The organism is Pseudomonas sp. EggHat1 (assembly GCF_014892995.1).
GTDB lineage: Bacteria > Pseudomonadota > Gammaproteobacteria > Pseudomonadales > Pseudomonadaceae > Aquipseudomonas > Aquipseudomonas chaetocerotis.
This window is the reverse complement of the sequence record NZ_JACKQK010000003.1, coordinates 112779-168184: the sequence shown is the minus strand read 5'-3', so window position 1 is coordinate 168184 and position 55406 is coordinate 112779. Positions and strand designations below refer to the sequence as shown.

At 60.6% G+C, this 55406-nt stretch carries 60 protein-coding genes, 1 tRNA gene and 4 pseudogenes (2 of these 65 cut by a window edge); 33 read left to right on the top strand and 32 right to left on the bottom strand.

All coding sequences use genetic code 11. The annotated features are described in order from the left end of the window. Both INS93_RS07185 and INS93_RS07180 read right to left on the bottom strand, forming a co-directional pair. Positions 1-1050, bottom strand: partial view of an inactive transglutaminase family protein gene (locus INS93_RS07185; protein ID WP_160017981.1) — the 5' portion only. The gene continues 477 nt to the left of window position 1, outside the view; 1050 of the gene's 1527 nt are visible here — the first part of the coding sequence; its start codon is at positions 1048-1050; its stop codon lies off the left edge, out of view. 5 nt (positions 1051-1055) lie between these two features. Next, positions 1056-1592: an ATP-dependent zinc protease gene (locus INS93_RS07180; RefSeq protein WP_192980997.1), complete on the bottom strand. Its 537-nt coding sequence runs from the start codon at positions 1590-1592 to the stop codon at positions 1056-1058. A gap of 305 nt (positions 1593-1897) precedes the next feature. Between INS93_RS07180 and INS93_RS07175 the strand changes: the two genes are divergently transcribed. The 5 genes from INS93_RS07175 to prpF all read left to right on the top strand — a co-directional run bounded on the left by INS93_RS07175 (position 1898) and on the right by prpF (position 8899). Further along, positions 1898-2635: a GntR family transcriptional regulator gene (locus INS93_RS07175; RefSeq protein WP_192980844.1), complete on the top strand. Its 738-nt coding sequence runs from the start codon at positions 1898-1900 to the stop codon at positions 2633-2635. After that, the gene (gene prpB, locus INS93_RS07170) at positions 2632-3519 is read left to right on the top strand and encodes a methylisocitrate lyase (RefSeq protein WP_160017983.1); all 888 of its coding nucleotides are present in this window, start codon (positions 2632-2634) and stop codon (positions 3517-3519) included. The genes INS93_RS07175 and prpB overlap by 4 nt, the downstream gene beginning before the upstream one ends. A 185-nt stretch (positions 3520-3704) precedes the next feature. Beyond that, positions 3705-4865 carry a bifunctional 2-methylcitrate synthase/citrate synthase gene (gene prpC / locus INS93_RS07165; protein WP_192980843.1) on the top strand — a complete coding sequence of 387 codons (1161 nt, stop codon included), beginning with the start codon at positions 3705-3707 and terminating at the stop codon, positions 4863-4865. A gap of 14 nt (positions 4866-4879) precedes the next feature. After that, positions 4880-7489, top strand: a complete 2610-nt coding sequence (acnD, locus tag INS93_RS07160; RefSeq protein WP_192980996.1) for a Fe/S-dependent 2-methylisocitrate dehydratase AcnD — start codon at positions 4880-4882, stop codon at positions 7487-7489. A 210-nt stretch (positions 7490-7699) separates the two neighbouring features. After that, positions 7700-8899 (top strand): 2-methylaconitate cis-trans isomerase PrpF, encoded by a 1200-nt coding sequence (prpF, locus tag INS93_RS07155; protein ID WP_192980842.1) that lies wholly within the window; start codon positions 7700-7702, stop codon positions 8897-8899. Between the two features lie 66 nt (positions 8900-8965). On the opposite strand, the gene ppsR is transcribed toward prpF, so the two are convergent. Together ppsR and INS93_RS24665 are read right to left on the bottom strand one after the other, a co-directional pair. Then, the gene (ppsR, locus tag INS93_RS07150; protein WP_017676811.1) at positions 8966-9784 is read right to left on the bottom strand and encodes a pyruvate, water dikinase regulatory protein; all 819 of its coding nucleotides are present in this window, start codon (positions 9782-9784) and stop codon (positions 8966-8968) included. 36 nt (positions 9785-9820) lie between these two features. Beyond that, a complete protein-coding gene (locus INS93_RS24665) occupies positions 9821-10018 on the bottom strand; it encodes a hypothetical protein (RefSeq protein ID WP_226945369.1) in 198 nt (65 codons plus the stop codon). On the opposite strand from INS93_RS24665, the gene ppsA reads away from it, so the two are divergent. Both ppsA and INS93_RS07140 read left to right on the top strand, forming a co-directional pair. Further along, a complete protein-coding gene (ppsA, locus tag INS93_RS07145; RefSeq protein WP_192980841.1) occupies positions 9965-12337 on the top strand; it encodes a phosphoenolpyruvate synthase in 2373 nt (790 codons plus the stop codon). The genes INS93_RS24665 and ppsA overlap by 54 nt on opposite strands. 169 nt (positions 12338-12506) lie before the next feature. After that, positions 12507-13496: an alpha/beta fold hydrolase gene (locus INS93_RS07140; protein ID WP_192980840.1), complete on the top strand. Its 990-nt coding sequence runs from the start codon at positions 12507-12509 to the stop codon at positions 13494-13496. Between the two features lie 63 nt (positions 13497-13559). Here the strand turns inward: INS93_RS07140 and INS93_RS07135 are convergent, their stop codons facing one another. Further along, complete coding sequence (locus INS93_RS07135) at positions 13560-13700, bottom strand: hypothetical protein (protein WP_160017989.1); 141 nt, start codon at positions 13698-13700, stop codon at positions 13560-13562. On the opposite strand from INS93_RS07135, the gene rraA reads away from it, so the two are divergent. The 6 genes from rraA (at position 13699) to INS93_RS07105 (ending at position 18067) form a co-directional block, all read left to right on the top strand. Continuing rightward, positions 13699-14187 carry a ribonuclease E activity regulator RraA gene (gene rraA, locus INS93_RS07130; protein WP_017676814.1) on the top strand — a complete coding sequence of 163 codons (489 nt, stop codon included), beginning with the start codon at positions 13699-13701 and terminating at the stop codon, positions 14185-14187. The genes INS93_RS07135 and rraA overlap by 2 nt on opposite strands. A gap of 4 nt (positions 14188-14191) precedes the next feature. Further along, a complete protein-coding gene (locus tag INS93_RS07125) occupies positions 14192-15178 on the top strand; it encodes a zinc transporter ZntB (protein WP_192980839.1) in 987 nt (328 codons plus the stop codon). A gap of 49 nt (positions 15179-15227) precedes the next feature. Continuing rightward, positions 15228-15479, top strand: coding sequence for a CrfX protein (locus INS93_RS07120; RefSeq protein ID WP_372241829.1), 252 nt, complete (start codon positions 15228-15230; stop codon positions 15477-15479). A gap of 1 nt (position 15480) precedes the next feature. Next, the gene (locus INS93_RS07115; RefSeq protein ID WP_017676817.1) at positions 15481-16305 is read left to right on the top strand and encodes a mechanosensitive ion channel family protein; all 825 of its coding nucleotides are present in this window, start codon (positions 15481-15483) and stop codon (positions 16303-16305) included. Between the two features lie 82 nt (positions 16306-16387). Next, entirely contained in the window at positions 16388-16978 is a 591-nt protein-coding gene (gene sigX, locus INS93_RS07110) for an RNA polymerase sigma factor SigX (protein ID WP_160017993.1), read from the top strand. Between the two features lie 108 nt (positions 16979-17086). Continuing rightward, positions 17087-18067, top strand: coding sequence for an OmpA family protein (locus tag INS93_RS07105; RefSeq protein WP_160017994.1), 981 nt, complete (start codon positions 17087-17089; stop codon positions 18065-18067). Between the two features lie 113 nt (positions 18068-18180). On the opposite strand, the gene cobA is transcribed toward INS93_RS07105, so the two are convergent. The 12 genes from cobA to INS93_RS07045 all read right to left on the bottom strand — a co-directional run bounded on the left by cobA (position 18181) and on the right by INS93_RS07045 (position 33799). Further along, positions 18181-18924, bottom strand: a complete 744-nt coding sequence (gene cobA / locus INS93_RS07100) for a uroporphyrinogen-III C-methyltransferase (RefSeq protein ID WP_192980838.1) — start codon at positions 18922-18924, stop codon at positions 18181-18183. 150 nt (positions 18925-19074) lie between these two features. Next, positions 19075-21789: a nitrate reductase gene (locus INS93_RS07095; protein ID WP_192980837.1), complete on the bottom strand. Its 2715-nt coding sequence runs from the start codon at positions 21787-21789 to the stop codon at positions 19075-19077. 88 nt (positions 21790-21877) lie between these two features. Then, entirely contained in the window at positions 21878-22195 is a 318-nt protein-coding gene (gene nirD / locus INS93_RS07090; RefSeq protein WP_192980836.1) for a nitrite reductase small subunit NirD, read from the bottom strand. Next, on the bottom strand, positions 22192-24648 hold the full coding sequence (gene nirB / locus INS93_RS07085) for a nitrite reductase large subunit NirB (RefSeq protein ID WP_192980835.1): 2457 nt from the start codon (positions 24646-24648) through the stop codon (positions 22192-22194). Before nirB ends, nirD begins: the two co-directional genes overlap by 4 nt. 355 nt (positions 24649-25003) lie before the next feature. After that, entirely contained in the window at positions 25004-26671 is a 1668-nt protein-coding gene (locus INS93_RS07080; RefSeq protein ID WP_192980834.1) for a bifunctional protein-serine/threonine kinase/phosphatase, read from the bottom strand. Between the two features lie 116 nt (positions 26672-26787). After that, positions 26788-27999: a nitrate/nitrite transporter gene (locus INS93_RS07075; RefSeq protein ID WP_059391965.1), complete on the bottom strand. Its 1212-nt coding sequence runs from the start codon at positions 27997-27999 to the stop codon at positions 26788-26790. Positions 28000-28700: 701 nt separating this feature from the next. Continuing rightward, the gene (locus INS93_RS07070) at positions 28701-29144 is read right to left on the bottom strand and encodes a thioesterase family protein (protein WP_192980833.1); all 444 of its coding nucleotides are present in this window, start codon (positions 29142-29144) and stop codon (positions 28701-28703) included. A gap of 48 nt (positions 29145-29192) precedes the next feature. Then, entirely contained in the window at positions 29193-29882 is a 690-nt protein-coding gene (locus INS93_RS07065; RefSeq protein ID WP_192980832.1) for a polysaccharide lyase family 7 protein, read from the bottom strand. A 95-nt stretch (positions 29883-29977) separates the two neighbouring features. Beyond that, positions 29978-30769, bottom strand: coding sequence for an ABC transporter ATP-binding protein (locus INS93_RS07060; protein WP_160018003.1), 792 nt, complete (start codon positions 30767-30769; stop codon positions 29978-29980). 182 nt (positions 30770-30951) lie between these two features. Next, positions 30952-31803 (bottom strand): nitrate ABC transporter permease, encoded by an 852-nt coding sequence (ntrB, locus tag INS93_RS07055; RefSeq protein WP_192980831.1) that lies wholly within the window; start codon positions 31801-31803, stop codon positions 30952-30954. 12 nt (positions 31804-31815) lie between these two features. Next, positions 31816-33099 carry a CmpA/NrtA family ABC transporter substrate-binding protein gene (locus INS93_RS07050; protein WP_192980830.1) on the bottom strand — a complete coding sequence of 428 codons (1284 nt, stop codon included), beginning with the start codon at positions 33097-33099 and terminating at the stop codon, positions 31816-31818. A gap of 385 nt (positions 33100-33484) precedes the next feature. Continuing rightward, complete coding sequence (locus INS93_RS07045; RefSeq protein ID WP_012018520.1) at positions 33485-33799, bottom strand: hypothetical protein; 315 nt, start codon at positions 33797-33799, stop codon at positions 33485-33487. Between the two features lie 154 nt (positions 33800-33953). On the opposite strand from INS93_RS07045, the gene INS93_RS07040 reads away from it, so the two are divergent. Then, the gene (locus tag INS93_RS07040; protein ID WP_160018006.1) at positions 33954-34346 is read left to right on the top strand and encodes a hypothetical protein; all 393 of its coding nucleotides are present in this window, start codon (positions 33954-33956) and stop codon (positions 34344-34346) included. 118 nt (positions 34347-34464) lie between these two features. On the opposite strand, the gene INS93_RS07035 is transcribed toward INS93_RS07040, so the two are convergent. After that, positions 34465-35154, bottom strand: a complete 690-nt coding sequence (locus tag INS93_RS07035) for a crotonase/enoyl-CoA hydratase family protein (RefSeq protein WP_160018007.1) — start codon at positions 35152-35154, stop codon at positions 34465-34467. Positions 35155-35340: 186 nt separating this feature from the next. Here INS93_RS07035 and INS93_RS07030 point away from each other — a divergent pair, with 186 nt between their 5' ends. Both INS93_RS07030 and INS93_RS07025 read left to right on the top strand, forming a co-directional pair. Then, entirely contained in the window at positions 35341-35559 is a 219-nt protein-coding gene (locus tag INS93_RS07030) for a hypothetical protein (protein ID WP_160018008.1), read from the top strand. A 90-nt stretch (positions 35560-35649) separates the two neighbouring features. Then, positions 35650-35739: transfer RNA gene (locus INS93_RS07025), tRNA-Ser, on the top strand. 84 nt (positions 35740-35823) lie between these two features. On the opposite strand, the gene INS93_RS07020 is transcribed toward INS93_RS07025, so the two are convergent. The 7 genes and pseudogenes from INS93_RS07020 to INS93_RS06995 form a co-directional block, all read right to left on the bottom strand. Beyond that, entirely contained in the window at positions 35824-36066 is a 243-nt protein-coding gene (locus INS93_RS07020) for a type II toxin-antitoxin system Phd/YefM family antitoxin (protein ID WP_192980829.1), read from the bottom strand. A gap of 57 nt (positions 36067-36123) precedes the next feature. Continuing rightward, positions 36124-36267: pseudogene (locus INS93_RS25035) on the bottom strand (integrase); the annotation flags it as partial. 156 nt (positions 36268-36423) lie between these two features. Continuing rightward, positions 36424-36603, bottom strand: coding sequence for a hypothetical protein (locus INS93_RS07015; RefSeq protein ID WP_192980828.1), 180 nt, complete (start codon positions 36601-36603; stop codon positions 36424-36426). Next, entirely contained in the window at positions 36590-36916 is a 327-nt protein-coding gene (locus INS93_RS07010; RefSeq protein ID WP_178094589.1) for a hypothetical protein, read from the bottom strand. The genes INS93_RS07015 and INS93_RS07010 overlap by 14 nt, the downstream gene beginning before the upstream one ends. A gap of 7 nt (positions 36917-36923) precedes the next feature. Continuing rightward, positions 36924-37247, bottom strand: a pseudogene (gene pflM, locus INS93_RS25030) (lysogeny maintenance protein PflM); the annotation flags it as partial. A gap of 174 nt (positions 37248-37421) precedes the next feature. Then, entirely contained in the window at positions 37422-37571 is a 150-nt protein-coding gene (locus tag INS93_RS07000) for a hypothetical protein (protein ID WP_192980827.1), read from the bottom strand. Next, positions 37568-37783 carry a DNA-binding protein gene (locus INS93_RS06995; RefSeq protein ID WP_192980826.1) on the bottom strand — a complete coding sequence of 72 codons (216 nt, stop codon included), beginning with the start codon at positions 37781-37783 and terminating at the stop codon, positions 37568-37570. The genes INS93_RS07000 and INS93_RS06995 overlap by 4 nt, the downstream gene beginning before the upstream one ends. Positions 37784-37910: 127 nt before the next feature. Here INS93_RS06995 and INS93_RS06990 point away from each other — a divergent pair, with 127 nt between their 5' ends. The 4 genes from INS93_RS06990 to INS93_RS06975 all read left to right on the top strand — a co-directional run bounded on the left by INS93_RS06990 (position 37911) and on the right by INS93_RS06975 (position 40825). After that, complete coding sequence (locus INS93_RS06990; RefSeq protein WP_192980825.1) at positions 37911-38186, top strand: helix-turn-helix domain-containing protein; 276 nt, start codon at positions 37911-37913, stop codon at positions 38184-38186. Between the two features lie 77 nt (positions 38187-38263). Next, complete coding sequence (locus INS93_RS06985; RefSeq protein ID WP_192980824.1) at positions 38264-39304, top strand: hypothetical protein; 1041 nt, start codon at positions 38264-38266, stop codon at positions 39302-39304. Positions 39305-39338: 34 nt separating this feature from the next. After that, positions 39339-40109 carry a hypothetical protein gene (locus INS93_RS06980; protein ID WP_192980823.1) on the top strand — a complete coding sequence of 257 codons (771 nt, stop codon included), beginning with the start codon at positions 39339-39341 and terminating at the stop codon, positions 40107-40109. A 26-nt stretch (positions 40110-40135) separates the two neighbouring features. Then, a complete protein-coding gene (locus tag INS93_RS06975; RefSeq protein WP_192980822.1) occupies positions 40136-40825 on the top strand; it encodes a hypothetical protein in 690 nt (229 codons plus the stop codon). Between the two features lie 35 nt (positions 40826-40860). On the opposite strand, the gene INS93_RS06970 is transcribed toward INS93_RS06975, so the two are convergent. Beyond that, entirely contained in the window at positions 40861-41007 is a 147-nt protein-coding gene (locus INS93_RS06970; protein ID WP_192980821.1) for a hypothetical protein, read from the bottom strand. 46 nt (positions 41008-41053) lie between these two features. Between INS93_RS06970 and INS93_RS06965 the strand changes: the two genes are divergently transcribed. The 4 genes from INS93_RS06965 (at position 41054) to INS93_RS06950 (ending at position 42532) form a co-directional block, all read left to right on the top strand. Beyond that, positions 41054-41350, top strand: coding sequence for a type II toxin-antitoxin system MqsR family toxin (locus INS93_RS06965; protein WP_192980820.1), 297 nt, complete (start codon positions 41054-41056; stop codon positions 41348-41350). A 2-nt stretch (positions 41351-41352) separates the two neighbouring features. After that, entirely contained in the window at positions 41353-41754 is a 402-nt protein-coding gene (locus INS93_RS06960) for a type II TA system antitoxin MqsA family protein (RefSeq protein WP_192980819.1), read from the top strand. A 331-nt stretch (positions 41755-42085) separates the two neighbouring features. Then, on the top strand, positions 42086-42268 hold the full coding sequence (locus tag INS93_RS06955) for a hypothetical protein (protein ID WP_192981005.1): 183 nt from the start codon (positions 42086-42088) through the stop codon (positions 42266-42268). 75 nt (positions 42269-42343) lie between these two features. After that, positions 42344-42532: a type II toxin-antitoxin system MqsR family toxin gene (locus INS93_RS06950; protein WP_264294418.1), complete on the top strand. Its 189-nt coding sequence runs from the start codon at positions 42344-42346 to the stop codon at positions 42530-42532. 104 nt (positions 42533-42636) lie between these two features. On the opposite strand, the gene INS93_RS06945 is transcribed toward INS93_RS06950, so the two are convergent. Next, positions 42637-42861, bottom strand: a complete 225-nt coding sequence (locus INS93_RS06945; protein WP_192980818.1) for a hypothetical protein — start codon at positions 42859-42861, stop codon at positions 42637-42639. Between the two features lie 698 nt (positions 42862-43559). Here INS93_RS06945 and INS93_RS06940 point away from each other — a divergent pair. Together INS93_RS06940 and galU (INS93_RS06935) are read left to right on the top strand one after the other, a co-directional pair. Continuing rightward, positions 43560-44921 carry a UDP-glucose dehydrogenase family protein gene (locus tag INS93_RS06940; RefSeq protein WP_192980817.1) on the top strand — a complete coding sequence of 454 codons (1362 nt, stop codon included), beginning with the start codon at positions 43560-43562 and terminating at the stop codon, positions 44919-44921. Positions 44922-44963: 42 nt separating this feature from the next. After that, positions 44964-45803, top strand: coding sequence for a UTP--glucose-1-phosphate uridylyltransferase GalU (gene galU, locus INS93_RS06935; protein WP_192980816.1), 840 nt, complete (start codon positions 44964-44966; stop codon positions 45801-45803). A 48-nt stretch (positions 45804-45851) separates the two neighbouring features. On the opposite strand, the gene INS93_RS06930 is transcribed toward galU (INS93_RS06935), so the two are convergent. Further along, the gene (locus tag INS93_RS06930; protein WP_192980815.1) at positions 45852-46274 is read right to left on the bottom strand and encodes a VOC family protein; all 423 of its coding nucleotides are present in this window, start codon (positions 46272-46274) and stop codon (positions 45852-45854) included. Positions 46275-46346: 72 nt separating this feature from the next. On the opposite strand from INS93_RS06930, the gene gorA reads away from it, so the two are divergent. The 5 genes and pseudogenes from gorA to INS93_RS06905 form a co-directional block, all read left to right on the top strand. Next, positions 46347-47705, top strand: a complete 1359-nt coding sequence (gene gorA, locus INS93_RS06925; RefSeq protein WP_192980814.1) for a glutathione-disulfide reductase — start codon at positions 46347-46349, stop codon at positions 47703-47705. Between the two features lie 7 nt (positions 47706-47712). Further along, positions 47713-48336, top strand: coding sequence for a trimeric intracellular cation channel family protein (locus INS93_RS06920; protein WP_192980813.1), 624 nt, complete (start codon positions 47713-47715; stop codon positions 48334-48336). Positions 48337-48338: 2 nt separating this feature from the next. Continuing rightward, the gene (locus INS93_RS06915) at positions 48339-48719 is read left to right on the top strand and encodes a VOC family protein (protein WP_192980812.1); all 381 of its coding nucleotides are present in this window, start codon (positions 48339-48341) and stop codon (positions 48717-48719) included. 164 nt (positions 48720-48883) lie between these two features. Further along, on the top strand, positions 48884-49747 hold the full coding sequence (gene galU, locus INS93_RS06910; RefSeq protein WP_192980811.1) for a UTP--glucose-1-phosphate uridylyltransferase GalU: 864 nt from the start codon (positions 48884-48886) through the stop codon (positions 49745-49747). 192 nt (positions 49748-49939) lie between these two features. Further along, positions 49940-50089 (top strand): annotated as a pseudogene (locus INS93_RS06905) (general stress protein); the annotation flags it as partial. A 193-nt stretch (positions 50090-50282) separates the two neighbouring features. On the opposite strand, the gene INS93_RS06900 reads toward INS93_RS06905, so the two are convergent. The 4 genes from INS93_RS06900 to INS93_RS06885 form a co-directional block, all read right to left on the bottom strand. Beyond that, positions 50283-50504 carry a hypothetical protein gene (locus INS93_RS06900; protein WP_192980809.1) on the bottom strand — a complete coding sequence of 74 codons (222 nt, stop codon included), beginning with the start codon at positions 50502-50504 and terminating at the stop codon, positions 50283-50285. Between the two features lie 170 nt (positions 50505-50674). Then, positions 50675-51649, bottom strand: coding sequence for a lysylphosphatidylglycerol synthase domain-containing protein (locus INS93_RS06895; RefSeq protein ID WP_192980808.1), 975 nt, complete (start codon positions 51647-51649; stop codon positions 50675-50677). A 570-nt stretch (positions 51650-52219) separates the two neighbouring features. After that, complete coding sequence (locus tag INS93_RS06890) at positions 52220-52648, bottom strand: hypothetical protein (RefSeq protein ID WP_226945366.1); 429 nt, start codon at positions 52646-52648, stop codon at positions 52220-52222. 12 nt (positions 52649-52660) lie between these two features. Next, on the bottom strand, positions 52661-52924 hold the full coding sequence (locus tag INS93_RS06885) for a hypothetical protein (RefSeq protein ID WP_192980807.1): 264 nt from the start codon (positions 52922-52924) through the stop codon (positions 52661-52663). Between the two features lie 590 nt (positions 52925-53514). On the opposite strand from INS93_RS06885, the pseudogene INS93_RS06880 reads away from it, so the two are divergent. Continuing rightward, a pseudogene (locus INS93_RS06880) lies at positions 53515-54476 on the top strand (GNAT family N-acetyltransferase). 606 nt (positions 54477-55082) lie between these two features. Beyond that, positions 55083-55406 carry the 5' portion of a translesion DNA synthesis-associated protein ImuA gene (gene imuA, locus INS93_RS06875; protein ID WP_160018030.1) on the top strand. It continues 294 nt past the right edge of the window, so 324 of the gene's 618 nt are visible here — the first part of the coding sequence; its start codon is at positions 55083-55085; the stop codon falls past the right edge of the window.

The window sequence follows — 55406 nt, the reverse complement described above, 5'->3', positions numbered from 1 at the left end:
GGCGAGGGCGATCAGCACCGGGGTAAAGGTACCCAGGGTCTGCAGGCCGCCGAGGTTGCGCAGGATCAGGATGACCAGCACGCCGATCGGGATCATCACCATGATCATGAACGTCTGCTGGGTCTGCAGCGGCAGGCCGTACAGCGAGTACTCAAGGAAGCTGGCGTCGGTGTTCTCGTCGGTCAGTTTGGCCAGGCGGATGGCGTTCATCTCGCTGTTGTTCAGGCTGAAGCTGACTTGCGCCTGCCGGCCGCCTTCGAGGCTGACCAGATCGCTATCGCCGATCCACCAGACCAGGCGGTCTTCCGGCAGGCCTTGCTCACCGGATTCCGGGTTGAAGTACAGCCATTTCTGGCCATTGAAACTACGCAGCCACAACTCCGGCGACTGAGCGACCTCGGCCTGCAGGCGAATGGTGTGTACGCGCTCCATCGGCACGTGGGCAATGGACAACAGTAGATCGACGACCTTGGCCTTGTTGGCGGTGGAGGCATCACCACCGAGCAGCAGCTTCACGTTGTCGTCGTTGACGTTGTTGGCGCGCTTGATGGTTTCGCTGATGAAGGTCTCGACATCCGCCGAGTGCTGGCGAATCGGTGCCAGCAGGGCTTCGGCTGCGATCTTCTCAGGGCCTTCGACCGGGATGCTGTCGCGGAAGATCGGGCCTTTTGCAGGTGCCTGCTCGCCGCTGTAACGCTTGGTCAGTACCAGGCGATAGTAGAGGGTCTGTTTGCCATTGGCACGGCGTGCCGACCAGGTGACACGGCGGTTGCCGTCGACACGGTTGACACTGACGCCGTAATTGTTGGAGATGAAGCTCTCGTTGAGGCTTACGTAATCCTGGTTCAGTGGCGGCACGAACATCTGCAGCTTCACCGGCTCACGCGGCGTCGCCTGGAATTCGACCTTGGCATCGATGTTCCACAGGTCGTCGGTCTCGTCCTCGGTCACCGGAATGCCGAGAATGAAGATTTGGTATGCCGTAATCAGAACGCCCAGGGCCACCAGGAGGGTGATCAGGACTTTCAGATGCAGGTTCAGAGAGCGCATGGGAATTACTCGCCAGGGGTTGCGTCATTGGTGCAGTCGGGTTTGCCGGCTGCATATTTAAGGCTTGGATCGACCATGGCTTCAAAGTGCTTGAGCGCTTCGGAGCCGATCAGAAGCGGGTATTGGAATGCGCTTCGGTCGGTCAAGTTCACTTCGATCGTGCGCAGGGTCTTGCCCATGCACAGTTCAAGGTCGATTACCGGGCGTGCCGTGTAGGTCTTGCCTTCATCGGGGTCGAAGTCGCCAGCACGGCGTTTGATCTTGCTGATACGCGCCAGCGGACGCTCTATGGTGCGCTCGTGGGCATCGTCTATGGCCAGCACGAAACGCACCCAGGTTTCTCCGTCACGCTTGAAACGTTTGATATCGCGGGCGCTCAAGGACGCAGTTTTGGCACCGGTATCGAGTTTGGCGGCTACCTGCAGGTCCAGTTCTTCTAAGTGGATATATTCGTTCAGACCATAGATTGCCTTGCCCATGGCCAGAGTCGGGCAGGACAAGGTCAGCAGGCAGATCAGCAAAGAGAAGGATTTCAGTCTCATGTGTCCTTGAGAAGGTATTGCCAGGGGCGGGATGGAGGGCCGCATCTGGCGGCATCCTGCCATACAACTATTTGCCATGAAGTCTAGCAGGCATGGCAAGAGGCGATGGCTGGGCGTGAACGGGCGGATTCTAACATGGGGATTTTCCGTGCTGACAGACGCTTATGTAGCTTTCTGAAAGTAGAGTTGCGGCTTGCTTGGCTGGGTAATCCCGATGCATTGTCGACAATACTTTGGTCTGCTTTGACGTATTCAGCTTTAGAGCGTAGTTTTAGCCTCAGTAAAAGCCATTGGTGTCGACAATCGTGCTGCTCGAATCGGATGTATCCACAGTGTCGCAGGTGGATTCGGAAACGCTTTCCGAACATGTCTTTCGCCTTATCCAGGCGGCCATCGTCAAGGGCGAGATCGCTCCGGGCAGCAAGATCTCCGAGCCCGAGCTGGCGCGCACCTATGGCATCAGTCGTGGCCCGCTACGCGAAGCCATTCACCGTCTGGAAGGGCAGAAGCTACTGGTGCGAGTGCCGCATGTGGGCGCGCGCGTGGTGTCGCTCAGTCATGCCGAGTTGGTCGAGCTGTACGAGATTCGCGAGTCGCTCGAAGGCATGGCTTGCCGCCTGGCCGCCGAGCGCATGACCCAGCATGAGATCGACGAACTGCGCCGGGTGCTGGAGCTGCACGAGCAGGACGCCGCCTTCAAGGCCGGTGTCGGCTATTACCAGCAGGAAGGCGACTTCGACTTCCACTACCGAATCATCCAGGGCAGCGGTAACCGTACCCTGGCCAAGCTGTTGTGCGACGAGCTGTACCAGCTGGTGCGCATGTACCGCCTGCAGTTCTCCGCTACGCCCAATCGGCCGCACCAGGCCTTCGCCGAGCATCACCGCATTCTCGATGCCATCGAAGGCCGTGACGGCGAACTGGCCGAATTGCTGATGCGCCGCCACATCGGCGCCTCCAAGCGCAATATCGAGCGCCACTACGTTTCCCAAAGCGGACAGGAAGCGCTCGCCACTTCATCCAAGACCCGAGGTGATTCATGACCCAGCTTTCCGCCGGCCAGCGTTTCCGCCAGGCCCTCGCCGAAGAAAGTCCTCTGCAGGTGATCGGTGCGATCAATGCCAATCATGCCCTGCTGGCCAAGCGCGCCGGTTTCCGCGCCATCTATCTCTCCGGTGGCGGCGTGGCGGCTGGCTCGCTCGGCCTGCCGGACCTGGGCATCAACACCCTGGATGATGTGCTCACCGACGTGCGCCGCATCACCGATGTCTGTGACCTGCCGCTGCTGGTGGACATCGACACCGGCTTCGGCCCCAGCGCCTTCAATATCGAGCGCACCATCAAGAACCTGATCAAGGCCGGCGCCGCTGCCGCGCACATCGAAGATCAGGTCGGCGCCAAGCGCTGCGGCCATCGTCCGGGCAAGGAGATCGTCTCCTGCGAGGAGATGGTCGACCGCGTGAAGGCCGCCGCCGATGCCAAGACCGACCCGGACTTCTTCCTCATCGCCCGCACCGACGCCATCCAGGCCGAGGGCGTCGATGCCGCCATTGAACGCTGCAAGCGCTACGTCGAAGCTGGAGCCGATGGCATCTTCGCCGAGGCTGCCTACGACCTGCCGACCTACGCGCGTTTCGTCAAGGAGCTGAACGTGCCGGTGCTGGCCAACATCACCGAATTCGGTGCCACGCCGCTGTTCACCCGTGACGAGCTGGCCTCGGTCGGCGTGGCCATCCAGCTCTACCCGCTGTCGGCCTTTCGCGCGGCGAACAAGGCGGCGGAAAGTGTCTACACCTCGATCCGCCAGAACGGCCACCAGAAGGATGTGATCGAGCTGATGCAGACTCGTGCCGAACTCTACGACCGCATCGGCTATCACGCCTTCGAGCAGAAGCTCGATGCGCTGTTCGCCGCCAGCAAGAAGTAAGGCCGTAGCCAGGATGCAATCCGGGAATGGTTATCGTGGTTGTCGGATTGCCTCCGGGCCACGCGCGTAGCAAGTAGGGTGGGCTTCAGCCCACCGCATCAGCGCTGCTGGTGCGCTGATGCGGATCGCCGCCTGGCCCACCCTACCCAGAGCACAGCAGAACAAAAAGAGTCGAGGAGATAGCGATGAGCACCACCGAAACCACCACCCCCGGCTTCAAGCCGAAGAAATCCGTCGCCCTGAGCGGTACCGCCGCCGGCAACACCGCCCTGTGCACTGTTGGCCGCACCGGCAATGACCTGCACTACCGTGGCTATGACGTGCTCGATTTCGCCAACCGCTGCGAGTTCGAGGAGATCGCCCACCTGCTGGTGCACGGCAAGCTGCCCAATGTCGCCGAGCTGGCTGGCTACAAGGCCAAGCTCAAGGCCCTGCGCGGCCTGCCGGCCGGGGTCAAGGCGGCGCTTGAGCAACTGCCGCCCTCGGCGCACCCGATGGACGTGATGCGCACCGCCGTGTCCGTGCTCGGTTGTCTGGCGCCGGAGAAGGACGACCACAACCATCCGGGCGCCCGCGATATCGCCGACAAACTCATGGCCTCCCTGGGCTCTGCTTTGCTGTACTGGTACCACTACAGTCACAACGGCAAGCGCATCGACGTCGAAACCGACGACGACTCCATCGGTGGTCACTTCCTGCACCTGCTGCATGGCGAGAAGCCGCGCGAGTCCTGGGTACGCGCCATGCACACCTCGCTGAACCTGTATGCCGAGCACGAATTCAATGCCTCCACTTTCACCTCGCGGGTGATCGCCGGCACTGGCTCCGACCTGTTTTCTTGCATCGCCGGCGCCATCGGTGCGTTGCGCGGACCGAAACACGGCGGCGCCAACGAGGTGGCCTTCGAAGTGCAGAAGCGCTACGACAGCCCGGACGAGGCCGAGGCCGACATTCGTGAGCGGGTAGGGCGCAAGGAAGTGGTGATCGGCTTCGGTCATCCGGTCTACACCGTCAGCGACCCGCGCAACAAGGTGATCAAGGAAGTGGCTCGCGAGCTGTCCGTGGAGCAGGGCAACACCAAGATGTATGACATTGCCGAGCGCCTGGAGAGTGTCATGTGGGACATCAAGAAGATGTTCCCCAACCTCGATTGGTTCAGTGCCGTGAGCTACCACATGATGGGCGTGCCCACCGCCATGTTCACTCCGCTGTTCGTCATCGCCCGCACCGCCGGCTGGTCGGCGCACGTCATCGAGCAACGCATCGACGGCAAGATCATCCGCCCGAGCGCCAACTACACAGGCCCCGAAGACCTGAAGTTCGTGCCGCTCGAGGAGCGCAAATAACCATGAATGACACCCTGAATAGCCAATACCGCAAGCGCCTGCCTGGCACCGCGCTGGATTACTTCGACGCCCGCGAGGCGGTCGAGGCGATCCAGAGTGGCGCCTGGAGCAAGCTGCCCTACACCTCGCGCGTGCTGGCAGAGCAGCTGGTGCGCCGCTGCGATCCGCAGGATCTGACTGCCTCGCTGGAGCAACTGGTCCATCGCAAGCGCGACCTGGACTTTCCCTGGTACCCAGCGCGCGTGGTCTGCCATGACATCCTTGGCCAGACCGCGCTGGTCGACCTGGCCGGCCTGCGTGATGCCATCGCCGAGCAGGGCGGTGACCCGGCCAAGGTCAATCCGGTGGTGCCGACTCAGTTGATCGTCGACCACTCCCTGGCCGTCGAGGCGCCGGGCTTCGACCCGGACGCCTTCGAGAAGAACCGCGCCATCGAGGATCGTCGCAACGAGGACCGCTTCCACTTCATTGACTGGACCAAGACCGCGTTCAAGAACGTCGATGTGATCCCGGCTGGCAACGGCATCATGCACCAGATCAACCTGGAGAAAATGAGCCCGGTGATCCAGGCACGCGGTGGCGTGGCGTTCCCCGACACCTGTGTTGGCACTGACTCGCACACGCCGCACGTGGACGCGCTTGGCGTGATCGCCATCGGTGTCGGCGGCCTGGAAGCCGAGACCGTGATGCTCGGCCATCCGTCGATGATGCGCCTGCCTGATATCGTCGGCGTCGAGCTGACCGGCAAGCGCCAACCCGGCATCACCGCCACCGACATCGTCCTGGCCATCACCGAGTTCCTGCGCAAGGAAAGGGTCGTGGGCGCCTGGGTCGAGTTCTTCGGCGAAGGGGCGGACAGCCTGTCCATCGGCGATCGCGCGACCATCTCCAACATGTGCCCGGAATACGGTGCTACCGCCTCGATGTTCTACATCGACGGCCAGACCATCGACTACCTCAAGCTCACCGGTCGCGAGCCGGAGCAGGTCGCATTGGTTGAGAACTACGCCAAGACCCTCGGCCTGTGGAGCGACGCGCTGAAAACCGCCGAGTACGAGCGTGTGCTGCGCTTCGACCTGGGCAGCGTCGTGCGCAACATGGCCGGCCCGAGCAACCCGCATCGCCGCCTGCCCACTTCTGCGCTGGCCGAGCGCGGCATCGCTGATGAGGCCAAGCTGCAAGCCGGCAAGGGCGAGGAAGCCCAGGGGCTGATGCCCGATGGCGCGGTGATCATCGCCGCCATCACCAGTTGCACCAATACCTCCAACCCGCGCAACGTCATCGCCGCCGGGCTGGTGGCGAAGAAGGCCAACGCGCTGGGCCTGGTGCGCAAGCCTTGGGTCAAGACCTCCTTCGCTCCTGGTTCGAAGGTCGCCAAGCTGTACCTGGAAGAGGCTGGCCTGCTGCAGGAGCTGGAGCAACTCGGCTTCGGCATCGTCGCCTACGCCTGCACCACCTGTAACGGCATGTCCGGCGCGCTCGATCCTGTGATCCAGAAGGAAATCATCGACCGCGACCTGTATGCCACCGCCGTACTCTCCGGCAACCGCAACTTCGACGGGCGCATTCATCCTTACGCCAAGCAGGCCTTCCTGGCTTCGCCGCCGCTGGTGGTGGCCTATGCGATTGCCGGCACCGTGCGCTTCGATATCGAGCAGGATGTGTTGGGCACCGACACTGCCGGCAATCCGGTCACGCTCAAGGATCTGTGGCCGAGCGACGAGGAGATCGACGCCATAGTCGCTGCGTCGGTCAAGCCCGAGCAGTTCAAACAGATCTATATCCCCATGTTCGATCTGGGCAGTGTGCAGGAAGCGGAAAGCCCGCTGTACGACTGGCGGCCGATGTCCACCTACATCCGCCGTCCGCCGTACTGGGAAGGCGCGCTGGCCGGTGAGCGTACGCTCAAGGGCATGCGCCCGCTGGCGATCCTGCCGGACAACATCACCACCGACCACCTGTCGCCGTCCAACGCCATTCTCGCGGACTCGGCCGCCGGTGAGTACCTGGCGAAAATGGGCCTGCCGGAAGAGGACTTCAACTCTTACGCGACTCACCGGGGCGACCATTTGACCGCACAGCGCGCCACCTTCGCCAACCCGCAACTGGTCAACGAAATGGCCGTGGTCGACGGGCAAGTGAGGAAGGGTTCGCTGGCCCGTGTCGAGCCCGAGGGCCAGGTGATGCGCATGTGGGAGGCCATCGAGACCTACATGAACCGCAAGCAGAACCTGATCATCGTCGCCGGCGCCGACTACGGCCAGGGTTCGTCGCGCGACTGGGCAGCCAAGGGCGTGCGCCTGGCAGGCGTGGAAGTGATCGTCGCCGAAGGCTTCGAGCGCATCCACCGCACCAACCTGGTGGGCATGGGGGTGTTGCCGGTGGAGTTCAAGCCAGGCACCACGCGCCTGACCCTGGGCCTGGATGGCACCGAAACCTATGACGTCGAGGGCGAGATTTCGCCGCGCTGCGACCTGACCCTGGTGGTCAATCGCCGCAACGGCGAGGTGCTGCGCGTATCGGTGACCTGCCGCCTGGACACTGCGGCCGACGTCAGCGTGTACAAGGCCGGCGGTGTACTGCAGCGCTTCGCCAAGGACTTCCTCGAAGGCGCGGTGGCTTAATGGCGTGGTCTACTCCCTCTCCCATTCATGGGAGAGGGCTGGGGATAGGGTGGTGCAGGCGGCTCGGTATTGTCTGATAGACCCTCTCCCCCGGCCCCTCTCCCGCAAGCGGGAGAGGGGAGACAAGCGCGTAGCCCGGATGAAATCCGGGGCAAGGCTAAATGATTCGATCCCGGATTGCATCCGGGCTACTTTTTCAGGACTGCAGCTATGGCTTATCTGCCGCAAGTTAAAATCCCTGCCACCTACATGCGTGGTGGTACCAGCAAGGGTGTGTTCTTCCGTTTGCAGGATCTGCCTGAGCGTTGCCAGGTGCCGGGTGAGGCGCGCGACAGGCTGTTCATGCGCGTGATCGGCAGCCCCGATCCGTACTCGGCGCAGATCGACGGCATGGGCGGCGCCACTTCGAGCACCTCCAAATGCGTGATTCTGTCGAGAAGCAGCCAGCCTGATCACGATGTCGACTACCTCTACGGTCAGGTCTCCATCGACAAGGCCTTTGTCGACTGGAGCGGCAACTGCGGCAACCTGTCCACCGCGGCTGGCGCTTTCGCCATTCATGCCGGCCTGGTCGATCCTGCGCGGATTCCCGACAACGGCTCCTGCGTGGTGCGCATCTGGCAGGCCAATATCCGGAAAACCATCATCGCCCATGTGCCGATCAGCAACGGGCAGGTGCAGGAAACCGGCGACTTCGAACTCGATGGCGTGACCTTTCCAGCTGCGGAGATCGTGCTGGAGTTCCTCGATCCGTCCGACGATGGCGAGGAGGGAGGTTCGATGTTCCCCACCGGCAACCTGGTCGATGACCTCGAAGTGCCGGCTGATGTTGTAGAGGGGGGCACTTTGAAGGCGACGATGATCACCGCCGGCATCCCGACGATTTTCGTCAATGCCGAGGACATCGGTTACCAGGGCACCGAACTGCGCGAAGCCATCAATGGCGACCCGGCGCAACTGGCGCGTTTCGAGCAGATCCGCGTTGCCGGTGCGCTGCGCATGGGGCTGATCAAAACGGCCGAGGAGGCTGCGACACGTCAGCACACCCCGAAGATCGCCTTCGTCAGTCCTCCCAAGGACTATCGCACCTCCAGCGGCAAGGAGGTCAAGGCCGGCGAGGTCGATTTGCTGGTGCGCGCGCTGTCGATGGGCAAGCTCCACCACGCGATGATGGGCACCTGCGCCGTGGCCATTGGCACGGCGGCGGCGATTCCGGGCACGCTGGTCAACCTGGCCGCTGGTGGCGGCGAGCGTGAGGCAGTGCGTTTCGGCCATCCATCCGGCACCTTGCGCGTGGGTGCTCAGGCCAAACGGGTCGACGGCCAATGGACAGTGACCAAGGCCGTGATGAGCCGCAGCGCGCGCATCCTGATGGAAGGCTGGGTGCGGATTCCGGGTGAGAGTTTCTGAATCCCTAAGCTAGAAAAGGCTCGAAGTTGTGAGCCTTTTCTCTTTTAAAACAGATGGTTGAGAGATTTACTTAAGGCGGCGTTCAACACCTTTTTCCACCAGGATCTTGGCCGAAATTTCCTCGACCGAGAAATGCGTGGAGTTGATGAAGGCAATATTTTCGCGGCGGAACAGGCCTTCCACCTCGCGGACTTCGAACTCGCACTGGGCGAAGCTGGCGTAGCGGCTGTTGGGCTTGCGCTCGTGGCGGATGGCGGTGAGGCGATCCGGGTCGATGGTCAGGCCGAACAGTTTGTCGCGGTACTTTTTCAGTGAGTCTGGGAGCTGCAGGCGCTCCATGTCGTCTTCGGTCAGCGGGTAGTTGGCGGCGCGGATGCCGTATTGCATGGCCATGTACAGACAGGTAGGCGTCTTGCCGCAGCGCGACACGCCGACCAGGATCAGGTCGGCCTTGTCGTAATAATGGGTGCGAGCGCCATCATCGTTGTCGAGGGCGAAGTTGACCGCCTCGATGCGCTCCATGTAGTTGGAGTGCTGGCCGATGGAGTGCGACTTGCCGACCGAGTAGGAGGAGTGCGAGCTCAGCTCCTGCTCCAGTGGCGACAGGAAGGTCGAGAAAATATCGATCATGAAACCATTGGCGGTATCGAGGATCGCACGAATATCGCGGTTGACGATGGTGTCGAAGATGATCGGACGGGCGCCGTCCCTTTCAGCGGCTGCATCGATTTGTTGTACCATGGCGCGCGCTTTTTCGATGCTGTCGATATAAGGGCGTGTCAGTTTGGTGAACTGAATGTTCTCGAACTGTGCGAGCAGGCTCTGGCCCAAGGTTTCGGCCGTGATGCCGGTGCCGTCGGAGATGAAGAAAGCGGTTCGTTTCATTTGCGCCAAAGGCCTTAAGCTGAGTTCGATTCTTGGCTATGATAGGCCGCGTTTTGCGCCGGGCCCACCGGGTTCGGCATTGTTACTTATACAAGGGCAAGGCCACAATCGCGCGACCTCGGTCGTTCGACATTGCGCAGCCCACTGAGCTTTTCCAATACAGTTAGTGGAGAGATCACCTTGGTAGAGTACGTAGTTTCCCTCGATAAGCTCGGCAATCATGATGTTGAGCATGTGGGGGGCAAGAACGCATCCCTCGGCGAGATGATCAGTAACCTGGCCGGCGCCGGTGTCTCGGTTCCCGGTGGTTTCGCCACTACGGCTCAGGCCTACCGCGATTTTCTCGAGCAAAGCGGCCTGAATGCGCAGATCCACGCAGCGCTTGACGCGCTCGATGTCGATGACGTCAACGCCCTGGCCAAGACCGGTGCGCAGATTCGCCAGTGGGTAATGGACGCCGAGTTCCCGGCCGAGCTGGACAAGCAGATCCGCGAAGCCTTTGCCACCATGAGCGCCGGCAACGACAACATGGCCGTGGCCGTGCGTTCCTCCGCCACTGCCGAAGACCTGCCGGACGCTTCCTTTGCCGGCCAGCAGGAAACCTTCCTCAATATCCGCGGCGTGGACAACGTGATTCGCGCTGCCAAGGAAGTCTTCGCTTCCCTGTTCAACGACCGTGCCATCGCTTACCGCGTGCACCAGGGCTTCGACCACAAGCTGGTCGCCCTGTCTGCCGGCGTGCAGCGCATGGTGCGTTCGGAAACCGGTACCGCCGGTGTGATGTTCACCCTGGACACCGAGTCCGGCTTCCGTGACGTCGTGTTCATCACCGGCGCTTACGGTCTCGGTGAGACCGTCGTTCAGGGCGCGGTGAACCCTGACGAGTTCTACGTGCACAAGCCAACTCTGGAAGCCGGCCGTCCGGCGATCCTGCGCCGCAACCTGGGCAGCAAGGCGATCAAGATGATCTACGGCGACGAAGCCAAGGCGGGTCGCTCGGTGAAAACCGTAGAAGTCGATCGCGCCGAGCGCGCGCGCTTCTGCATCACCGACGCCGAGGTCAGCGAGTTGGCCAGGCAGGCGCTGATCATCGAGAAACATTACGGTCGTCCGATGGACATCGAATGGGCCAAGGACGGTGACGACGGCAAGCTGTACATCGTGCAGGCTCGCCCGGAAACCGTCAAAAGCCGCGCCAGCGCCACCGTGATGGAGCGCTACCTGCTGAAAGAGAAAGGCACCGTGCTGGTCGAAGGCCGCGCCATCGGTCAGCGCATCGGCGCCGGCAAGGTACGCGTGATTCATGACGTATCCGAAATGGACAAGGTGCAGCCGGGCGATGTGCTGGTCTCCGACATGACCGACCCGGACTGGGAGCCGGTGATGAAGCGCGCCAGCGCCATCGTCACCAACCGCGGCGGCCGCACCTGTCACGCGGCGATCATCGCTCGTGAGCTGGGCATTCCGGCCGTGGTCGGTTGCGGCAACGCCACCCAGATGCTGAAGGATGGCCAGGGCGTTACCGTATCCTGCGCCGAAGGCGATACCGGTTTTATCTTCGAGGGCGAGCTGGGCTTCGACATCCGCAAGAACTCGGTCGACGCCATGCCGGATCTGCCGTTCAAGATCATGATGAACGTCGGCAACCCGGATCGCGCTTTCGATTTCGCTCAACTGCCGAACGAAGGCGTAGGCCTGGCCCGCCTGGAATTCATCATCAACCGCATGATCGGCGTGCACCCGAAAGCGTTGCTGAACTTCTCCAGCCTGCCGCCGGAGATCAAGGACAGCGTTGAGAAGCGCATCGCCGGTTACGGTGATCCGGTCGATTTCTACGTCGAGAAGCTGGTCGAGGGTATCAGCACCCTGGCCGCAGCCTTCTGGCCGAAGAAAGTCATCGTGCGCCTGTCGGACTTCAAGTCCAACGAATACGCCAACCTGATCGGCGGCAAGCTGTACGAGCCGGAAGAAGAGAACCCGATGCTGGGCTTCCGTGGTGCGTCGCGCTATATCAGCGAATCCTTCCGCGACTGCTTCGAGCTGGAATGCCGCGCACTGAAGAAGGTGCGCAACGAGATGGGGCTGACCAACGTCGAGATCATGGTGCCGTTCGTGCGCACCCTGGGCGAGGCATCGCAAGTGGTCGAGTTGCTGGCCAGCAATGGTCTGGCCCGCGGTCAGGATGGCCTGAAAGTCATCATGATGTGCGAGCTGCCGTCCAACGCCATCCTGGCTGAGGAGTTCCTCGAGTTCTTCGATGGCTTCTCCATCGGCTCCAACGACCTGACCCAGTTGACCCTGGGCCTGGATCGTGACTCCGGTATCGTCGCTCACCTGTTCGACGAGCGTAACCCTGCGGTGAAGAAGCTGCTGGCCAATGCCATCTCCGCCTGCAACAAGGCTGGCAAGTACATCGGTATCTGCGGCCAGGGTCCGTCGGACCACCCGGATCTGGCCAAGTGGCTGATGGAGCAGGGCATCGAGAGCGTGTCGCTGAACCCTGACTCGGTACTCGATACCTGGTTCTTCCTGGCTGAGACTCAGCCTGCCTGAGGTCTGTGATCGATCCAGAAAGGGCGGGTTGATCCCGCCCTTTTTGGTGTCCATCGCGTTTTGCCGGTCATTCCAAGCCGTCGCCAGCGATATGCAATATCGCTCCCGGCGGTTTTTTATGCGTGTCGTTATTCTTTTATGGCGTCTCGCCAGTGCGGTCATCTGATCCATGCAAAGCAGTAGTGAGCTTTTCCCCGTTTCCCTGATGAGCGCCGAACTGCGCGGCGACCTCAGCGAAGACGTCTATCTTCTCAAACCCAACAACAGCCCTGACTCCAGTGTAGAGCTGGCATTGACCCGGCTCGGCCGCGCAGGCTCAGAAGGCGAGCGTGGCGTGCCCGTGGTATTGCTGCATGGCAGCTTTTCCAATCGGCGCTTCTGGTATTCGCCCAAGGGCATTGGCCTGGGGCCTTACCTGGCGCGCGCGGGGTTCGATGTGTGGATCGCCGAAATGCGCGGCCACGGCCTGTCGCCGCGCAACGAAAACTATCGAGACAACCACGTGGCGCAGTACGTGCGTCATGACCTGCCAGTCATTGCTGATTTCATCATCGAGCAGACCGGGCAAGCCGCGCACTGGATCGGCCATTCCCTCGGCGGAGTGACGCTGGCGGCAGCGCTGGGGGGGGGTTATCTCGAGGCGTCGCGTGTGCGTTCGGCGGCATTGTTCGGCAGCCAGGTCAGTCGAATCTATTGGCCGCTCAAGCTGCCGCCGGTGGAGTGGGGCGGTCGTCTGCTGTTGCGTGCCTTTCCCTACCTGTCCGGGCGCCGGCTGAAGCGCGGTCCCGAAGACGAGCCGGCCGGCCTGGCACTGGAAACCCTGCGCTGGCTCGGGCTCTTCGGGCGTTTCGGCGATGCTGATCAGGATTGGTGGGCAGGCCTGACTCAGGTGCGCGTGCCGATTCTGGCGGTAGGGGCGGCAGCCGATCATCAGGACCCTGCCTGGGCCTGTCGCAAGCTGCTGGAGCAGTGCAGTGCCGCGCCGTCGCAGTTCTTGCTGCTGGGTAAGGAGAACGGCTTCTCCAGCGACTTCGGGCATATCGAAATGCTGGTCAGCAAGGAGGCGCAGCGCGAGGTGTGGCCCTTGACCGAATATTGGTTGCAGCATCTGCAACTGCCTGCCGGTTTTGCCGAGCAGGCGTCTGCTATAGGTTCTTGAGTCGCTGCTTGAGATTGTCCCGGCCGTTTCTTCGGCACGGGCTTGGCGGTAAGATGTGACGCATCATCTTTGGGTGGTCATTTCGGGCTCATCTACGTGCTCGTCGTTCATTTCGGGCGATAGCTCGATGCTGAATTGTCCCGCCTCAAGCAGGTCCATGAAGGTGGCTGCCTTCTCATCCATTGTCGAAAGGAGTTCTGTCATGCACTACATCACCCCCGATCTGTGCGATGCCTATCCTGAACTGGTTCAGGTCGTCGAGCCGATGTTCGCCAACTACGGCGGCCGCGATTCTTTCGGCGGTCAGATCGTCACCATCAAGTGCCATGAGGACAACTCGCTGGTGAAGGAGCAGGTCGACCTGCCTGGTCAGGGCAAGGTCCTGGTCGTGGATGGCGGCGGCTCCCTGCGCCGTGCTCTGCTCGGTGACATGCTGGCCGAGAAGGCTGCCAAAAACGGTTGGGAAGGCATCGTGGTATATGGCTGCATCCGTGACGTCGACGTCATCGCGCAGACCGATCTGGGCGTACAGGCGCTGGCCAGCCATCCGATGAAGACCGACAAGCGCGGCATTGGCGATCTGAATGTGCCCGTCAGCTTTGGCGGCGTGACCTTTAAACCGGGCGATTACCTGTACGCCGACAACAACGGCATCATCGTTTCTCCGCAAGCTCTGAGCATGCCGGAATAAGCCTATGCAGGATCAGGATTCGGCGTTGCTGCATGCCTTCGTGCTCGATGGTCGGGGTGGTGCACGCAGCATCACTCGCCACGAACTGGATAACCTGCAGCTGAGCGAGCAGGAAAGCCTGTGGCTGCACTGGGATCGCGCCCAGGAGCAGTCTCAGCGCTGGTTGCGTGAGCACAGCGGGCTGGATGAGTTCAGCTGCAACCTGCTGCTCGAGGAAAACACCCGACCGCGTCTGTTACCCCTGCCCAATGATGAGATGCTGTTGTTCCTGCGCGGAGTCAACCGCAATCCCGGTGCCGAGCCGGAAGACATGGTGTCGGTGCGTATCTTCGCTGATGCCCGGCGGGTGATCTCCCTGCGTCAGCGTCCGTTGCTCGCGACCGACGCACTGATTACCGACCTGCTGGCGGGCAAGGGACCGAAGACGGCATCCGAACTGCTCCTGGAGCTCGCCCGCCATCTCACCAGTCGCGTTGATGATCTGATCGCCGAATTGAGCGAGCAGCTCGACGGTGAGGAGGATGGCCTCGACGGCGATGAGCGTTATCGTCCCGACCATGGCCTGATGTTGCAGGTACGTCGGCGTGCGGCCAGCTTGCGTCGGTTTCTCGCCCCGCAACGCGATCTCTATGCGCAACTGGTGCGTAATCGACAGCCCTGGTTCGTCGAGGATGACGGTGACTACTGGAACGAGCTGAACAACCGCCTGACCCGCTATCTGGAAGAGCTGGAACTGATTCGCGAGCGCGTCGGCCTGGTGCTGGAGGCGGAAAGCCGGCGTCTCGGTGAGCGCATGAATCGCATCATGTATCGCTTCACCGTGATCACCGGCATGTTCCTGCCGCTGACCTTCCTCACGGGGCTTCTTGGCATCAATGTCGGCGGGATTCCGGGCTCGGAAAGCCCGATCGGCTTCTTTATCGCCTGCGGGCTCATGGTCCTTCTGGCACTGGGCCAACTACTGCTTTTTCGCCGCTGGCGTTGGCTGTGATGTGTGACTCATCCGCTCGCTACTGCGTCTAGCCGTGACATCCCGTGAGGTGCGCATGCACGATCCATTTGAAGAGTCTCTACGCGATTTGCTCAAGTCCTCGCCGTCCAGCCATGACGACGATGCTTGCCTGCACCGGGTTCTCAAGACCGCCAACCGCCAGGTCGGTGCTGGTGACCTGTTCAGCCTGATAGGCCACTGGGCGCAGGCCCTGATGATCGCCCTGAACAACGGTTCGGCGCATGTCGCGCCGGTTTCGCGCCGTACCCAATCCTCTGCTTCTGCTGATAAGGCCGACTGAAATGGAACTCGATCCCTGGACCCAAAGCCTGATCTCCGCGATGACCGCATTGTGGACCAAGGTTGCCGGATTCATTCCCAACCTGTTCGTTGCACTGGTGTTGGTACTGCTTGGTTTCGTCGTGGCCAAGTTGCTCGACACGCTGCTGTCCAAGCTGCTCGGCAAGGTTGGTCTGGATCGCCTGATGACGGGGACCGGTCTGACCAAGTTGCTGGCACGCGTTGGCATTCACGCACCGGTATCGACCCTGATCGGCAAGATCGTCTATTGGTTCGTGCTCCTGATCTTCCTGGTTTCTGCCGCTGAATCGCTTGGTCTGCAACGGGTTTCCGCGACCCTCGACGTGCTGGCGCTGTACCTGCCAAAAGTTTTCGGCGCCGCCTTGGTGTTGCTTGCCGGTGTGCTACTGGCGCAACTGGTCAGCAGCCTGGTGCGTGGCGCCGCCGAGGGCGTCGGCCTGGAGTATGCCAACGGGTTGGGGCGGGTCGCGCAAGGCCTGGTGATCATCATCAGCATCTCGGTGGCCATCGGCCAGCTTGAGATCAAGACCGACCTGCTCAACAACGTGATCGCCATCGTGCTGATCTCCGTTGGTCTGGCGGTCGCGCTGGCATTGGGCCTGGGTAGTCGCGATATCGCCAGCCAGATTCTCGCTGGCATTTATGTGCGCGAGCTGTATCAGGTCGGGCAACAAGTGCAGGTTGGTGAGGTCGAAGGGCAGATTGAAGAGATCGGCACAGTGAAAACCACCCTGTTGACCGATACCGGTGAGCTGGTATCGGTGGCAAATCGAGTGATGCTCGAGCAACGCGTGAACAGTCGCTGACGCCAATCTGTTATTTTATGCCGCTGCCCGGCAGGCGTGACCTGCCGGGCGCTTTTCGTCCTGACTGTCGGCCCGACTCGTTTTGAACAAAGCCCAGCCCTTGCCCACGCGCTACGACCCCCGCGAGCTCACTGATGAAGAGCTGGTGGCGCGCGCCCACGACGAGCTGTTTCATATAACTCGTGCTTATGAAGAGCTGATGAGGCGCTACCAGCGAACATTATTTAACGTGTGCGCGCGTTATTTGGGGAACGAAAGGGATGCTGATGATGTCTGTCAGGAGGTGATGCTCAAAGTTCTCTATGGCCTCAAGAACTTCGAGGGTAAATCCAAGTTCAAAACTTGGCTCTACAGCATCACCTACAACGAATGCATTACTCAGTATCGAAAAGAGCGGCGAAAGCGTCGATTGGTTGACGCCTTAAGTTTGGACCCGCTCGAAGAGGCTTCCGACGATAAGACACCCAAAGTCGAGGAGCGAGGCGGTCTGGATCGCTGGTTGGTTCACGTCAACCCGATCGATCGCGAGATTCTGGTGCTACGTTTTGTCGCAGAGCTCGAGTTTCAAGAGATTGCCGACATCATGCACATGGGCTTGAGCGCAACGAAAATGCGCTACAAGCGAGCATTGGATCGGTTGCGGGATAAATTTTCGGAAAATTCCGAAACTTAGTTCAGCTTTCCGACCACTAAGGGAGTGGCGAAACCTGATAAAATCGCCGCCAAGTTGTCGACTGAAGTTAACGGCAACTTATTAACCACCAAGATGGGGATTTAACGGATGAAAGTAAAAAACACCTTGGGCGTAGTCATTGGCTCTCTCGTTGCCGCAACCTCCTTCGGCGCGCTGGCGCAAGGCCAAGGCGCTGTCGAGGTGGAGGGCTTCGTCAATCGCTACTTCACCGACGTTCAGCGTGATTACGCGCACAACGAAGGCAACCTGTTCGGTGGCAGCATCGGCTACTACCTGACTGACGACGTCGAACTGGCGCTGTCCTATGGCGAATACCATGATCTGCGCGGTGAAGGTTCGCAAGGCAGCAAGAACATCAAGGGCAACCTGACCGATCTGAAGGCCATCTACCACTTCGGTCAGCCGGGTGTTGGTCTGCGTCCGTACGTTTCTGCTGGTTTCGGCCACCAGAGCATCGGCGACGCCAACAGCGGTGGTCGTGACCACTCCACCCTGGCCATCGCTGGCGCAGGTGCCAAGTACTACTTCACCGAAATGTTCTACGCCCGTGCTGGCGTTGACGCTCTGTACAACATCGACCAGGGCGACACCGAGTGGCAAGCTGGCGTGGGTGTTGGTCTGAACTTCGGTGGTGGCAGCAAGCCTGCTCCGGCCCCGGTCGTTGCTGCTGCGCCCGAGCCGATGCCTGAGCCCGCTCCGGAGCCGGTGATGGAAGCTGTTCGCGTTGAGTTGGACGTCAAGTTCGACTTCGACAAAGACCGCGTCAAAGAAGAAAGCTATGGCGACATCAAGAACCTGGCTGACTTCATGAACCAGTACCCGCAGACCACCACCACTGTTGAAGGTCACACCGACTCCGTTGGTAGCGACGCTTACAACCAGAAGCTGTCCGAGCGTCGTGCGAACGCCGTTCGTGAAGTTCTGGTCAACCAGTACGGTGTTGACGGTAGCCGCGTGAACACTGCCGGCTACGGTGAAACCCGTCCGGTTGCTGACAACGCCACCGACTCCGGTCGCGCTATCAACCGTCGCGTTGAAGCTGAAGTAGAAGCCCAGATCCAGCAGTAACGCTTCTGGTGCTCCAAGAAAAACCCGGCCTCGGCCGGGTTTTTCTTTTCTGGAATAAAAAAGCCCGCCATGGGGCGGCGGGCAAGCAACGACTCCGCAGGAGCGCGAAGTTATCAGGCATGTAGGAGCAGGGGCATGCTGATCTGCGTGCTGGCGCGGGCGACTTCGCCGATCACCAGAATGGCCGGGCTTTTCAGAGCGAAGGCCATGGCGTCGTCCTGCATCGTCGCGAGGTGGCTGCGGCATTCGCGCTGCTCGGGCAGCGAGGCGTTCTCGATCATGGCCACCGGCATCTCGCCGCTCAAGCCGCCAGCGAGCAGACCATCGCGAATATCCGCCAGCTTGGCCACACCCATGTAGACGACCAATGTAGTGCCGCTCTGTGCCAGCGCATGCCAGTTCAGTGAGCTGTCATCCTGAGTATGGGCGGTGACCAAGGTTACGCCGCGTGCCACGCCGCGCAGGGTCAGGGGAATGCCGCAGTTGGTGGCGCCGGCCAACCCGGCGGTGATGCCGTTGACCATCTCCACTTCGATGCCGTGCTCGCCGAGCCAGTCGGCTTCCTCGCTGCCACGGCCGAAGATGCACGGATCGCCGCCTTTCAGGCGCACCACGCACTTGCCCTGGCGTGCATAGCGCAGCATCAGGCGATGGATGAAGGCCTGCGGGGTGGAGCGACAACCGCCGCGCTTACCTACCGATACGATACGGGCGCCGGGGCAGTGCTGGAGCACTTCCGGGTTGACCAGATCGTCGATCATCACGATCTCGGCCTGTTTCAGCGCCTTGACCGCCTTGAGCGTGAGTAGCTCGGGATCACCGGGACCAGCGCCAACCAGCCAGACTTTTGCGTTCATATCGGGTTCCTCGTGGGGTGCGTCGTGCGCACCAAGTCGTTTGCTGGTTCCCACGCTCCGGCGTGGGAACGGATTCGGGGACGCTCTGCGTCCCATGAGACGCAGAGCGTCTCGGCCTGCATACCCACGCAGAGCGTGGGTACGATCAATTCATGCGTTCACTGCAGTGGGCTGTTGGGCCAGCAAGCGTTTGATTTCAGGGACACAGGAGCCACAGCTGGTGCCGCACTTGAGCTCCTGCATGAGGCTCTCCAGATCCAGGCCGCGTGCAATGCCGGCGCACACCGCGCTTTCGCTGATGTTCAGGCAGTTGCACAGGGTCTTGCTGCGGGTGGAGGCGGCATTGCCTGGCGGTGCTGAGACCGGGGCGAGCAGCCAACGGCGCAGATCGGCGTCAGCCTGGCCCTCCAGCCACAGGGTCCTGAGCCATTCGCTGGCGGCGGTTTCGCCGGCTAGGCGGATGCTGACGATACGGCCGCTCTCGATGCGCACGCGCTTGCCTACCGCGCGACGCGGGTCGTCGTAGGCCAGCACCGGGCCTTCATTCAGGCGCAGCAGGCGGTCGATCTGCGCCAGCAGCTCGGGCTGCGGCGCCACGGCGCTGGCGGCGCGGATCAGCAGAGCGGGGCGCTCGCGACCGGTGGGGGTGAGGCTGGCGTAGGCGAACTCCTCGAAGAGCGGGCGCAGGGCCTCGAAGCGGCTCTGCACCTCACCCTCGACCAGGGCGAACAGCTGCCAGGGCAGCTCGACCTTGTCTACCTCGACGCCGGCATGCTTGAGCTCCGGCTGCTTGGACAGCGGATCGAAGGCCGGCTGGGTCAGCACGTTGGTACCCAGGCCCTTGAGGAATCGGTCACCCCAGTGCATCGGCAACCAGGCCTGGCCGGGACGCACCGACTCGTCAGGCTGCACCGGCAGGATCAGGCTGCCACGACGGCTGCGCAGCTTGATCAGATCGCCGTCCTGCAGGCGACGGCGGCGCAACTCGTCCGGGTGCAGGCCGAGCACGGCGGCCTCGACATGACCGAACAGGCGCGCGGCGGTGCCGGTGCGGCTCATGCCGTGCCACTGGTCGCGCAGGCGTCCGGTGTTGAGCGTCAGCGAGTAACGTGCCTCGCGCTTTTCCTTCGGCGCGCGGTACGGGTCTGCGTGGAACTGCGCGCGTCCGCTGGCGGTTGGGAAGCGGCCGTCGGCATAGAGTCGCGCGGTGCCCTGGCGGGCGCCGGACGGGAACGGCCATTGCTGGGGACCTTGGTCATCGAGCAGCGCGTAGCTCAGCCCCGAGAGGTCGAGGTCACGCTGGGCAGTCAGGTGCTTGTATTCCTCGAACAGCGCTTCGCTGCTGGAGAAGTCGAACAGGCTGGGCAGGCCGGGGCGGAGCAGTTTTTCCAGACGACGAGCGAAGTCGCAGGTAATCGACCAGTCGGGCCGCGCCTCTTCGGGCGCTGGCACGGCGCGGCGTACATGGCTGACGCGGCGCTCGGAGTTGGTCACCGTGCCTTCCTTCTCGCCCCAGCTGGCGGCGGGTAGCAGCAGGTCGGCGTAGCGGCAGGTCTCGGTGGTGAAGAAGGCTTCCTGCACCACGACGAAGGGGCAGGCGGCCAGGGCCTCGTGCACCTTGTTCTGGTTCGGCAGCGACTGCGCCGGGTTGGTGCAGGCGATCCACAGCGCCTTGATGCGCCCGTCGTGCACCGCATCGAACAGCTCGATAGCGGACAGCCCGGGCGTCTCTGGCAGGGCGTCGACGCCCCAGTATGCGGCGACTTCGGCGCGGTGTTCGGCGTTGCCGGCCTCGCGATGCCCCGGCAGCAGGTTGCTCAGGCTGCCGGTCTCGCGGCCACCCATGGCGTTGGGCTGGCCGGTCAGCGAGAAGGGGCCGGCGCCGGGCCTGCCGATCTGTCCGGTGGCCAGGTGCAGGTTGATCAGCGCGCTGTTCTTGGCGCTGCCTGCGCTGGACTGATTGAGCCCCATGCACCACAGCGAGAGGAAGGAGGGCGCGCGGCCGATCAGTTCGGCGCAGCGCTGCAGGGCGTCGAGGCTGATGCCGCAGATATCGGCGGTAGCGGCCGGGCTGTAGTCGCGCACCAGGTTCTTCAGCGCCTCGAAGCCCTCGGTGTGGACGTCGATATAGCGGCGGTCGACCCAGCCCTCCCACAGCAGGATATGCAGGATGCCGTGAAACAGCGCGACATCGGTACCGGGCAGGATCGCCAAGTGCAGGTCGGCCAGCTCGCAGGTGTCGGTGCGCCGCGGATCGACGACGATGATCTGCATCTCTGGGCGACGGGCCTTGGCTTCTTCCAGGCGGCGGAACAGCACCGGATGGGCGTAGGCCATGTTGGAGCCGGCGATCAGCACGCAGTCGCTCTGCTCGATGTCCTCGTAACTGCAGGGCGGAGCGTCGGCGCCGAGGCTGCGCTTGTAGCCGACCACGGCGCTGGACATGCACAGGCGCGAGTTGGAGTCGATATTGTGGGTGCCGACCAGGGCGCGGGCCAGCTTGTTGAAGGCGTAGTAATCCTCGGTCAGCAGCTGGCCGGAGATATAGAAGGCCACGCTGTCCGGGCCGTGCTCGCGGATGGTCTCGGCGAACACCGCTGCAGCGTGATCCAAGGCGCTGTCCCAGTCCGTGCGGGTGCGAGCCAGGCCTTTGCCCAGGCGCAGTTCGGGATGGAGGGCGCGGGCGTCGAGGTCGCCGGTCAGGTGCAGGGTCGAGCCTTTGCTGCACAGTTTGCCGAAGTTGGCCGGGTGACTGGGATCGCCGGTGACGCCGAGGATTTTCTCGCCGTCGTGCTCGATCAGCACACCGCAGCCCACGCCGCAGTAGCAGCAGGTGGAGGCGGTGACTTGAGTGGGGCTGGCCATGTTCGGGGCTCCTGAGGCGCGGGGAAGTTCTGGTGGGAGGGGGCTTCAGCCGCGACCGTCGCCGCTGAAGCGCCTCCCACAGGGCTGGCTAGCTGCTATGAGCTAGGGCCAGCAACACGCGGCCGCTTTCCACCTTGGCATGGTGCCGATGGGCGCAGCCCACATCCGGCGCCACGGCATCGCCGGACTCCAGCTCGATCTGCCAGTTGTGCAGCGGGCAGGCCACGCGCTTGCCGTAGATCAGTCCCTGGGACAGTGGGCCGCCCTTGTGGGGGCAGCGGTCGTCGAGGGCGAATACTTCATCGTTACTGGTTCGGAAGATGGCGATATCGCCTTTCGGCCCGGCGATGATGCGCGAGCCGAGCACGTTGATCTCTTCCAAGGCGCAGACATCCAGCCAGTTCATACGGTGGCCTCCTCGATTTGCACGACCTTGATGGTGTCGAACTCTTTCTTCAGTTGCGGCGTCTCGATGCGCTCCTTCCACGGGTCCTGCTCGAACGACAGGGCGTAGTGCAGGCGCGCGGCCAGGGCCTTGCGATTGACTTCGTCTTCAAGCACCGCCTTCTTGATGTGCTCCATGCCGACGCGCTGCATGTAGTGCACGGTGCGCTCCAGATAGAAGGCCTCCTCGCGGTACAGCTGGAGGAAGGCGGCGTTGTACTCGCGCACTTCCTCGGCGGTCTTGACCTTGACGAAGAACTCGGCCACCTCGGTCTTGATCCCGCCGTTGCCGCCGATGTACATCTCGAAGCCGGAGTCCACACCGATGATGCCGACGTCCTTGATGCCGGCCTCGGCGCAGTTGCGCGGGCAGCCGGAGACCGCCAGCTTGACCTTGTGCGGCGACCACATGTTGAACAGGTCGTGCTCCAGGTCGATGCCCAGCTGGGTGGAGTTCTGCGTACCGAAACGGCAGAACTCGCTGCCGACGCAGGTCTTCACCGTGCGGATGGACTTGCCGTAGGCGTGGCCGGAGGGCATGTCCAGGTCCTTCCACACGGCCGGCAGGTCGTCCTTCTTGATGCCCAGCAGGTCGATACGCTGGCCGCCGGTGACCTTGACCATGGGCACGTTGTACTTGTCGGCCACATCGGCGATGCGGCGCAGCTCGGACGGATTGGTTACGCCGCCCCACATACGCGGTACCACCGAGTAGGTGCCGTCCTTCTGGATATTGGCGTGGGCGCGCTCGTTGATCAGGCGCGACTGCGGGTCGTCCTTGGCCTCGCCCGGCCAGGTCGAGATCAGGTAGTAGTTCAGCGCCGGGCGGCAGGTGGCGCAGCCGTTGGGCGTGCTCCAGTTGAGAAACGCCATGGTCTGCGCCATGGAGGTCAGATGCTGCTCGCGTATCGCCTTTCGGATCTGCCCGTGATTGAGGTCGGAGCAGCCGCAGATGGCCTTCTCGCTCTTGGGCTTGACGTCGGCGGCGCCGCCGACGGTGCTGATCAGGATCTGCTCGACCAGACCGGCGCATGAGCCGCAGGAGCTGGCGGCCTTGGTGTGCTTCTTGACCTCGTCGACCGAGAACAGGCCGTTTTCCTGGATGGCCTTGACGATGGTGCCCTTGCACACGCCGTTGCAGCCGCAGATTTCCATGCTGTCGGGCATGTTGGCGGTTTTGCCTGCGCCCTGGTGGCCGACGTCGCCGATGGCGCCTTCGCCGAACATCAGGTGGTCGCGGATCTCGCTGACGTTATGGTTTTCGCGGATCTGGCGGAAGTACCAGCCGCCATCGGCGGTGTCGCCGTACAGGCAGGCACCGACCAGCACGTCGTCCTTGATCACCAGCTTCTTGTACACGCCGCCGATGGGGTCGGAGAGGGTGATGGTTTCGGTGCCCTCTGCGCCCATGAATTCGCCGGCGGAGAACAGGTCGATGCCGGTGACCTTGAGCTTGGTCGAGGTCACCGAGCCCTGATAGCGGGAGAAACCGAGCTGGGCCAGGTGATTGGCGCAGACCTTGGCCTGCTCGAACAGCGGCGCCACCAGGCCGTAGGCGATGCCGCGGTGACTGGCGCATTCGCCGATGGCGTAGACGCGCGGGTCATAGGTCTGCATGGTGTCGTTGACCAGGATGCCGCGGTTACAGGCGATGCCGGCGCTCTCGGCCAGCTCGCTGTTGGGGCGAATGCCGGCGGCCATCACCACCAGATCGGCGGGAATCACTTCGCCATCCTTGAACTTCACCGCACAGACGCGGCCTTCACCGTTGTCCAGCAGTTCGGCGGTGTGCTTGGGCAGGAGGAACTTCAGGCCACGGTCTTCCAGGGATTTCTGCAGTAGCTCGCCGGCGGTGCGATCGAGCTGGCGTTCCAGCAGCCAGTCGCCGATATGCACCACAGTGACGTCCATGCCGCGCAGCTTGAGGCCGTTGGCCGCTTCCAGGCCGAGCAGGCCGCCGCCGATGACCACCGCGTGCTTATGGGTCTTGGCGGTGTCCATCATCATCTGGGTGTCGGCGATGTCGCGGTAGCCGATCACACCGGCCAGGTCCTTGCCCGGGATCGGCAGAATGAAGGGGTTGGAACCGGTGGCGATGAGCAGGCGGTCGTACTCGGCTTCGCTGCCATCGTCGGCGATGACCAGGCGCTTCCTGCGGTCGATCCTGACTACCTTGCGCCCGAGCAACAGCTTGATGTCGTTTTCCGCGTACCAGTTCAGATCGTTGAGCACGATCTCCTCGAAGGTCTGCTCGCCAGCCAGTACGGGGGAGAGCAGGATGCGGTTGTAGTTGGGGTGCGGCTCGGCGCCGAACACGGTGATGTCGTAGAGGTCGGGGGCGAGCTTGAGCAGCTCTTCGAGGGTGCGCACACCCGCCATGCCGTTGCCGATCATCACCAGCTTGAGTTTTTGCATGCCGGCCATCTCCTGAAGAAAAATCACGGTCGAAAAAATTGTCGGGAGCAATGTTTAACGTCGCTCCGCGACGGCTCGAAGAGTGGCCGCCAGGGATGGCAGGCCATAAAAAACAAAAAAGGCGTCCCGCTAGTCACCTAGCGAGGACGCCTTTGTCCAGGTCCCGTTCTATCGGGAAGTGCAGCCTTCTTCGTTGAAGGTCGCGCTTTATGTAGTTTGTGGCAGTGCGAATGCAGACCTTGTGCCAACTCGATCAGATCAGGGTTTTTCAGGCTTTTCAGCCATTTGGCTGGATCTGTGGAGCGGTTTTTTGCACCTTTGCGAGGCGTTTGGCGCCGCTTTGGTGCGCAGCCGGCTATTTGAGCAGCAGGAACGTCAGCAGCAGGTTGAGCAGCAGCGACACTAGCGCCATGCTGCGCCACACCAGCAGCGGCTCGCGCTCCAGCAGCGGTCGCGGGCGGTTGTTCAGAGACTGACGTTCGCCACTTTCCAGGGCCAGCAGCCACTCTTCGGCGGTCTCGAAGCGCTGCGCTGGGGCGGCGGCTACCGCGCGGTTCAAGACCTCATCGAGCCAGGCCGGTAGATCCGGGCGGTAGCGGCTGGCTGGCACTGGCTGACCGAAGCGCGGGTGCTGAAAGGCCTCGATCTCGCCGTGGGGATAGTGTCCGGTGAGCAGGTGATAAAGCGTTACGCCCGCGGCGTAGAGATCCTGCTGCGCACTGGGCGTGCTGCCGGCGAAGGCTTCGGGGGCAATATAGCTGGGCGTGCCGGGCAGGCTGTGGGCCTCGTCGCGGGTCAGGCCCGGGCAGTAGGCCAGGCCGAAGTCGAGCACGCGCAGTTCGCCGTCGTCGCCGAGCAGCAGGTTCTCGGGCTTGATGTCGCGGTGGATGATATTGCGCCTGTGCAACAGGCCGAGCGCCTTGATCAGGCGCGGCGCCAGGTCCTGCCAGTCGGCCAGGCTCAGCGGGCCATGCTGCTGCAGGCGTGCGGCCAGGGTCTGGCCGGCATATTCGCGCTGCACGTAATACAGATGCTGGCGCTGCGGTAGAGCATGCAACTCGGGGAAGTGGCGACCGGCGACGCGGCGCAGGAACCATTCCTCCTGCAGCAGCCCCGGGCCGGCCTGCTCCTCGCCGGCGCGGCTGGGCGGCAGGGTCTTGAGCAGCCAGGGCAGGTTGTCAGCATCGCGAACCCGGTAGATCAGCGACTGGCGCGATTCGCCGAGTAGGCCTTCGACCTGCCAGCCCTCGAACTCCTGGCCTTCACGCAGGCGCGGCGGCAGCGGCCAATGTTCGAGCTGGGCGAGGGTGTCGGCCAGCGCGGCTTCTGGGAGCTGCTTGACGTGCACCAGCAGGGCGCTGGCGTTGTCCTGGCTGCCGGCGTGATACGCCTCGTCGACCAGTGCCTGGCAGATTGCTTCGGCGTCATCGTCTCGTTGCAGCAACTCGCCGATACGCTTGTCGCTGAGGCAGGCCCAGACGCCGTCGCTGACCAGCAGGAAGCGGTCGCCGGCCTGCAGCTCGCCGTCGCGATAGTCCACCACCAGGTGCTGATCCAGCCCCATGGCGCGCTTGAGTACGTGCTGCATGCCCGGCTGTTCCCAGACGTGGTCCTCGGTCAGGCGCAGCAGTTGGCCGTCGCGCCACAGGTAGGCGCGGCTGTCGCCAATATGCGCCAGGGTGTAGCGACGGCCGCGCAGCACCAGGGCGGTGAGGGTGGTCAGCAGCGGCTGGCCGCCGCCGTTGGCTTGCAGCCAGCGGTTATGTGCGATCAGCAGGCGATCCAGGCTGTGCTGCACCGGCCAGGTTTCCGGGGTGGAGTAGTAATCCAGTGCCAGCGCCTGGAGGGTCGCGCGTGCGGCCAGGCCGCCGTCGGCGCACTGACTGACGCCATCGGCCAGACCGAGCAGATAGCCTTTGCTGGCGGCCAGGGCTGGCGCTGGGGTGACCACTCGCAGGGCGTCCTGGTTCTCGCTGCGCGGGCCGATGGCGCTGGTTTCGCCGACGCTCAGTTGTAGGGCCATGATGCGGTTTCCGTAGATCTTTGGACCGTAGGGTGCGCCGTGCGCACCAGGCCCGACACAAATCGCTGGTGCGCGCGGCGCACCCTACGCAGTGTGGCGGATCGTCGAGAGCTTGCTCACACCCGTGCGGCGGTCACCGCGGCGCTACCCCAGGTGGTGCGCCAGCGTTGTTTGACTCCGTGCAGGCCGATCCAGGCCAGCACACCGAGGCTGGCGAACAGCCAAAGCCCCAGCTGATAGTCGCCTGTGTGTTGCTTGATGGTGCCCAGGCCTGCAGCGAGGAAGAAACCACCGATGCCGCCGGCCATGCCGATCAACCCGGTCATCACGCCGATTTCCCTGCGAAAACGCTGCGGTACCAGCTGGAACACCGCGCCATTGCCAGCACCAAGGCCGAGCATGGCGGCGACGAAAAAGGCCAGGGCGGCGTTCGCGCTGGGCAGGTTGAAGCCCACCACGGCAATGCACAGCGAGGCGATGGTGTACATCATCAGCAGTGTACGAATGCCTCCGATGCGGTCGGCCAGAGCGCCGCCGAGCGGGCGCAGCAGGCTGCCGGCGCAGACGCAGGCGGCGGTGTAGTAACCGGCGGTCACCGGGTTCAGCCCGTACTGGTCGCTGAAGTAGCCGGGCAGGGCGCTGGCCAGGCCGATGAAGCCGCCGAAGGTGACGCTGTAGAAGAACATGAACCACCAGCTGTCGCGATCGCCGAGGGCCTTGAGGTAATCGCCGAAGGCCTTGGGCTTGGGCCGCTCCGGCGCATTCTTGGCCACCAGGGCGAAGATCACCAGGGTCGCCAGCAGCGGGATCAGCGCCCAGCCGAACACGTTCTGCCAGCCGGACAGCGCGGCCAGGCCGGGGGCGAACAACGCCGCCAGCACGGTGCCGGAGTTACCAGCGCCGGCGATGCCCATGGCCTTGCCCTGGTGCTGCGGCGGGTACCACTGCGAGGCCAGCGGCAGGGCGACGGCGAACGCCGCGCCGGCGAAGCCGAGGAACAGGCCGAGCAGCAGCGCCTGCTCGTAGCTGCCGATGCCGATCTGCCAGGCGCAGAACAGCGCGACGATCACCACCACCTGGCCGAGCAGGCCGGCGGTCTTCGGCGACAGGCGGTCGGCGAGAAAGCCCATCAGCAGACGCAGCACGGCGCCGGCGAGAATCGGCGTGGCCACCATCAGGCCGCGTTGCTGGGCGTTGAGGTCGAGGTCGGTAGCGATCTGCACCGCCAGTGGGCCGAGCAGGTACCAGACCATGAAGCTCAGGTCGAAATAGAGGAAGGCGGCAAACAGGGTGGGGGCGTGGCCGGCTTTCCAGAAACTTGTATTCATCGATCACCTCATCAGCGAGAAGGAGCCCGGCCAGGCGCGGCGAACCGTGGTCGTGGACACGGCGGCCGCGCCTGCCGGGAAGGCCGTGCACTTGTGGTGCAGAGCCCTGCGGCCGAAGCCACAGCAGGTTTGCGCGATTGCAGTGCAGGCTCGGATCGCGATGCCTGCGCCGGCCCCGGTCACTGGGGCGAACACGAAAAAAAACGCCGCTTCACCACAGGCCATGAAGGCGAGGTGAGGCGACGTCTTTGTCGTGAGGGAGGTGGCCGCCGTTGGCTACCTGGTGCAAGGGAATAAGCAAGAGCCGAGCCAACCGAGCGGAGGCCCTGGGATCAGGCGCTACGCACCTTCAGTACGCGCAGTGCTGCCGTAAAACGAGGCGCTTGCGTCGTCTATGCCCCCGAATGGGGCGATCGCTGCGTGCTGAAAGTGGCGTGAGATTGGGAGCTGGAAAGTTGGGCAACGCTGGTTGCGTGAGTGGGTAGCGGCGCGGTCAGCAGGGCGAGTGCCAGCAGATTGCTGAGCAGCCCCGCCTGACGGGCACGGCGGTAGGTGTCGGTCATCCTCGATCCCCCCTTTTTTCTATTCTGAACTAGGCGTAGCAGACGAATGACGATGTGTCACGGTATTGGCAGCAATAACTGTGCAAGTTTTGCCAGACGCCTGTTCGCCCGGAGCCCTGAAGCATTGCAATCGCTGACTCAGTCGAGCCGATTGACCTTGGGGAACTTGGCGCTGAAGGCTTCCGGCATTGGCACCACCTTCGACTGACGATAATCGAAGAACACGAAGCCGGACTTGGCCATGGCCACCAGGGTGCCGTCGGCCGGACGGGTGATGCGGAAGGTGATGTCACCGCCATATCGGTTGAAATCCATCACGCCGACTTCGAACAGCAATTGGTCACGGGCATGAGCTTCTGCGCGGTAGGTGGTGGCCAGGTCGGTGACGATGATTCCAGTGCCTTTGCCGTCGGTTTCGCGAATGCCGAACTCGAAGAGGAAGCGGGCGCGCGCCTCGGAAATCATCGAGATCATCGAGTCATTGCCCAGATGGTTGGCACCGTTGATGTCGGTAACGCGCACGGTCAGGTGAGTGCTGTAGTAGTACTGGTCTTCGGGAAAATCGAGGGTCAGGCGTGCCATGGTCGAGCCTTCGTCTAGGAGGGCGGCGATTGTAAACCGCCGTGTTCCTCAGCGGTGCAGGCTGTTGAGGTGATAGAACGTAACGCGACCACCCTCGCTATCCGGTCCGGAGTTGTCCTGGATATAGGCGCCCGCCTTGAAGTACAGGTACTGCTTGCTCCAGCTGCTGCTCAACTGGCGGTAGAGCGAGCCATTGTCGCCATCGGTGCTGGCCACGCTGATGCCGATGCGTCCGCTGGGCGTGACGCGCAGGTCGTAGCCGAAGCGCTCGCCAAGCTGGATGTTCTCGGCCAGCAGGATATTTTGCACGTCGCTGTCGCCTGGGCGAGCGCGCAGCAGCAGCTCCACCCGGCCAACGCCACGTCGATAGTGATATTGCAGCTTGAGCAGCGGATCGTTCTGGCTGCCCGGCACGTCGGTACTGTGGATCTGGCCGATTACCACCTTGTTGCGACTGGGCACTTGGTCGACCTGCAGCACGGCACTGAGGTAGCTGTCCGAACTGGCGTGGAGCCAGTTGTCGAGTCTGCCGTCGTGCTGGGTTTCGCGTAGCTCACTGCGTGGATAGCGGGCGTCGGCGGTGGTCGAGCCAGTGACTGGCACCCAGAAGGTCACGCTGCCGTCGGCATTGCGCCGAAAATAACGACTTTCATAGCCATTATTCAGCCGTTCGGTGGTGATGGTGGTCGGCGCCGGTTCGGTGGGAATTGACAGATTCCAGGTGGTGAGGTCGAGCACGGGGTTCTCTGCTTGTCGGTTGAGGGCCCTTGTTCGTCCCTGCAACGGGCCAGAGGTTCAACCGCCCCAGCCCTTGAGCCAGAGCGGTTTGATTCTCAGGCGGCCGGGCGTTGCTGGCGCTGGTAGAGAAACTCCAGCACGGCGGTACGGTAGGCGTGGTACTGCTGGTCGTTGGCCAGCGCCAGACGATCACGCGGGCGCGGCAGGTCGACGGCGAGGATTTCGCCGACGGTGGCCGCCGGGCCGTTGGTCATCATCACGATGCGATCGGACAGCAGCACGGCCTCGTCGACGTCATGAGTGACCATCACCACGGTGCTCTGGGTCTGCCCGACGATGCGCAGCAGCTCGTCCTGCAGGTGCGCGCGGGTCAGGGCATCGAGGGCGCCGAACGGCTCGTCCATCAGCAGCACCTTGGGCTCCATGGCCAGGGCGCGGGCGATGCCGACGCGCTGCTTCATGCCGCCGGAGATCTCGTTGGGGTGTTTGTGCATGGCATGGCTGAGGCCGACCATGTTCAGCGCCTGCTCGGTGCGGGCCTTGAGTTGGGCCTTGCTTTCGCGCGCGCCGAAGACCTTTTCCACGGCCAGGTGGACGTTGCCGAAGCAGGTCATCCAGGGCAGCAGGCTGTGGTTCTGGAACACCACGGCGCGTTCGGGGCCGGGGCCGTCGATCTCGCGGCCATTGCAGATCAGCCCGCCTTCGTTGGCGTCGAGCAGGCCGGCGATCAGGTTGAGCACGGTGGATTTGCCGCAGCCGGAGTGGCCGATCAGCGCCACGAACTCGCCGCGGGCGATGCTCAGGTTGACGTCTGCCAATGCCTGGAAGCGGCCTTTCTTGGTGTCGAAGTGCTTGCTGACAGCGGTCAGCTCCACGAATTTGTCCATCGGAGTTCTCCCGTTCTGGTGCAGTGCTTCGGATTAAATCAGAGACACTTTCATTTAAAACAAAGACTTGGCGTCTATTGTTGAATTGACTTGTAGGTTGCGTAGCCCGGATGCAATCCGGGGAAACGGAGATCGCGCTCCCGGATTGCATGCGGGCTACGGGGGTGGCCGAACGTGCCTCTTCAGCTTGCGTAGTCGAAGCGTTTGGCGATCAACAGCAGCATCTGCTCCAGCGCCAGGCCCACCAGGCCGACGATGATGATGGCGATGAGAATGTGCTCGACGTTGAGGTTGTTCCACTCGTCCCACACCCAGAAGCCCAGGCCGATGCCGCCGGTGAGCATCTCTGCGGCGACGATCACCAGCCAGGCCACGCCGATGGCCAGGCGGATGCCGGTCATCAGGTGCGGCAGCACGGCGGGAAACAGGATGCGCGTCAGCACCTTGAATTCCGACAGCTTGAGTACGCGGGCCACGTTGAGGTAGTCCTGTGGCACGCTGGCCACGCCGGCGGCGGTGTTGAGGATGATCGGCCAGATCGAACTGATGAAGATCACCCAGATCGACGCCGGGCCGGCAGCCTCGAATACCAGCAGGCCAATCGGCAGCCAGGCCAGCGGCGAGACCGGACGCAGCAGGCTGATGATCGGCGCCAGCATGCCGGCGAGAAAGGCGAAGCGGCCGATGGCGAACCCCAGGGGAATACCCACCAGCGCCGCGAGGCCGAAGCCGACTCCGACGCGGCCGAGCGAGTTGAGGATGTTCCAGCCGATGCCCATGTCGTTGGGGCCGTTGTCGTAGAAGGGCTCGGCGAACAGCACCAGGGCGGCCTGCCAGGTGCTCAAGGGGCCCGGCAGGCCCTCGCTGTACTGCGCCAGCAGCGACCAGAAGCCGATGAAGGCAATGATGCCCAGCAGCGGGGCGATGCCGGCCTTGAGCATGCTGCCCAGTGCAGCGGCGCTGGGCAGCATGGCCTGCGCAGACAGACGCGGTTTGGCGATTGGCAGCAGCGGTGTTTTCAGGGGCGCATTCATGCTCACCTCCGGTCAGGCTTTGATGGTGAAGGAGTCGGCGTAGGCGGCTGGATTGCTGCCGTCCCAGACCACGCCGTCGATCAACGTGCTGCTGCGCAGCGGGCTGCTCGGCACCGCCAGCTTGAGGGCGCTGGCAGCCTCGGCGTAGAGCGAGGTCTGGTTGATCTGCGCGGCCACGGCGGCGTAATCCGGCGCATCCTTGAGCAGGCCCCAGCGCTTGAACTGGGTGAGGAACCACATGCCGTCGGAGTGATAGGGAAAGTTGACACTACCGTCCTTGCAGAAGGCCATGGCGTGTTCGTCCTTCCAGCTGTTGCCGAGGCCGTCCTCGTACTGAGCGAGAAAGCGCGGCTCGATCACCTGCACCGGCGCGTTGACGTAGGCCTTGCCGGAAATCAGCTTGGCGGTGCTCTTGCGGTTCTCCTCGCTGGCCTCGATGAAGCGGCTGGCATCGAGAATCGCCATGATCAGTGCGCGGGCGGCATTGGGATACTGCTCGATGAAGGCGCGGGTGGTGCCGAGCACCTTCTCCGGGTGGTCCGGCCAGATCTGCTGCGTGGTGGTGGCGGTGAAGCCGATCTTGTCGAAAATCGCCCGCGCGCCCCAGGGTTCACCGACGCAGAAGCCATCCATGTTGCCGACGCGCATGTTGGCGACCATCTGCGGCGGCGGCACGACGATGGTCTTCACGTCGCTCATGGGGTTGATGCCCAGGCTGCCGAGCCAGTAGTACAGCCACATGGCGTGCGTACCGGTAGGGAAGGTCTGGGCGAAGGTCAGCGGTGTGCCGCCTTTTTTCACGTGTTCGGCCAGTTGCGCGCCGTTGCTCACGCCTGCCTCACGCAGTTGCTTGGACAGGGTGATGGCCTGGCCATTCTGGTTCAGTCCCATCAGCACCGCCATGTCCCGCTGTGGTCCCGCCAGGCCGAGCTGGGCGCCATACATCATGCCGTAGAGCACATGGGCGGCATCCAGTTCGCCAGTGTTGAGCTTGTCTCGCACGCCGGCCCAGGAGGCTTCCTTGCTCGGCGTGATGGTCAGGCCGTACTTCTCACCGAAACCCTGGGTGGCGGCGACCACCACCGAGGCGCAATCGGTCAGGGGAATGAAGCCGACTGTCAGCGCGGCTTTTTCCGGTGCATCGGAGCCGGCCGCCCAGGCTGCACTGCGCAGCGAAGCCGGCGCCGACAGGCCGAGTGCGGCGATACCGCCAACGGCGCCGGCCAGGGCGATGGATTGCTTGAGGAAGTTGCGGCGGCTGGTGGCCAGGGGCTTGTTCGAATCACGATCGGTCATGGGTCTAGTCCTTGTCAGGCGCATAAACAAAAACGGCGTACGCCAGGCCACCTTCTGGAGAGGAAGGTGACCTGACGGACGCCGTTGTCCGTGATCCTCGGCCCGCCGCCGTTGGCGTGCTACGCAGGATGGTTGACAGGGACTTAGCAAGGGGCTTGCCAGCTTTCGTGGCCAACGGCCGAGCAACGGCATACGGCGCCTGGCAGGCGCAAACCGGATGCCGCGTGATCAATGGTTGGTTTTTATAATCAAAGAGTTGCAGCTATTTCATGAGGTGATTTAGCAATGCGCGGAGTCAACGGAAGCGCGGCTCGCTCTGCATGCGACTGAGCCAATGCCGTGCATGAGCGGGCGCTATTGAGCTTTTTTGGTTCGTCTCACAGGCTCAGGAAGCCGGTTGAACGCGCGCCTCCTCGACGAAGTCGCGCAGCCAGCGCAGCACTTCGACGGCTTCCCAACGAGCAGGATCGAACAGTGCATAGGCCAGCCCCTGATAGCCGACCACATCCAGCTGGCGGTGGTAGCCGGCGCGCTGCAGCAGCGCCTCGATTTCGGCGAAGCAGGTATTGAAGTGCTGGCGATTGAAGGGGGTGCGGCTCTCGGTGACGATGCCTTCGAGTTGCAGTTCCTCGACCATCTCGCGCACCCGCTCCAGCGGCATGCGGTTCACTCGGTGTTTCAGCTGCAGTACGTCCAGCATGATGGCGCTCCTGTGCAATCGATCATTTGCCTGTGATCTAGCCTAATCGAAAAGTACTGTACAAATAAACAGTATTGAGTGATATTGGCCTCACTTAGGTGACAACAACCCGTCCACTGCCTGAAGGTGGGCGCCTTGCAAGGGGGTATTGGCAATGCAACAGATGCTGATGACGATTGTGCTATTGGCCCTGCTCAGCGGCTGCGCGCAACCGCAGATAGATCGGCCACAGGCCAATGGTGCGTACCTGGTGATCGAGGGCGAACAGGCCTGGGCCGTACTGGTTTCCGATGGCCAGCGTGTCGAGGAGGCGGGCAGAGTGCTCGACGTAATTCGACTGCCCAGCCACCACTCCAACATTGCCGCCAGCTATGTGATCGAAACGCCCAACTGCGGCAAGCTGCAGTGGTTGACCGAACGCCATGGTGCTGCAGAGGGTGAAACCACGCTGTTGCCGGCCGCCTTCAACGAGCAACTGAGCCAGCCCGGCTGCGTGCTCGCGCAAGGCCTGAGCCGAGCCTGGACGGCTCTGGACTATTCCGGCTGACCGTAGGGTGCGCCGCGCGCACCGATATTCACTGGCGGGTTAACTGGTGAGACGCGTAAAGAAAAAGCGCCGCAACCTCAACGGAAGCGGCGCTTTTCATTCATGCGGTACCACGTGCTTACAGCAGGTGCTGCTTGTCCATCTCGATGGCGGCATCGAGGGTTTCCAGCAGCGCCTTGCGCACCTTCAGCTTGGTGTTCCTGTGCGCCGTCATGTTGATCTTCTTCATCTGCTGCGCCACTACCTGAGTGGTAGCCAGCAGTTGTTCGGCCGGCACCACCTTGTCCAGGAAGCCGGCATCCACCGCGCCAGCCGGGTCGAACATCTCGCCATTGATCACCGAACGGTGGAACGCCGACTTGCGCAGGCGATCACGGGCCAACTCGATGCCGACATGGTGCATGGTCATGCCGATCTGCACTTCGTTCAGGCCGATATTGAACGGACCCTCCACGCCGATACGGTAATCGGCCGACAGCAGGATGAAAGCACCCTTGGCCACGGCATGACCCGGGCAGGCGACGATGATCGGGTAGGGGTGCGCGAGCATGCGCCGCGCCAGCGTAGAGCCAGCCGCTACCAGGTTGATTGCATTCTGCGGGCCGGAGGTCATCACCTTCAGGTCATAGCCGCCGGAAAGAATCCCCGGTTGGCCGGTGATGACGACAATGGCGCGATCCTGCTCGGCGCGGTCGAGGGCAGCATTGAACGCAGCGATCACATCGGGCGAGATGGCATTGACCTTGCCATTGCTCAGGGTGAGGGTGGCGATGCCGTCTTCGAGTTGATAGCTGATCAGGTCGCTCATGGCGGTTTTCCTTGTTAGAGCCTTGGGGGCGAATGTGGGCAGAAGGTACTCAGCCGAAGCGCTCTGGTAAAGCGCCGCGGCTGACTGGTTGGTCAGTGCTTTTGCCTATCGAGGCGATGCCGGATGGCAATTGGCCGCGCGCAAAGCCAGGCCTTTAAGGTGAGCAGCGAACCGCAGGAGCTGCCCATGAATACCCTTTACTCCATCCTTTATATGGTCACCGTGATCGGCCTGCTACTGGCATCGGTCGTGCTCAGCGAAACCCTCTACCTGCGCAGCCCATCCGGCGTGCTGCTGCTATTTGGCTTGGGCCTGTTCATGTCCCTGGGTTTTCTGCTGTTCGGCCACATTCGCTTCGACGAGCAGCCTTGCGAGGAGCACGACGAAAACTCGCTGCGCTCTTAAGCGCATGAATCCTTTAAAAAAAATTTGCCATCGGGAAAACATTCGACTACATTAGCGCACCTCGACGGGCTGCACAGCCAATCGAGATCCGGTGAAGTGTCCGAGCGGTTGAAGGAGCACGCCTGGAAAGTGTGTATACGGGAAACCGTATCAAGAGTTCGAATCTCTTCTTCACCGCCACTTTCGCAAAAGCCCTGCAGGGAAACCTGCAGGGCTTTTTGCTTTGTGGCTTTCGACAGCTGTCGAAAGCCATTGCCTACGAGATCACCCGTCCAGTTCCTTGGCGCACTCGGCTACAGGTTCGGCCATGCCTTCCTTGATGGATTCGCGCACGCCAGGAATCGAGAGCAGGCACAGGGTTTCCTGAATGGCGTCCCAATCCTCAGCCGAGAGCAGGACGGCATTCGTCCGTTTGCCAGTGATCAGAATGGGCTGGTGAGATTCGGCTAATCGATCCATCAGCCGATAGAGGTGAGTGCGTGCTTCGCGTGCTGTAAGGGTGCGCATGAAGCCGTTCTCCTGAGTCATGTCGCAAGCGGGCGATAGGTTATTGCCCCTGCTCGGTAGTGGGTTGAGCCGTAATGCATCGCGCAGATGGTCCGGCGACAGGCGCGCATAACGCATGCTCATTGCCGGAGACCTATGCCCCGAGATTTTCTGTGGCGTAGGGATGTTGCCGCCCCGTATGACGAAGCGACTGGCGAAGGTGGCGGTGTTCGCGGGTCGGTGCATGGTCCTCAGCGGTTAGCCCGGCCGGGCTTGTCTCACTGAGCGCGGCGGTGCAGAGGGTGCGGACAAAAACCAGGGCCTGGCCTGCGCCCTCCCATACACCGTCGCACACCATGACATTCATGGCGCACCCTGTTAATCGTCCGGGCTGGGGTCGGGGAGGACTTCGGCCATGTCCTGGCAGTCCGGGCACAGGGTTACGTGGGGCGCCCTGGTCAGATCGGGCAGCAGGTCAGATCGGGCAGCCGGCTGGTTGTAGAGCTGACCCATGGGTTGCCCGCAGCAGTCACACAGCACGCGATCAACGATCAGCACGGCGGCTTCCTCCGATCAGACCTGGGAGCGTCAGCCGGCCAGGTTGAGGCAATGGCTTGTCGGCGTGAGCAGGCTTGGCCTGTTCGGCGGCAGTATCGTTGGCTGGAACGCTGGGAGCTGCGACCGGGGCGGCAGTGCAGCGGTCAATCACGGCCTCGAATGAACGAAGAAACAGATCGTCGTTCGCTTCAAGAATCTTTATGTGTGCGTGGCTGATATAGAAACCGCCGAGCGAAGCGCCGATCAGGAAGGGCAGAGACCACGACCAGAGCAGGGCGGCCAGATAGCGGCGTACGCGCAATGAAGTCGTCATTCAATAAGCCCACCAGTTCGAACGGTTCGCGCGGGGGCACGAAGGGCGTTGGTTTGCCGGTGTCGCTCACAACGTGCCAGCACTGCGGCGGATGGTTGCCGGGCTTGTGTTTCTCGCAGGTATAGGCCGGCGTAACCTGGGGCTGACCATTTACCCCGGACCATCGTACGGGGCGGCGTTAGGTGCTGGGTGTGTATGGGCAGGAAGGCGCCTTGGGCGGTATCCAGTCGCGGTTCAGCCAGCACACAGAGCAGTCGCAGTTCTCGGCGTGCGCTTGGCGCGGATACTGGTTCAGGCTTTTCTTTGGCCGACACCTCGGGTTTCGGGGCACGGTCAAGCTGGATAAGGCGCCCACATTCGTTGCCGGAAATGCCCCCAGCCTCATGAAAGCCTTCGATGTAGCCCTGCAGGTAGAACCGCAGGTATTCACAAGCGCCAGGCCCGCAAGCCTTGGGGTGAGCAAGGTCACGCTCCATGCGCTCATGGACCGGCTGATGATTGCGTTTCACGGGCTCACCCCCGCCAGCCGCGCCACGCAGGTTTTGCCTGGCTTCATGCAGTTGACGATGCCGTTGCTGACCCACTGCGCGACCCGCTCAACGGGAACACCGGGCAGGGCGGCGAAGGCGGCCTGCGCATGGAAAAGAGGCTTCATGCCGTCCACTTCTGCTGCAGCAGCCAGGAGCGGAACAGGGCGCTGTTGACCATGCGGCGCTTGCCCAGCTTGACGGTGGGCAGAACGCCTTTCATGGCCCAGGCACGCGCGGTGCCGTAGGTCAGACCGTTACGGTCGGCCCAGGACTCGACGGTTTCCACGTCCTGTTGCGGGCCTATGAGCTTCGAAGGCTCCAGCTCTTCCAGTTCCATGCTCGTTCCGTCACTATTCGTGTCAATGCCAGTTATTCAGCATTGCGTTATCCAAAATGGATCGTGTTGCAACGGATAATGCCATTGTTGATCCATATTGGATATATCACCTTAAGATCAAGTGGCTATGATTAAAGAGCGCGTTATAACTATTTTGAAAGGCTCAGGGATTCGGCTTCCCGAGCTGGAGGAGCGCACTGGCATCAGTCGCTACACCTGGAACAACCTGAAAAACACCGCGAGAAAGCGAGAAATCAAGGCTGAGGAGATCGAAGCTATCGTTAAGCTCTTCCCTCAATATGCCTTGTGGGTAGTCAGTGGCGAGGTAGCGCCAGAAGCAGGGCAAACAAGCCCCGAATACGATCAGGCTAATTCAAACTTGCCCAATCAAAACGCGGGATAGCGATTACAACGGAAGTAACTCGACGCTGGTATGCCCGTAAAGGGTGGCAAGAATTTTGAGAATGCTAGGAGAGCAAAGTGGCTATGTTTTTTGAAGAAATTTCTACTGATATAGAAAGTTACTGCCAAAAGCTAGAGACTCTTTTCAAAAAAAACGAGCCTGTTAATGAAAGGGTAGCTCTCTGCGCTGGCATGCTCAGGAAAATTGCTGCAGCGCCAAAAGAATTTGATAAATCAGCTCGGCTAAATGTCAAATGGATTGGGGATGAGCTGAGGTTGATAATTCTCGACAAAAAAGTCGATGACGTGGCCCTGCATGATCTTTGCCAATATCTCTCGCGAATTGCAAGAGAATCAAATCTTAGGTCTCCCTATAAGGCGAAGAGCCCAGAGCTAGAATTACTTGAGTTTTTTGACTACGGAAAAGAGTTTGACAATTTAAGCGACAGGGAAAACTCAGATTTTATATGGGCTTCAATGCCTAAGTATATTGCGACTGACTATCTTGAATATGTATCTGAGAGAGAGGGTGGTTTTTTGTCGGCAAAGTCTGACTGGGAAGCTGAACTACTGGGCTATAAAAAAACTATAGATTCATATGTTTCTATACTTAAAGAACAGAGGGGGAAATTTAATTTCGTTCACCTCTCCAAGGCGTTTCATGAAATGCACTCCGAAAAGAAAGGGGAACTACGATATGCTTTCTTTTCTATGGTTTTGCTGGGCGTGGTGGTTATTATTCCTCTGGCTTACCAGTTTTTAGTCGGTGGACTGGTTGCTACGGATGACGGGAGTGGCTTCTCTTATGTTGAAACAGGGAAGATATTGTCACTGCTTGGTTTGGAAGTTGCACTTTTGTATTTCTTTAGAATTGCCCTCAAGAATTACTACTCGGTAAAGGCTCAGTTGCTTCAGCTGGAGTTGAGGTTGTCTCTTTGTGGTTTTATTGAAAGTTATGCTGATTTTGCTAAATCTAGAAAAACAAAGGATGTAGACCCTTTGTCAAAATTCGAGTCTATTATATTTGCTGGCATAACGCCGGATGAGAGCAATGTGCCCAGCACTTTTGATGGTGTAGATCAGCTTTTGAAAATAGCCAAAGAGATTAGAGCAAAATAAAACTACTTAAGGATATTCAAAGCAAGGAAGCGATATGAAATCAGACTGGGACGACGCACCAGACTACCTGCGCAGCAAGAAAAGGCCCGGCCCATGGAGAATGGTGGCCATCTTGGGTGTGGGTTCCGCGATTACCTGGGGCTTGATCGCGCTGTTTGCCAAGCCAATCGTGATCAATGTGGATCAGCTCAAACAGGCGATTCACGTAGACGGCAAACCGCTGTTCAGCCAGCAATCGGCACCACAGCCCTACAGCGAGCCGGAAGAGCCTATAAGGCTGTCATCCATTCCCATCGATCCACACGCGCAGCGAGTTGCATACGAGCCGGTAAGCCAGCCCCAGCCATATGCCTCGATGGAATGGACAGAGGAAGAAAAGGTGAGGGCGATTGCCAGTTCTCAGAACGTGTTCAGTGACAAGAACTACACGCCCAAGCAGCCGGCCAGCACCTACACACCGCCCGCAACCCATCGCATCGCCCAGGCACCCCAGCAAACGCAGCAGCGCCAAGCCAAGCAGGCAAGGAGCGAGCGTACTTCCAGATGGATCAAGAGCTGGAACGGCGGCAGCAACTACCTGGCGGAATGGCTATCGGTGAACAACTACATCGACGGCACCAGCGTTTGCGCCAATCACCGGCGCGGATCAATCAACTACCGCGAATGCCGCAAGGCCGCCAAACAGCACTTTCATGAAGAGTGCAGAACCTGGCGTGCCCGCTATGACAGTGACCGCAAGACAAGCAGTGATCGCATGAAGACGCGCTATTGCTCTGCGGCTAGCAGCTTTAATCCGATGGGATGACCTATATGCTTATATTTGGATGTATTGTGACTGCTATATGGATTATGGGCTTGGCTGGCGTTGTATATATAAATTTTGATAAAGCTATTGAGCTTGAGCTAAATGCATGGGGTGATTTTTTAGCAGGTTCCTTTGCGCCTTTGGCTTTTTTTTGGCTCGTCATTGGGTATTTTCAGCAGGGGAGAGAGCTGAGATTGAGCACTTCAGCTTTGCATCAACAAGAAAAAGCACTAATGCTACAGGTGGCGGAGCTTAAAGAGTCAGTTAAGCAGCAACAGGCTTTAGTGCAAGCGGCTAAGGAAGATATTGAACTTGGCAAAAGCGCTATGAAAATACAACTGGAAAAAGAAAAGGCCAGTGCTCAGCCTGTTCCAGAGGTGCAGATCAAATCAAGAACCAGTGAGGGTGAGTATCGTGCGCACCATATGAGGGTGTTTAATATAGGTCCAAATGTCAGTCACGTCTTTGTAGAGGAAAAGGCAAGTGATTTCTTTGCATCAGGTGAGCTGAACAAGCCGAGCTCTAGGTGGGGTGGCGATAATTATCTTTTTGTTAAAGTTTACATTCCGGTTGATCTGGATGCAGATAGGGTTGGTCATATTTGCTTGAATATAAGTTACGTGGACGGATTCGGCATGCGAGAGAAGGTCTCTATAGGCTTAGGCGGTAATGGTCTGGGTGGCTTAAAAGTAGTTGAGCTAAAGCAGTCTGATTAAATTGCAAGATATTTTTACAACGAATAATGGTGTATTTACAAAGGCGGTTTTCTTCCTCCTTTAGCTTGTAGCACTTGCTGGCGAAGAAGATTGAAGTATTGCTTATCAGCAGGCTTTGCGGGCTTAGAAGCTGCCCCAGCAAGCAGTTCATTGCGCAATTGTATCCGGCTGTCGTCTGGCATGGATGCTCCCTTGAAGAAATTAACCTAAAAGGTTATTTTGTGCGGCATGGAAAAGCGCAAACCCCATTTCAAGCTTGAGCTGGTAAAGCAGGCCGTAGCTGAGCAGCGTTATCGCTTCACCCGCGTAGCCCTGGAAGGGGGCGCTGAGCTGGGTATGGAGATGGCCGACATGCTGGCCGTCATCAGTGCCCTGAGCAGCCGCGACTTTTTCAAGAGCATGACAACCTATGCGGATCATACTACCTGGCAGGACGTTTACCGACCCGATACCGAATTCGGGCAGGTCTACCTGAAGTTCACGCTGGTGGCCGATCTGCTGATCGTTTCCTTCAAGGAGAAGTGACCATGAAATGTCCAGTATGCGGCGGGGCGGAACTGGTTCACGACACCCGCGATATGCCCTTCACCTACAAGGGGCAGACCACCCAAATTACTGCAGTAACGGCTGACTGGTGCGATGCGTGCGGCGAGTCCCTGACTGGACCGGCCGAGAGTGAGCGCGTTATGCGTGCCATGAACAAGTTTCGCCAACAGGTGAACGCCCAGGACGGCAATCAGGAGCTGATTCGCAGTGTGCGTAAGCAGTTGCGGTTGAGCCAGCGCGAAGCGGCCGAGCTGTTCGGTGGTGGGCCGAATGCGTTTTCTCGCTACGAGCGAGGCAGCACAGAAGCACCGCAACCGCTGGTGCAGTTGTTCAAGATCCTGGGCCGACACCCGGAGTTGATTAACGAGCTGCGTGCAGGTTGAGTGTCGAAAAAGTGTCGAAATCATAGAGCCGAATAGCGACGGATCGAGCAGGCGGGTAGGGCGGTAAGCCCCGTATTGAGCGGGTTTGACACGGACTGACACGCTACCGGAACGGGTTCGAATCTCTTCTTCACCGCCACTTTCGCAATACCTAAAGCCCTGAAAGCTAACAAGTTTTCGGGGCTTTTTGCTTTCTGGCTTTCGGCAGGTGTCGAAAACCCTTACCTGCGAGATCACCCGTCCAGTTCCTTGGTGCACTCGGCTACCGCGCTCAAGAAGGTTTAATTGATCCAGCCTGATCTTGTTGGTTAGCGTTTGGGGATGTTATGCGATGACGAAGGTGCTTGAAATACTGGCTATCAGCGGGCTTTGCGGGCTTGGAAGCGGCACCGGCAAGCAGTTCATTGCGCAATTGTGTACGGCTGTCGTCTGGCATGAGTGCTCCCTCAAAGAAATTAACCTGAAAGGTTATTTTATGCGGCTTGGAATAGCGCAAACCCCATTTCAAGCTTGAGCGGGTGAAGCAAGCCGTAGCCGATCAGTGTTATCGCTTCACCTGCATAGCTCTGGAAGGGGCGCTGAGCTGGGTATGGAGATGGCCGACATGCTGGGGGGCATCAGTGCCCTGAGCCGCCGCGACTTTTTCAAGAGCATGACAACCGATGCGGATCATACTACCAGGCAGGACTTTTACCGACCCGATACCGAATTCGGGCAGGTCTACCTGAAGTTTACGCTGGTGGCTGATCTGCCGATCATTTCCTTCAAGGAGGAGTGACCATGAAATGTCCAGTATGCGGCGGGGCGGATGCGTCTGGAGTAAGCGCGCCAATGTCATGAAAAGCAGGTGTTCCAACGATAGTGGAGCGGCAGGACAAAGGGTTACTGAATGTTGACTGACAGGGCACGCTTGGTGGCGGGGTTAAAGACTTCGTCGCGCAGAACACGAAGGTCTACAGCGTCCTGATTCAGGCGGTGAATCAGTCGAAGCATGTGCTGGCGTAGCACCTCGTCTCGGGTGCTCTCAGCGGCTCGCATCAAAGCGAAGGCGGCGTCCTCGTTGTTGGCTGCGATGGAGTCCAGCGTCTTGCGTACATTGCGAATCAAGGTGAAACCCTCGTTTTAGAGGGCTGCAAGGTACTGGACGAGTGTTTCTGAAATATTGCAACGCATCGACGAGCGGACGGATGGGTGCCGGGAAACCTGGCAGCCGTCATGAACCTGCAATGCAGCAGAGCGATAGTAAGCCTGCACTCCACGAAAGTTGGTGCAGCTCATACTTCTATTAAGCAAGGCCAACCTCCATGGTTGGTCTTTTTTTTGCCAGTTTTTTGCAACTTAGACCCGCCGGCATACGCCCGCGCTGGTTGGTGGGCTCCGGCATGGATTCGGCACCGGCAAGCCGTTCCCTTTAGGGAAACTCTGAAGAAACCGTCATTCCCGCGTAGGCGGGAATCCAGGACCTGCGAGTTTTCTGGGCTCCCGCCTTCGCGGGAGTGACGATAAGTGGCTTTTTCAGAACATCCTTGGGCCGTTAACCTGAGCGGTTGGCTGTCTGGCACGGCCCCATTTCAAGCCGGGATGCTTTGGCTGGCTGTAGCTGAGCAGCGTCATCGCTCAACCCGCAAGGGGCATGGAGGCGGCTGACGTGCCGGTTCCGCCCTTACCCATAGCGCCGAAGATACAGCCACATTGGTTCAGTACTTGCTAACGACGGTGGGCTTGTCATCATTCCTTCGTCGTTCCGTCATATCGCTGCCACCGCGATTGGTTGCAATCGCAGCAAAGGCCGAGAGGATGCTGCGATGCAAATATGCGTGATAGGAGCAGGATACGTAGGCTTGGTGACGGCGACCTGTTTTGCCGAGATGGGCAATCAGGTGGTCTGCGTCGAGCGAGATCCGCAGCGCGTCGCGATGCTTTCGCGAGGAGAAGTGCCGATCTATGAACCTGGCCTGGAAGCGATGCTCAAGGCGCAGCTGGCCGGCGGGCAGCTCAGTTTCACCTCGCAGCTGAAGGCCGGCATTCGCCGTGCCGAGGTGATTTTCATTGCGGTGGGCACGCCCAGTGGCGAGGACGGTTCGGCCGACCTGAGTCATGTCCTGGCGGTTGCCGACGAGCTGGGTGACCGACTCGATCATGCCTGTCTGGTCGTGGACAAATCCACGGTGCCGGTGGGCACCGCCGAGCGTGTGGCGCAGCGCATCAACGCCGGCCTGGCGCGTCGGGAACAGCGGGCGCGGGTGACCGTGGCGAGCAATCCGGAGTTTCTCAAGGAAGGTTCGGCGGTCGAGGACTTCATGCGCCCCGACCGGGTCATCGTCGGCTGTGACGAGGAACGTGGGCGCGAGCTGCTGCGCCGGCTGTATGCGCCCTTTCTGCGCAATCACGACCGCCTGTTGTGCATGGGCGTGCGCGCCGCGGAGTTCAGCAAGTACGCGGCCAATGCCTTTCTGGCGACCAAGATTTCCTTCATCAACGAGATGGCGGGTATCTGCGCGCGGCTGGGTGTGGATATCGAGGAGGTGCGGCGTGGCATCGGCAGCGACCGGCGTATCGGTACGCACTTCATCTATGCCGGCTGCGGTTATGGCGGCTCGTGCTTTCCCAAGGACGTTAAGGCGCTGATCCGTACGGCCGAGCACGAGGGCATCGAACCTGGAATCCTGCGTGCAGTCGAGGCGCGCAATGCGCTGCAGAAGACGCTGCTGTTCCAGGCCTTGCGCGAGCATTTCAATGGTCACCTGCCTGGGCGAGTCGTCGCGCTCTGGGGGCTGGCATTCAAGCCTGGTACTGACGATCTGCGTGAAGCGCCCAGCTTGGTGCTGCTCGACGCACTGCTGACCGCCGGCGCCAAGGTGCAGGCTTGCGATCCGGCCGCCACGGCCGCTGTGGCTGCACGTTATCCATCGGCCATCGCGGCGGGGCAACTGGTGCTGAGTGAATCCCCCTATGCCGTCGCCCAGGGTGCCGATGCGCTGGTGCTGGTGACGGAGTGGAAGCAGTTCCGTCAGCCGGACTTCCCGCGTATTCGCGGTGCGATGCGCATGCCGGTGCTGTTCGACGGACGTAATATCTATGACGCCGATCAGCTGGCGGAGCTGGGTTTTCTCTATCGCGGCATCGGACGACCTGCAAGCGGCAGTTGTAAGGCCAGCGCGGCTTGATAGACTGGGCGCGCATTCCAACCGTCCCCACTAGGGAGTCCCATGATCAAGAAATGCCTGTTCCCCGCTGCCGGCTACGGCACGCGCTTCCTGCCTGCTACCAAGGCTATGCCCAAGGAAATGTTGCCGGTGGTGAACAAGCCACTGATTCAATACGGGGTTGAAGAGGCACTCGAGGCTGGCCTCAACCAGATCTCCATCGTCACGGGGCGCGGCAAGCGCGCGCTGGAAGACCACTTTGACGTGAGCTACGAGCTCGAACACCAGATCAAGGGCACCGACAAGGAGAAGTACCTGGTGGGCATTCGTCGTCTGATCGACGAGTGCAGCTTCTCTTACACCCGTCAGGTCGAGATGAAAGGCCTGGGTCACGCCATCCTCTGCGGTCAGCCGCTGATCGGTGACGAGCCGTTCGCCGTGGTACTGGCTGACGACCTGTGCCTGAACCTGGAAGGCGACAGCGTGCTGGCGCAGATGGTCAAACTGTACAACCAGTTCCGCTGCTCCATCGTGGCGATTCAGGAAGTGCCGAAGGACGAAACATACAAATACGGCGTGATCGCTGGCGAGATGATCCGCGATGACATCTACCGCGTCAGCAACATGGTGGAGAAGCCCAAGCCCGAGGACGCGCCGTCGAACCTGGCGATCATCGGCCGCTACATCCTCACCCCGGACATCTTCGACCTGATCCGCAGCACGCCGCCGGGCAAGGGTGGCGAGATCCAGATCACCGACGCGCTGATGCGCCAGGCCCAGCAGGGCTGCGTGATGGCGTACAAGTTCAAGGGCCAGCGTTTCGACTGCGGTAGCGCCGAGGGTTACATCGACGCGACCAATTTCTGCTTCGAGCACCTGTACAAGACCGGCAAGGCGTTCTGATAACCCAGCAGGTCAACGAAACGCCGCCTTCGGGTGGCGTTTTGCATTTCAGGGAATGGGCATTTTCTCCGAGCCGGGGCCGAGCGGCTGGCCGTAGCTGAACTCCACGTAGTTGCCGGCCGGGTCGCGCAGGCCGCAGTAGTAACCGACCGGGTAGGGTTCGTCGCGTGGCGGCCAGATCAGGCAGCCGTCGCTTTCGGCCAGGGCGGCGATGCGGTCGACGTCCTCGCGGCTGCTCAGGGCAAAGCCGAAGTGGCTGTAGTCGTTGGCCGCCAGGTTCCTGTCCTGGCCGCCGGGCATGATCACGAAGATGAACTGGTGTTCCTTGCCCGGCTCGGCCATCCAGACGATGCGTGTGCCCTTGCCGGGGCGCTCGTGGATCACCTGCATGGCGCAGAAACGCTGGTAGAAGGCGATGCAGGCGTCGAGATCGGGGACGTGCAGGGCAAGATGGGTCAGGGTAGGGCGCATGTTCTTCACCTCCGACGTTCAGCTTAGCGCGGGCCTTTACGGTATGCTCCTTGTCTGCCAAGGAGATACCCCATGAGTCACGACTTCGACCTGTTCGTTATCGGCGCCGGTTCCGGCGGTGTGCGTGCGGCGCGCTTCGCCGCAGGTTTCGGTGCCCGCGTCGCGGTCGCCGAGAGCCGCTATCTGGGCGGTACCTGCGTCAACGTCGGCTGCGTACCGAAAAAACTGCTGGTGTACGGTGCGCATTTCGCCGAAGACTTCGAGCAGGCCTCGGGTTTCGGCTGGTCGCTGGGTGAGGCGAACTTCGACTGGACGACGCTGATCGCCAACAAGAACCGCGAGATCGAGCGTCTCAATGGCATCTACCGCAATCTGTTGACCAACAGCGGCGTCAGTCTGTTCGAAGGCCATGCGCGCATCGTCGATGCGCATACCGTCGAAGTGAACGGCCAGCGTCACAGCGCCGAGCGCATCCTGATCGCCACCGGCGGCTGGCCGCAGATTCCCGATATTCCTGGCCGCGAACACGCCATCAGCTCCAACGAAGCCTTCTTCCTCAAGCAACTGCCCAAGCGCGTACTGGTGGTGGGCGGCGGCTATATCGCCGTGGAGTTTGCTTCGATCTTCCATGGCCTGGGCGCACAGACCTCGCTGCTCTATCGCGGCGATCTGTTCCTGCGCGGCTTCGACGGTGCGGTGCGCCAGCACCTGCGCGAGGAGTTGAGCAAGAAGGGCCTCGACCTGCAGTTCAACGCCGATATCGCCAGCATCGAGCGCCAGGCCGATGGCAGCCTGGCCGCGACGCTCAAGGATGGTCGCGCACTGGAGGCCGATTGCGTGTTCTACGCCACTGGCCGCCGGCCGATGCTGGATAACCTCGGCCTGGAAAACGTCGAGGTCAAGCTGGACAAGCGCGGCTACGTCGAGGTCGATGACCTGTTCCAGACTTCCACACCGTCGATTCTTGCCCTGGGCGACGTGATTGGCCGCGTGCAGCTGACCCCGGTTGCGCTGGCCGAAGGCATGGCCGTGGCGCGCCGGCTGTTCAAGCCCGAGGAATACCGGCCGCTGGATTACAGCATGATCCCCACCGCCGTATTCAGCCTGCCGAACATCGGCACCGTTGGCCTCAGCGAAGAGCAGGCCATCGACGCCGGGCACCAGGTGAAGGTCTTCGAGAGTCGCTTCCGGCCGATGAAGCTGACGCTGACCGAGAACCCGGAACGCACGCTGATGAAGCTGGTGGTGGATGCCGACAGCGACCGCGTACTCGGTTGCCATATGGTCGGGCCGGAGGCGGGTGAGATCGTTCAGGGCCTGGCTGTCGCCCTGAAAGCAGGCGCGACCAAGCAGATCTTCGACGAGACCATCGGTGTGCATCCGAGCGCCGCCGAGGAGTTCGTCACCCTGCGTACGCCGGTCAGCCGCTGAGGGCAGCATGGAAACGCTTTTCTATGTCGCCGACCTGTTCGGCGTTGCGGTGTTCGCCATCACCGGTGCGCTGATGGCAGGGCGCAAGTCCATGGACCTGTTCGGTGTGCTGGTGATGGCCATCGTCACCGCGCTGGGCGGCGGTACGCTGCGCGACCTGATTCTGGACAACCACCCGGTCAGCTGGATTCGTGACGATACCTACATCCTGGTCGCCTCTCTGGCGGCGCTGGGCACCGTGGCCTGGGTGCGCATGACCCGGCCGATTCACGAGAAGGGCCTGTTGATCGCCGATGCCTTCGGCCTGGCCGTGTTCACCGTGTATGGCACCGAGCTGGCGCTGCAGAGCGGTACGCCGATCAGCACTGCGGTGATCATGGGGGTGATGACCGGCGTGGTCGGCGGGGTGATTCGCGATGTGCTGTGCAACGAGATCCCGCTGATCTTCCAGAAGGAAATCTACGCCACGGCCTGCATCGCCGGTGCGCTCACCTTTATCGGCCTGCGTGCCCTGGGCACGCCGCACTGGCTCGATACCGCCGCAGCGATGTTCGTGGTGCTGGCCGCACGTCTGGCGGCGATCCACTGGCACCTGGGGTTGCCACGTTTTCATCTTCTGGACAGGCATTGAACATGATCGAGAGGTTGGACCATCTGGTACTGACGGTGGCAGACATCGACATCACCGTCGATTTCTATGAGCGCGTGCTGGGCATGCGCCACGAGCGTTTCGGCGCTGGGCGCAGCGCGCTGGTATTCGGCCAGCAGAAATTCAATCTGCATCAGGCCGGGCGTGAGTTCGAGCCCAAGGCGATCAAGCCGACGCCTGGCGCCATCGATCTGTGCCTGATCACCCTGTGGCCGCTGGAGCGCGTCATGGCTCATCTGGCCGAGCAGGGCGTGACGGTGGAAGAGGGGCCGGTGGCGCGTACCGGCGCCATTGGCCCTATCGAGTCGGTGTATTTTCGCGATCCGGACGGCAATCTGATCGAAGTGAGCCGTTATCCCGCGTAGGGACGGCTTCGTGCTTGCAGCGGCACCTCGGCATCTGCGTGCTGAGGTGCCGAACTGCACAAAAAAGTGCAGCAGCGAAACGCCTCCTGCTGAAAAATCTTGAACCGCAATGGTTCTAAACGGGTCAGGTTCTATTACCGAGTCACTCAATTGGTACAGAACTCATGATCAAGAAATGTTTGTTTCCCGCCGCCGGTTACGGCACCCGTTTTCTTCCCGCTACCAAGTCGATGCCCAAGGAAATGCTGCCGGTGGTCGACACCCCGTTGATCCAGTACGGCGTCGAAGAGGCACTGCAAGCCGGGCTCAATGAAATCGCCATCGTCACCGGTCGCGGCAAGCGCTCACTGGAGGATCACTTCGACATCAGCTACGAGCTGGAGCACGAGATCTCCAACACCGGTAAGGAAAAATCCCTCAGCGGCGTTCGTCACCTGATCGATCAATGCACCTTCTCCTACACCCGCCAAGTGGAGATGAAGGGCCTTGGCCACGCCATTCTGACCGGACGCCCGTTGATCGGCGACGAAGCCTTCGCCGTGGTGCTGGCCGATGACCTGTGCCTGAACCTCGACGGCGACGGCGTGCTGACCCAGATGGTCAAGCTCTACGAACAGTTCCGCTGCTCCATCGTCGCCATCCAGGAAGTGCCGATGGACGAAGTCTCGCGTTACGGCGTGATTGCTGGTGAGGCGCTGCGCGACGATATCTTCCGCATCGACAGCATGGTGGAGAAGCCCAACCCGGAGGACGCGCCGTCGAATCTGGCGATCATCGGCCGCTACATCCTCACGCCCGACATCTTCTCGTTGATCGAACAGACCGAGCCGGGCAAGAGCGGCGAAATCCAGATCACCGATGCGCTGATGAAGCAGGCCCAGCAGGGCTGCGTTCTGGCCTACAAGTTCAAGGGTCGCCGCTTCGATTGTGGCTCGGCTGAAGGCTACGTGCAGGCCACCAACTTCTGCTTCGAGAATCGGCACAAGACCCATCCGGTTACTGCCAACCCGCGACTCAAGGCTGTCTGAGCGCTTGGTCAGACGCCGAAGGTGCTCAGTGATCAGTGATTGCGTGCCGAGGACGCTGCAGGCAGCGCTGTCGCCAAAGGTGAAAAAAGCCTGAACGACTCGGGGCTGAGCCTGCCTGACTTCAAGTAGGGGCAATAACGCCTCGCGAGTAACTATCAGGAGGTACCAGCAATGGCGACCAGTAAAAATCCGGGTAACTTCGCAAACGATCGTCAAAAAGCATCCGAGGCCGGCCGCAAAGGTGGCCACAACAGCGGTGGCAACTTTGCCAATGACCGCCAGAGAGCGTCCGAAGCCGGTCGCAAGGGTGGCCAGAAGAGCCAGACAACTCGAAGCTCGTGACGACCTGACCAAGGCCCGCGTTTTGCGGGCCTTGGCGTTTCTGATTCAGGATCACTGTGTCAGCGTCGCTAGGGCTGCCCGCAGGCAACGACAAAGACTCCTCACTGAAACAATCTGAGCGTTTCCGTCTCGGAACGTCTGGCAGGTGCCGTTACCAGCGTGTAATGAGATCCAGGGGAGGGGTGTAGTCTGCTCAGCGCTGGATGCGGTGTGCCGGGATAGTGCTGCCTTTCTTCGACGGCAAGATGCGAGTGACCTTTACATCGCTGAATTCGCTGGGCCATTCGAAGGTGTGAAGGGCGCTCAAGTAGAAACGAGCCTGGTAGGGCGTGAGTTGCTCGCGGTCGGATTCGACTTCCACGCTGTGCGACTGGTCATGCAGGATATAGCTGATCAGATGCAATGGCTTGGCCATCTCGTGCCTCCGGTTTTGCTGAATGATGTGAGATAGACCTGCCCAACTCGCTTGCAAGTTCCCGCCATCCGCCGAGTGGTTGCCCGTAGGGTGCGCTACGCGCAACAGTCCCGGCGCCCTCTGCAGCAGTGCGTATGGCGCACCCTGCGCCAACGCGTCGTTTGCTCTCGCTAACCGAGCTGCGTTTCGACTGGCTGTTCGCCGCGCTTGCGCAGGTTTTTCGCACGTTTTTCCAGCACCGCGTAGGTGACGCTGATCACCAGCAGCGGCAGCAGGTAATAGAGCACACGGTATGTGATGAGAGCGGCGATAAGGCTGGCCTGGCTGTGCTGGTGCTGTAGCAGAGCGAGAAACACGGCCTCCAGCACCCCGAGCCCGGCGGGAACATGCGCCACAACCGCAGCCATGCAACTGATCAGCAGCACACCAAGCACCGAGGCATAGGTGGCACCTTCCGGTAACAGCCAATAGATCAGGGCGGCCATCAACGACCAGTTGCTTGCGCCGAGGCATAGCTGCAGTAACACGATGCGCAACGAGGGCAGGGTGACGTAGCGCTCGCGAAAGCGCCAAACGCGCTGTCTGGAAAATGCGCAGATGCCCACATAGGCGCTAACCAGCCCAAGCAAGGCAAAACCCAGCAACTGCAAGCTGTTCATGCCCAATGTCCAGTTGTCCGGCAGTTCTACCAGGCGCAGAGAGAAAATCACTCCGGCCAGTGCCATGCAACTGGTCCAGTTGGTCAGAAGGCTGAGGCTGAGGATGCGCGTCACCGTCGAGGCGCTCAGGCCGAGGCGTGTGTACAACCGGTAGCGCATCGCCACACCGCCGATCCAGGTGGTGAAATTGAGGGTGAAGGCGTAGCCAGCCATCGCCACCAGTATGATCTGGCGCGTAGGCAGATGATGGCGACTGTACGTGCGGCCGAGCAGGTCGTAGCCACCTGACAGCAGATAGCTGGCGAGCGTGATCAGCGTTCCCAGCAACAGGATCTGCGGGCTGTAAGCATTCAGCGCCTGGTGCACTTCCCCCCAGTCCAGATTGCGCAGCGATGTATACAGCAGCGTGAATATGGCTAGAAGAAGCAACAAGGTGAGTGCGCGTTTACCCCAGCGCATCCAGGGGGTGTTCAAAGCGCCATTCATCCTGTCTTTTCCTCTTGATTACCGCCTGCCTTGTCGGCTGGTTCCAGCGGTTTCAGGTTCTTGCGGTGTGCCGGCAGCCGGCGAGGGTTGAACAGTGAATGTCCAGGGTCGCTTGCGGACGAATTCATCACTTGATACGTATATGCCAAGGTGAATGTGCATACGGATGGCGCGCTGAAAGTTCGCACGATGTGATCGACCGTTGAGATGACGGGGCGTTGCAAATAAAGGTTCAACCTGTTTTGCAGCGTTATCGCTTCATAAATAATGTTCACCTTTCACGTAAAGTTGAATTAGCCAAGCCATTGGCTTCAATACGAAATGTGCATTCTGGCGCTCACTGCAAGTACTCATTTCACCACACTGAATATCTCCCCCGATGCCGTCATAAGTGGCAAAATAAATGGTCGAGCTTGTGCTGCCAGATAGAATCTGCGTTTTTAGCCCTCGCCATTCTGATTGGTCGTGAACATTGCAATGAAAAGCATGCTCGTTGTGAGCAAGGCTTATATGCATATCGACAACCGCCCGTTAAATCGCTTGAGTAACCACTGGTATCGGTATGGTCAGTTAGAAAGAGTGGTTGGGCTTGATCACGTCAATCGTCATGTAGCCGGGTATGTCGTTGCCGACCTTATGGGCGAGGTCACGGTAAATGTCGTTGCAGGTCAGAATCGAGCGACTGAGCTCGGAAGACGCATCGAGGTTAGCGGCGGACTGCTCGCCCGGGGCACAACCCTGGCAGAGAGGTTCAACCAACGCCTCGCTTTGTACCTGATAGCAGTTCGCGTCGATCTCCTGTGACGACCGCTGCATGGCCTGAGCGCCGGGCTGCGATACTGGAAGCATCACCGCCAGCGCAGGGGGCTGAAAAGGCTGCCAGATCAGCAACACTACCAGGCAGGTCGAGCCAGCCACGTAGGGCCATTGCCTTCTGATTCTTACCAGCAGCTCTTCAGGCTTGTGACAGGCCAACGCTGAGTCGTTGCTTCTGTACATTTGCGCACTTCCTCATTTCTTGGTGAGTTCTCTCATGGCCCATAAGCGAGAGAGACGCGTACGGAAGATCGGTTCACGCGAGTAGGTAGGTAACTGTGTGGTGCTGCAGTGCTTGACCGCTGCATTGATCGACTCCGCATCTTCATCCAGTGTCATGTCGAAATGAATCAGGCGAATGAACTCCTGCGTCGAGCAACTGGCATCGAGTACACGTACCAACCGGCGCTGTTCATCGGCAACGGTCAGTACGACGCTGCCGTCCGGCCTGGGGGTCATGGCAACTTCGTAATCAGCTAGTGCTGACCTGATACTTTCCAAGTCGTGTTTCATCGGCCTCTCCTTAATAGCGCCCTTGAAACATAACGGCGTATCCAGTGCATACCAACAGTTGGGACGATTGGTAAAAAAAAATTCCAAAGTGACATCATGTGCCGGAGTTATACAGAATGGTCGTGGAGGCGGTGATCAGGGAGAAGGATTGTCGCTAACCAATTGCCGCGATCAGTGTTTATTGTTTGGCCATGGCATGTGGCATCAGAAAAAATATTCACTGTTCCACACCGACAGAAAAAATACTTTGAACCAAACTCATGGCGCAGTTTCGTGGAGCAGGAGTATGCCCACATAACCGTGGATACGACCTGGAGAAGCTTCACCATAGATCGGACGAACACGCATATGGACGCGCCTTGCGTAACAAGCAACGGATACGGCTTGCCGTCGAGCAGGTGTTCGCAGAACAGAGGCTGGAGTAGAGATCTCTTTGCCCTGACTGAATGTGGAGGAGGGCTCCTATCAGGTATTACTCCGTGTCTCGGCATTGCCCACGTTATGCCTTAAGATAACGGGTTACCGAAAGAACCGTCATGGCCATAGCCATGAAGGGCTTTCATCCTTACAGATAAGTACGGTGAAGATGAACAAGCCTTTCATTTCGCTGTGCCCAGAAATTACTCGGGCACATGCGCTGACACTGATGGATTGGTTGGAGGATGAGCGCGTGACTCGCTATCTGAGCGATTCGCGCGATGTCTGCCGGTCCATCGAGCAAGCCATCGATCGGACGCAATTGCCGATCCTGACCCATCTGTTCAACCGGGGCGGCCGATTTTTCATGGCCTACGACCGGTATGACGCCCCTGTGGGCTTTGTTCGCCTGATCAAGACCGGCTCAGATTGCGAGATAGTCCTGGCCATTGGAGACAGCGACAAATGGGGGCGAAACCTTGGCGCAGGCACGATCCGCGAAGGCATGAAGCTGGCCTTCCTCGACATGCGGGCCGGGAAACTCATCGCCAAGATCCACCCGGACAACACGCGCTCGCTGAAAGCTTTTCTGCGCAGTGGCTTTCTGCTCGAGAGCGAAACACCGACGTTGAAAACATTTTCAATGTCGGTGGGGCGCTATCTGCAGTTCTTGCGTGAAGATGCTGTGGGCGACTCAGGTGGGATCTACATCACTGAGGTCGACAAGGCCAGGCTAGAGAGCCTGATCGCGCTCGAGGAAGGTCCGGCCGTTGTTGAGCTCGAGCATGAGCTTGAGCGAGCCATTGTCGTCAAGCCGCATCAGGTGGCGTGCGATGTCGTCACGATGAACTCCAGAGCCTTGCTGCAACTGGACGACGAAGAGATCGAAGTCGCCTTGGTCTATCCAGAAGACGCTGACAGCAGCGCCGGCAAGTATTCCGTGTGCTCCGACATCGGCGCGGCCATCCTCGGTTATCAGGAAGGAGACGCCATCGACTGGCGGATTTCCGATCGGACCCGCCGAATTGAGATCCGGAAAGTGCTTTATCAGCCGGAGGCGGCGGGCGATTTCCACCTGTAATTGCTAGCGTTCGCTCATCAGGCACGCAGGCCCTGGTAGGACGGGGCCTCGATTTACGATCCTGATGCGGGTTGTGCTGCCTTGCGGCGCAAGGGATGGAGCCCGACTAAGTCATTCTGGATTCTCAAGCAGCGCCTTAAAGACGATTGGCCTTGGGTCGTTGAAAGCTGGCCCCGATCAAGAAGGGGCATCTACTCTAATACATAATTTAACATAATATACATTATGCGAAGCTATGACTTATCCAATGTAGGGCTCTTTGCGTTCGATTTGGCCAGACTGAATCACCCACTTTGGCTCCCAGGCACCTGAAACACCGGGCTTCTGCATCTCCGCTTTGCGGTCGACAGTCCGAGATGCGCGCAGCGATAAGTTTCCGCGACATCCTATGGGTTCAGCGTCTGCGCAACACAACACAATGGATCGCATGGGTTGGTTGTACGTAGTACATCGCGATTCCCCGGATCGACACGATTTCCGGGCTGATTTATTCGGCTGACTCGGCCGCGCCTCCGTAACCAGGTTGAGCACCTTATCGTCATTCTCTTGACCCGCGCGTCGGCTCAAACAATACTGTATCTATATACAGTATCTGGTTATTGTCCCATGTCATCTGTGGTCGCGCTTGACCGGTTGATCGACGCTCGTCGTGTATGGCGAGGTCAGGTCGTTTCATCGCCATCAGGTGCCAATTTCTCAACTGGACACCATTTTCTTGACGCCGTACTGCCAGGTGGCGGCTGGCCTAAGGCTGCACTCAGTGAAATTCTCACGACTGCGCCTGGCATCGGCGAGTTGAGCCTGCTGTGGCCGACCCTTGCCAGCCTGACGGTTTCAGGTGAACGGGTGGTGCTGATCTCCCCTCCTCATCTGCCCTACCCTCAGGCCTGGATTCATGCCGGTGTCGATTTACGCCAACTGAGCATCATC

Coding starts and splice junctions, on each gene's coding strand:
- INS93_RS07180 (WP_192980997.1), bottom strand. CDS start 1,592: ATGAGACTGAAATCCTTCTCTTTGCTGATCTGCCTGCTGACCTTGTCC.
- prpB (WP_160017983.1), top strand. CDS start 2,632: ATGACCCAGCTTTCCGCCGGCCAGCGTTTCCGCCAGGCCCTCGCCGAA.
- prpC (WP_192980843.1), top strand. CDS start 3,705: ATGAGCACCACCGAAACCACCACCCCCGGCTTCAAGCCGAAGAAATCC.
- prpF (WP_192980842.1), top strand. CDS start 7,700: ATGGCTTATCTGCCGCAAGTTAAAATCCCTGCCACCTACATGCGTGGT.
- ppsR (WP_017676811.1), bottom strand. CDS start 9,784: ATGAAACGAACCGCTTTCTTCATCTCCGACGGCACCGGCATCACGGCC.
- INS93_RS24665 (WP_226945369.1), bottom strand. CDS start 10,018: ATGCTCAACATCATGATTGCCGAGCTTATCGAGGGAAACTACGTACTC.
- INS93_RS07140 (WP_192980840.1), top strand. CDS start 12,507: ATGCAAAGCAGTAGTGAGCTTTTCCCCGTTTCCCTGATGAGCGCCGAA.
- rraA (WP_017676814.1), top strand. CDS start 13,699: ATGCACTACATCACCCCCGATCTGTGCGATGCCTATCCTGAACTGGTT.
- INS93_RS07135 (WP_160017989.1), bottom strand. CDS start 13,700: ATGACAGAACTCCTTTCGACAATGGATGAGAAGGCAGCCACCTTCATG.
- INS93_RS07125 (WP_192980839.1), top strand. CDS start 14,192: ATGCAGGATCAGGATTCGGCGTTGCTGCATGCCTTCGTGCTCGATGGT.
- INS93_RS07115 (WP_017676817.1), top strand. CDS start 15,481: ATGGAACTCGATCCCTGGACCCAAAGCCTGATCTCCGCGATGACCGCA.
- INS93_RS07105 (WP_160017994.1), top strand. CDS start 17,087: ATGAAAGTAAAAAACACCTTGGGCGTAGTCATTGGCTCTCTCGTTGCC.
- cobA (WP_192980838.1), bottom strand. CDS start 18,924: ATGAACGCAAAAGTCTGGCTGGTTGGCGCTGGTCCCGGTGATCCCGAG.
- INS93_RS07095 (WP_192980837.1), bottom strand. CDS start 21,789: ATGGCCAGCCCCACTCAAGTCACCGCCTCCACCTGCTGCTACTGCGGC.
- nirD (WP_192980836.1), bottom strand. CDS start 22,195: ATGAACTGGCTGGATGTCTGCGCCTTGGAAGAGATCAACGTGCTCGGC.
- nirB (WP_192980835.1), bottom strand. CDS start 24,648: ATGCAAAAACTCAAGCTGGTGATGATCGGCAACGGCATGGCGGGTGTG.
- INS93_RS07080 (WP_192980834.1), bottom strand. CDS start 26,671: ATGGCCCTACAACTGAGCGTCGGCGAAACCAGCGCCATCGGCCCGCGC.
- INS93_RS07075 (WP_059391965.1), bottom strand. CDS start 27,999: ATGAATACAAGTTTCTGGAAAGCCGGCCACGCCCCCACCCTGTTTGCC.
- INS93_RS07070 (WP_192980833.1), bottom strand. CDS start 29,144: ATGGCACGCCTGACCCTCGATTTTCCCGAAGACCAGTACTACTACAGC.
- INS93_RS07060 (WP_160018003.1), bottom strand. CDS start 30,769: ATGGACAAATTCGTGGAGCTGACCGCTGTCAGCAAGCACTTCGACACC.
- ntrB (WP_192980831.1), bottom strand. CDS start 31,803: ATGAATGCGCCCCTGAAAACACCGCTGCTGCCAATCGCCAAACCGCGT.
- INS93_RS07050 (WP_192980830.1), bottom strand. CDS start 33,099: ATGACCGATCGTGATTCGAACAAGCCCCTGGCCACCAGCCGCCGCAAC.
- INS93_RS07045 (WP_012018520.1), bottom strand. CDS start 33,799: ATGCTGGACGTACTGCAGCTGAAACACCGAGTGAACCGCATGCCGCTG.
- INS93_RS07040 (WP_160018006.1), top strand. CDS start 33,954: ATGCAACAGATGCTGATGACGATTGTGCTATTGGCCCTGCTCAGCGGC.
- INS93_RS07035 (WP_160018007.1), bottom strand. CDS start 35,154: ATGAGCGACCTGATCAGCTATCAACTCGAAGACGGCATCGCCACCCTC.
- INS93_RS07030 (WP_160018008.1), top strand. CDS start 35,341: ATGAATACCCTTTACTCCATCCTTTATATGGTCACCGTGATCGGCCTG.
- INS93_RS07020 (WP_192980829.1), bottom strand. CDS start 36,066: ATGCGCACCCTTACAGCACGCGAAGCACGCACTCACCTCTATCGGCTG.
- INS93_RS07010 (WP_178094589.1), bottom strand. CDS start 36,916: ATGACGACTTCATTGCGCGTACGCCGCTATCTGGCCGCCCTGCTCTGG.
- INS93_RS07000 (WP_192980827.1), bottom strand. CDS start 37,571: ATGAAGCCTCTTTTCCATGCGCAGGCCGCCTTCGCCGCCCTGCCCGGT.
- INS93_RS06995 (WP_192980826.1), bottom strand. CDS start 37,783: ATGGAACTGGAAGAGCTGGAGCCTTCGAAGCTCATAGGCCCGCAACAG.
- INS93_RS06990 (WP_192980825.1), top strand. CDS start 37,911: ATGATTAAAGAGCGCGTTATAACTATTTTGAAAGGCTCAGGGATTCGG.
- INS93_RS06980 (WP_192980823.1), top strand. CDS start 39,339: ATGAAATCAGACTGGGACGACGCACCAGACTACCTGCGCAGCAAGAAA.
- INS93_RS06970 (WP_192980821.1), bottom strand. CDS start 41,007: ATGCCAGACGACAGCCGGATACAATTGCGCAATGAACTGCTTGCTGGG.
- INS93_RS06965 (WP_192980820.1), top strand. CDS start 41,054: ATGGAAAAGCGCAAACCCCATTTCAAGCTTGAGCTGGTAAAGCAGGCC.
- INS93_RS06960 (WP_192980819.1), top strand. CDS start 41,353: ATGAAATGTCCAGTATGCGGCGGGGCGGAACTGGTTCACGACACCCGC.
- INS93_RS06955 (WP_192981005.1), top strand. CDS start 42,086: ATGACGAAGGTGCTTGAAATACTGGCTATCAGCGGGCTTTGCGGGCTT.
- INS93_RS06950 (WP_264294418.1), top strand. CDS start 42,344: ATGGAGATGGCCGACATGCTGGGGGGCATCAGTGCCCTGAGCCGCCGC.
- INS93_RS06940 (WP_192980817.1), top strand. CDS start 43,560: ATGCAAATATGCGTGATAGGAGCAGGATACGTAGGCTTGGTGACGGCG.
- galU (WP_192980816.1), top strand. CDS start 44,964: ATGATCAAGAAATGCCTGTTCCCCGCTGCCGGCTACGGCACGCGCTTC.
- INS93_RS06930 (WP_192980815.1), bottom strand. CDS start 46,274: ATGCGCCCTACCCTGACCCATCTTGCCCTGCACGTCCCCGATCTCGAC.
- gorA (WP_192980814.1), top strand. CDS start 46,347: ATGAGTCACGACTTCGACCTGTTCGTTATCGGCGCCGGTTCCGGCGGT.
- INS93_RS06920 (WP_192980813.1), top strand. CDS start 47,713: ATGGAAACGCTTTTCTATGTCGCCGACCTGTTCGGCGTTGCGGTGTTC.
- INS93_RS06915 (WP_192980812.1), top strand. CDS start 48,339: ATGATCGAGAGGTTGGACCATCTGGTACTGACGGTGGCAGACATCGAC.
- galU (WP_192980811.1), top strand. CDS start 48,884: ATGATCAAGAAATGTTTGTTTCCCGCCGCCGGTTACGGCACCCGTTTT.
- INS93_RS06900 (WP_192980809.1), bottom strand. CDS start 50,504: ATGGCCAAGCCATTGCATCTGATCAGCTATATCCTGCATGACCAGTCG.
- INS93_RS06895 (WP_192980808.1), bottom strand. CDS start 51,649: ATGAATGGCGCTTTGAACACCCCCTGGATGCGCTGGGGTAAACGCGCA.
- INS93_RS06890 (WP_226945366.1), bottom strand. CDS start 52,648: ATGTACAGAAGCAACGACTCAGCGTTGGCCTGTCACAAGCCTGAAGAG.
- INS93_RS06885 (WP_192980807.1), bottom strand. CDS start 52,924: ATGACCCCCAGGCCGGACGGCAGCGTCGTACTGACCGTTGCCGATGAA.